The 56486-nt window shown below is 43.6% G+C and carries 60 protein-coding genes (1 of these 60 running past the window's edge); 42 read left to right on the top strand and 18 right to left on the bottom strand.

Annotation, left to right across the window (positions count from 1 at the left end):
* From ACHZC4_RS00300 to ACHZC4_RS00280, 5 genes are all read right to left on the bottom strand, one after another.
* Positions 1 to 50: the start of a copper resistance protein CopC gene (locus tag ACHZC4_RS00300; protein WP_394751731.1), read on the bottom strand. Its footprint begins 349 nt before the window's first position; 50 of the gene's 399 nt are visible here — the first part of the coding sequence; the start codon lies at positions 48 to 50; its stop codon lies beyond the left edge, outside the window.
* Between the two features lie 212 nt (positions 51 to 262).
* Positions 263 to 646 (bottom strand): DUF805 domain-containing protein, encoded by a 384-nt coding sequence (locus ACHZC4_RS00295; RefSeq protein ID WP_394751730.1) that lies wholly within the window; start codon positions 644 to 646, stop codon positions 263 to 265.
* A 375-nt stretch (positions 647 to 1021) separates the two neighbouring features.
* On the bottom strand, positions 1022 to 2194 hold the full coding sequence (locus ACHZC4_RS00290; protein ID WP_394751729.1) for a beta-ketoacyl-[acyl-carrier-protein] synthase family protein: 1173 nt from the start codon (positions 2192 to 2194) through the stop codon (positions 1022 to 1024).
* Positions 2175 to 2741, bottom strand: coding sequence for a DUF3261 domain-containing protein (locus ACHZC4_RS00285; protein ID WP_394751728.1), 567 nt, complete (start codon positions 2739 to 2741; stop codon positions 2175 to 2177). Before ACHZC4_RS00285 ends, ACHZC4_RS00290 begins: the two co-directional genes overlap by 20 nt.
* Positions 2726 to 3958 carry an NAD(P)/FAD-dependent oxidoreductase gene (locus ACHZC4_RS00280; protein WP_394751727.1) on the bottom strand — a complete coding sequence of 411 codons (1233 nt, stop codon included), beginning with the start codon at positions 3956 to 3958 and terminating at the stop codon, positions 2726 to 2728. Before ACHZC4_RS00280 ends, ACHZC4_RS00285 begins: the two co-directional genes overlap by 16 nt.
* 327 nt (positions 3959 to 4285) lie before the next feature.
* On the opposite strand from ACHZC4_RS00280, the gene ACHZC4_RS00275 reads away from it, so the two are divergent.
* From ACHZC4_RS00275 to ACHZC4_RS00220, 12 genes are all read left to right on the top strand, one after another.
* Positions 4286 to 4510 (top strand): hypothetical protein, encoded by a 225-nt coding sequence (locus ACHZC4_RS00275; RefSeq protein ID WP_394751726.1) that lies wholly within the window; start codon positions 4286 to 4288, stop codon positions 4508 to 4510.
* A gap of 83 nt (positions 4511 to 4593) precedes the next feature.
* Entirely contained in the window at positions 4594 to 5295 is a 702-nt protein-coding gene (locus ACHZC4_RS00270) for a beta-ketoacyl synthase chain length factor (protein ID WP_394751725.1), read from the top strand.
* Entirely contained in the window at positions 5280 to 6074 is a 795-nt protein-coding gene (locus ACHZC4_RS00265; RefSeq protein WP_394751724.1) for a lysophospholipid acyltransferase family protein, read from the top strand. Before ACHZC4_RS00270 ends, ACHZC4_RS00265 begins: the two co-directional genes overlap by 16 nt.
* Positions 6064 to 6312: a phosphopantetheine-binding protein gene (locus ACHZC4_RS00260; RefSeq protein WP_394751723.1), complete on the top strand. Its 249-nt coding sequence runs from the start codon at positions 6064 to 6066 to the stop codon at positions 6310 to 6312. Before ACHZC4_RS00265 ends, ACHZC4_RS00260 begins: the two co-directional genes overlap by 11 nt.
* Positions 6313 to 6319: 7 nt before the next feature.
* Positions 6320 to 6568: an acyl carrier protein gene (locus ACHZC4_RS00255; protein ID WP_394751803.1), complete on the top strand. Its 249-nt coding sequence runs from the start codon at positions 6320 to 6322 to the stop codon at positions 6566 to 6568.
* 102 nt (positions 6569 to 6670) lie between these two features.
* The gene (locus ACHZC4_RS00250) at positions 6671 to 7630 is read left to right on the top strand and encodes an Rpn family recombination-promoting nuclease/putative transposase (RefSeq protein ID WP_394751721.1); all 960 of its coding nucleotides are present in this window, start codon (positions 6671 to 6673) and stop codon (positions 7628 to 7630) included.
* A gap of 49 nt (positions 7631 to 7679) precedes the next feature.
* The gene (locus ACHZC4_RS00245) at positions 7680 to 8231 is read left to right on the top strand and encodes a hypothetical protein (RefSeq protein ID WP_394751720.1); all 552 of its coding nucleotides are present in this window, start codon (positions 7680 to 7682) and stop codon (positions 8229 to 8231) included.
* The gene (locus tag ACHZC4_RS00240; protein WP_394751719.1) at positions 8221 to 9954 is read left to right on the top strand and encodes an AMP-binding protein; all 1734 of its coding nucleotides are present in this window, start codon (positions 8221 to 8223) and stop codon (positions 9952 to 9954) included. Before ACHZC4_RS00245 ends, ACHZC4_RS00240 begins: the two co-directional genes overlap by 11 nt.
* A complete protein-coding gene (locus tag ACHZC4_RS00235; RefSeq protein WP_394751718.1) occupies positions 9923 to 10657 on the top strand; it encodes a glycosyltransferase family 2 protein in 735 nt (244 codons plus the stop codon). Before ACHZC4_RS00240 ends, ACHZC4_RS00235 begins: the two co-directional genes overlap by 32 nt.
* Positions 10654 to 11592, top strand: a complete 939-nt coding sequence (locus tag ACHZC4_RS00230; RefSeq protein WP_394751716.1) for a hypothetical protein — start codon at positions 10654 to 10656, stop codon at positions 11590 to 11592. The genes ACHZC4_RS00235 and ACHZC4_RS00230 overlap by 4 nt, the downstream gene beginning before the upstream one ends.
* Positions 11579 to 13114, top strand: a complete 1536-nt coding sequence (gene hutH, locus ACHZC4_RS00225; protein ID WP_394751715.1) for a histidine ammonia-lyase — start codon at positions 11579 to 11581, stop codon at positions 13112 to 13114. The genes ACHZC4_RS00230 and hutH overlap by 14 nt, the downstream gene beginning before the upstream one ends.
* Positions 13107 to 13514 (top strand): acyl-CoA thioesterase, encoded by a 408-nt coding sequence (locus ACHZC4_RS00220; RefSeq protein ID WP_394751714.1) that lies wholly within the window; start codon positions 13107 to 13109, stop codon positions 13512 to 13514. The genes hutH and ACHZC4_RS00220 overlap by 8 nt, the downstream gene beginning before the upstream one ends.
* Before the next feature lie 273 nt (positions 13515 to 13787).
* Here ACHZC4_RS00220 and ACHZC4_RS00215 read toward each other — a convergent pair whose 3' ends face one another.
* A complete protein-coding gene (locus tag ACHZC4_RS00215; protein WP_394751713.1) occupies positions 13788 to 15980 on the bottom strand; it encodes a hypothetical protein in 2193 nt (730 codons plus the stop codon).
* A gap of 407 nt (positions 15981 to 16387) precedes the next feature.
* On the opposite strand from ACHZC4_RS00215, the gene ACHZC4_RS00210 reads away from it, so the two are divergent.
* The 11 genes from ACHZC4_RS00210 (at position 16388) to mazF (ending at position 24392) form a co-directional block, all read left to right on the top strand.
* Positions 16388 to 17149 carry a B12-binding domain-containing radical SAM protein gene (locus ACHZC4_RS00210; RefSeq protein ID WP_394751712.1) on the top strand — a complete coding sequence of 254 codons (762 nt, stop codon included), beginning with the start codon at positions 16388 to 16390 and terminating at the stop codon, positions 17147 to 17149.
* Between the two features lie 660 nt (positions 17150 to 17809).
* Positions 17810 to 19033 (top strand): S1 family peptidase, encoded by a 1224-nt coding sequence (locus ACHZC4_RS00205; protein WP_394751711.1) that lies wholly within the window; start codon positions 17810 to 17812, stop codon positions 19031 to 19033.
* A 148-nt stretch (positions 19034 to 19181) separates the two neighbouring features.
* Positions 19182 to 20465, top strand: coding sequence for a S1 family peptidase (locus ACHZC4_RS00200; RefSeq protein WP_394751710.1), 1284 nt, complete (start codon positions 19182 to 19184; stop codon positions 20463 to 20465).
* A gap of 40 nt (positions 20466 to 20505) precedes the next feature.
* Positions 20506 to 21378: an META domain-containing protein gene (locus tag ACHZC4_RS00195; protein ID WP_394751709.1), complete on the top strand. Its 873-nt coding sequence runs from the start codon at positions 20506 to 20508 to the stop codon at positions 21376 to 21378.
* A 277-nt stretch (positions 21379 to 21655) separates the two neighbouring features.
* Positions 21656 to 21907 carry a type II toxin-antitoxin system Phd/YefM family antitoxin gene (locus ACHZC4_RS00190; protein ID WP_394751708.1) on the top strand — a complete coding sequence of 84 codons (252 nt, stop codon included), beginning with the start codon at positions 21656 to 21658 and terminating at the stop codon, positions 21905 to 21907.
* A complete protein-coding gene (locus ACHZC4_RS00185) occupies positions 21897 to 22187 on the top strand; it encodes a type II toxin-antitoxin system RelE/ParE family toxin (RefSeq protein ID WP_394751707.1) in 291 nt (96 codons plus the stop codon). The genes ACHZC4_RS00190 and ACHZC4_RS00185 overlap by 11 nt, the downstream gene beginning before the upstream one ends.
* A 185-nt stretch (positions 22188 to 22372) precedes the next feature.
* A complete protein-coding gene (locus ACHZC4_RS00180; protein WP_394751706.1) occupies positions 22373 to 22666 on the top strand; it encodes a nucleotidyltransferase family protein in 294 nt (97 codons plus the stop codon).
* Positions 22663 to 23007: a DUF86 domain-containing protein gene (locus ACHZC4_RS00175; RefSeq protein ID WP_394751705.1), complete on the top strand. Its 345-nt coding sequence runs from the start codon at positions 22663 to 22665 to the stop codon at positions 23005 to 23007. Before ACHZC4_RS00180 ends, ACHZC4_RS00175 begins: the two co-directional genes overlap by 4 nt.
* 102 nt (positions 23008 to 23109) lie before the next feature.
* Entirely contained in the window at positions 23110 to 23721 is a 612-nt protein-coding gene (locus ACHZC4_RS00170; RefSeq protein WP_394751704.1) for a DsbA family protein, read from the top strand.
* A gap of 90 nt (positions 23722 to 23811) precedes the next feature.
* Entirely contained in the window at positions 23812 to 24054 is a 243-nt protein-coding gene (locus tag ACHZC4_RS00165) for an AbrB/MazE/SpoVT family DNA-binding domain-containing protein (protein WP_394751703.1), read from the top strand.
* On the top strand, positions 24054 to 24392 hold the full coding sequence (mazF, locus tag ACHZC4_RS00160) for an endoribonuclease MazF (RefSeq protein ID WP_394751701.1): 339 nt from the start codon (positions 24054 to 24056) through the stop codon (positions 24390 to 24392). The genes ACHZC4_RS00165 and mazF overlap by 1 nt, the downstream gene beginning before the upstream one ends.
* 91 nt (positions 24393 to 24483) lie before the next feature.
* On the opposite strand, the gene ACHZC4_RS00155 is transcribed toward mazF, so the two are convergent.
* A complete protein-coding gene (locus ACHZC4_RS00155) occupies positions 24484 to 24744 on the bottom strand; it encodes a Txe/YoeB family addiction module toxin (protein WP_394751700.1) in 261 nt (86 codons plus the stop codon).
* Entirely contained in the window at positions 24741 to 24992 is a 252-nt protein-coding gene (locus tag ACHZC4_RS00150) for a type II toxin-antitoxin system Phd/YefM family antitoxin (RefSeq protein WP_394751699.1), read from the bottom strand. Before ACHZC4_RS00150 ends, ACHZC4_RS00155 begins: the two co-directional genes overlap by 4 nt.
* Positions 24993 to 25177: 185 nt before the next feature.
* Between ACHZC4_RS00150 and ACHZC4_RS00145 the strand changes: the two genes are divergently transcribed.
* From ACHZC4_RS00145 to ACHZC4_RS00130, 4 genes are read left to right on the top strand one after another with little or no spacing between them, the layout of a single operon-like run.
* A complete protein-coding gene (locus ACHZC4_RS00145) occupies positions 25178 to 25624 on the top strand; it encodes a 3-hydroxylacyl-ACP dehydratase (RefSeq protein ID WP_394751698.1) in 447 nt (148 codons plus the stop codon).
* The gene (gene fabG, locus ACHZC4_RS00140; protein ID WP_394751697.1) at positions 25621 to 26346 is read left to right on the top strand and encodes a 3-oxoacyl-ACP reductase FabG; all 726 of its coding nucleotides are present in this window, start codon (positions 25621 to 25623) and stop codon (positions 26344 to 26346) included. Before ACHZC4_RS00145 ends, fabG begins: the two co-directional genes overlap by 4 nt.
* Complete coding sequence (locus ACHZC4_RS00135) at positions 26340 to 27566, top strand: beta-ketoacyl-ACP synthase (protein WP_394751696.1); 1227 nt, start codon at positions 26340 to 26342, stop codon at positions 27564 to 27566. The genes fabG and ACHZC4_RS00135 overlap by 7 nt, the downstream gene beginning before the upstream one ends.
* A gap of 11 nt (positions 27567 to 27577) precedes the next feature.
* Positions 27578 to 27934 (top strand): hypothetical protein, encoded by a 357-nt coding sequence (locus tag ACHZC4_RS00130; RefSeq protein ID WP_394751695.1) that lies wholly within the window; start codon positions 27578 to 27580, stop codon positions 27932 to 27934.
* Positions 27935 to 27996: 62 nt separating this feature from the next.
* Here ACHZC4_RS00130 and ACHZC4_RS00125 read toward each other — a convergent pair whose 3' ends face one another.
* From ACHZC4_RS00125 to ACHZC4_RS00115, 3 genes are read right to left on the bottom strand one after another with little or no spacing between them, the layout of a single operon-like run.
* On the bottom strand, positions 27997 to 31125 hold the full coding sequence (locus ACHZC4_RS00125) for an efflux RND transporter permease subunit (RefSeq protein ID WP_394751693.1): 3129 nt from the start codon (positions 31123 to 31125) through the stop codon (positions 27997 to 27999).
* Positions 31122 to 32315: an efflux RND transporter periplasmic adaptor subunit gene (locus ACHZC4_RS00120; RefSeq protein WP_394751691.1), complete on the bottom strand. Its 1194-nt coding sequence runs from the start codon at positions 32313 to 32315 to the stop codon at positions 31122 to 31124. The genes ACHZC4_RS00125 and ACHZC4_RS00120 overlap by 4 nt, the downstream gene beginning before the upstream one ends.
* A gap of 11 nt (positions 32316 to 32326) precedes the next feature.
* Positions 32327 to 33859, bottom strand: coding sequence for an efflux transporter outer membrane subunit (locus ACHZC4_RS00115; RefSeq protein ID WP_394751690.1), 1533 nt, complete (start codon positions 33857 to 33859; stop codon positions 32327 to 32329).
* A gap of 225 nt (positions 33860 to 34084) precedes the next feature.
* Between ACHZC4_RS00115 and ACHZC4_RS00110 the strand changes: the two genes are divergently transcribed.
* Both ACHZC4_RS00110 and ACHZC4_RS00105 read left to right on the top strand, forming a co-directional pair.
* Entirely contained in the window at positions 34085 to 34390 is a 306-nt protein-coding gene (locus ACHZC4_RS00110) for a hypothetical protein (RefSeq protein ID WP_394751689.1), read from the top strand.
* Entirely contained in the window at positions 34356 to 35498 is a 1143-nt protein-coding gene (locus ACHZC4_RS00105; RefSeq protein ID WP_394751688.1) for a cation:proton antiporter, read from the top strand. The genes ACHZC4_RS00110 and ACHZC4_RS00105 overlap by 35 nt, the downstream gene beginning before the upstream one ends.
* Positions 35499 to 35516: 18 nt before the next feature.
* Here the strand turns inward: ACHZC4_RS00105 and cmoA are convergent, their stop codons facing one another.
* Together cmoA and ACHZC4_RS00095 are read right to left on the bottom strand one after the other, a co-directional pair.
* Positions 35517 to 36257, bottom strand: coding sequence for a carboxy-S-adenosyl-L-methionine synthase CmoA (cmoA, locus tag ACHZC4_RS00100; RefSeq protein WP_394751687.1), 741 nt, complete (start codon positions 36255 to 36257; stop codon positions 35517 to 35519).
* Positions 36258 to 36313: 56 nt separating this feature from the next.
* The gene (locus ACHZC4_RS00095) at positions 36314 to 36913 is read right to left on the bottom strand and encodes a methyltransferase family protein (RefSeq protein WP_394751686.1); all 600 of its coding nucleotides are present in this window, start codon (positions 36911 to 36913) and stop codon (positions 36314 to 36316) included.
* Here ACHZC4_RS00095 and ACHZC4_RS00090 point away from each other — a divergent pair.
* Complete coding sequence (locus tag ACHZC4_RS00090; protein WP_394751685.1) at positions 36897 to 37241, top strand: hypothetical protein; 345 nt, start codon at positions 36897 to 36899, stop codon at positions 37239 to 37241. The genes ACHZC4_RS00095 and ACHZC4_RS00090 overlap by 17 nt on opposite strands.
* Before the next feature lie 16 nt (positions 37242 to 37257).
* Here ACHZC4_RS00090 and tadA read toward each other — a convergent pair whose 3' ends face one another.
* The 5 genes from tadA to pgi form a co-directional block, all read right to left on the bottom strand.
* Complete coding sequence (gene tadA, locus ACHZC4_RS00085; RefSeq protein WP_394751684.1) at positions 37258 to 37719, bottom strand: tRNA adenosine(34) deaminase TadA; 462 nt, start codon at positions 37717 to 37719, stop codon at positions 37258 to 37260.
* Positions 37710 to 39296 carry a glutamine-hydrolyzing GMP synthase gene (guaA, locus tag ACHZC4_RS00080; RefSeq protein ID WP_394751683.1) on the bottom strand — a complete coding sequence of 529 codons (1587 nt, stop codon included), beginning with the start codon at positions 39294 to 39296 and terminating at the stop codon, positions 37710 to 37712. The genes tadA and guaA overlap by 10 nt, the downstream gene beginning before the upstream one ends.
* 239 nt (positions 39297 to 39535) lie before the next feature.
* Entirely contained in the window at positions 39536 to 41002 is a 1467-nt protein-coding gene (gene guaB, locus ACHZC4_RS00075) for an IMP dehydrogenase (RefSeq protein ID WP_394751682.1), read from the bottom strand.
* 234 nt (positions 41003 to 41236) lie between these two features.
* Positions 41237 to 42676, bottom strand: a complete 1440-nt coding sequence (mltF, locus tag ACHZC4_RS00070) for a membrane-bound lytic murein transglycosylase MltF (protein ID WP_394751801.1) — start codon at positions 42674 to 42676, stop codon at positions 41237 to 41239.
* Between the two features lie 14 nt (positions 42677 to 42690).
* Positions 42691 to 44328: a glucose-6-phosphate isomerase gene (gene pgi / locus ACHZC4_RS00065; RefSeq protein ID WP_394751680.1), complete on the bottom strand. Its 1638-nt coding sequence runs from the start codon at positions 44326 to 44328 to the stop codon at positions 42691 to 42693.
* 262 nt (positions 44329 to 44590) lie between these two features.
* Between pgi and ACHZC4_RS00060 the strand changes: the two genes are divergently transcribed.
* From ACHZC4_RS00060 to rfaD, 12 genes are all read left to right on the top strand, one after another.
* On the top strand, positions 44591 to 45181 hold the full coding sequence (locus ACHZC4_RS00060; protein ID WP_394751800.1) for a hypothetical protein: 591 nt from the start codon (positions 44591 to 44593) through the stop codon (positions 45179 to 45181).
* A 100-nt stretch (positions 45182 to 45281) separates the two neighbouring features.
* On the top strand, positions 45282 to 46211 hold the full coding sequence (locus ACHZC4_RS00055; RefSeq protein WP_394751679.1) for a copper oxidase: 930 nt from the start codon (positions 45282 to 45284) through the stop codon (positions 46209 to 46211).
* Between the two features lie 62 nt (positions 46212 to 46273).
* Positions 46274 to 46699 carry a YqaA family protein gene (locus ACHZC4_RS00050; protein WP_394751678.1) on the top strand — a complete coding sequence of 142 codons (426 nt, stop codon included), beginning with the start codon at positions 46274 to 46276 and terminating at the stop codon, positions 46697 to 46699.
* Positions 46700 to 46743: 44 nt separating this feature from the next.
* Positions 46744 to 47526: a hypothetical protein gene (locus ACHZC4_RS00045; RefSeq protein ID WP_394751677.1), complete on the top strand. Its 783-nt coding sequence runs from the start codon at positions 46744 to 46746 to the stop codon at positions 47524 to 47526.
* 165 nt (positions 47527 to 47691) lie between these two features.
* Positions 47692 to 48120 carry a desulfoferrodoxin family protein gene (locus tag ACHZC4_RS00040; RefSeq protein WP_394751676.1) on the top strand — a complete coding sequence of 143 codons (429 nt, stop codon included), beginning with the start codon at positions 47692 to 47694 and terminating at the stop codon, positions 48118 to 48120.
* Between the two features lie 127 nt (positions 48121 to 48247).
* A complete protein-coding gene (locus ACHZC4_RS00035) occupies positions 48248 to 49285 on the top strand; it encodes a glycosyltransferase family 9 protein (protein WP_394751675.1) in 1038 nt (345 codons plus the stop codon).
* A gap of 3 nt (positions 49286 to 49288) precedes the next feature.
* Positions 49289 to 50674 carry an O-antigen ligase family protein gene (locus ACHZC4_RS00030; protein ID WP_394751674.1) on the top strand — a complete coding sequence of 462 codons (1386 nt, stop codon included), beginning with the start codon at positions 49289 to 49291 and terminating at the stop codon, positions 50672 to 50674.
* 14 nt (positions 50675 to 50688) lie between these two features.
* Positions 50689 to 51510, top strand: a complete 822-nt coding sequence (locus ACHZC4_RS00025) for a glycosyltransferase family 2 protein (RefSeq protein WP_394751673.1) — start codon at positions 50689 to 50691, stop codon at positions 51508 to 51510.
* A gap of 45 nt (positions 51511 to 51555) precedes the next feature.
* The gene (gene msbA / locus ACHZC4_RS00020; protein ID WP_394751672.1) at positions 51556 to 53307 is read left to right on the top strand and encodes a lipid A export permease/ATP-binding protein MsbA; all 1752 of its coding nucleotides are present in this window, start codon (positions 51556 to 51558) and stop codon (positions 53305 to 53307) included.
* A gap of 37 nt (positions 53308 to 53344) precedes the next feature.
* On the top strand, positions 53345 to 53920 hold the full coding sequence (locus tag ACHZC4_RS00015; protein ID WP_394751671.1) for an SIS domain-containing protein: 576 nt from the start codon (positions 53345 to 53347) through the stop codon (positions 53918 to 53920).
* Positions 53901 to 55325, top strand: coding sequence for a bifunctional D-glycero-beta-D-manno-heptose-7-phosphate kinase/D-glycero-beta-D-manno-heptose 1-phosphate adenylyltransferase HldE (gene hldE / locus ACHZC4_RS00010; protein ID WP_394751670.1), 1425 nt, complete (start codon positions 53901 to 53903; stop codon positions 55323 to 55325). Before ACHZC4_RS00015 ends, hldE begins: the two co-directional genes overlap by 20 nt.
* Positions 55322 to 56275, top strand: coding sequence for an ADP-glyceromanno-heptose 6-epimerase (gene rfaD, locus ACHZC4_RS00005; RefSeq protein ID WP_394751669.1), 954 nt, complete (start codon positions 55322 to 55324; stop codon positions 56273 to 56275). Before hldE ends, rfaD begins: the two co-directional genes overlap by 4 nt.
* The last annotated feature ends 211 nt before the right edge of the window (positions 56276 to 56486 follow it).

The following is a 56486-nucleotide window of genomic DNA, read 5'->3' as shown; positions in this document are numbered from 1 at the left end:
CATAAGCGGTGGGTATGTTTTTTAGTGTTATTATTAATGATCAATTTCATAACCGAATAATGATTTATCCAAGCCAATTAAGCTAATCATTATATAACTGATAAGGCATAGGCGGCAGCAAAACTTAGCCATAATTAACTAGAATAACCGTTCGATTGTCTTCAGTCCGGCTTACATAAGCTATAAAACCCATGATGATTCGAAAAACTTACCTCGAACGGTTTTTAAACAAGATTTAGTTTTAGCAGATTGAGGGGGTAACTTAGGTTTTATCTATTTTTGGATTTTCCCCGTACTCATTTTTATCCGCATCACTGTCCTTTACGGTAAAAGCCAACATAACAATAAAGCCGATCATTGGCATTAGATTAATTAATTGCCACCAACCACTGCGGTTGATATCGTGTAACCGCCTTGCCGTTACGGCAATCATAGGGCATAAAGTGTACAGCATGAATATGCCGCTAAGAAAACCTATACCTATTTCTAAAACCATAGTACCGGTTAGTATGTCAATAAAACCTAAAGGAATGATAATAAGCGCATAAATAAGCATAAAATTCCAATATTCCTTCCTTCGTGCCCGCCCTTCAAAGTCTGAATATTTTTTTAAGACGGCCATAAACCAACTGATACTTTCATTCATATAATTCCCCTTGTTTTGTGCCCCGGTGATGGACTAATCAACCTTAGGAGCTATTTGGGTTGATTGGTAACGTGCATAAAATAACGTGATAAGTTTTGGTAAAATGCGGACTGCCACATAGACACAATGTGAGTTTGTCGTATTTATAATTGTTTGGGGTTACGCGTCCGGCAGGCTAACGTCAATTATCATTCAGCTTATCGGTATTTGACTTATGGTTCAAGTTTAATGAGTGTATATTCAGTTCATTTTTTCATCTGACGTCAATACACTGTGACATTCAATACTCAGTATATTAAATCTTATGGACTTGGCAAATGTGCGTATGCCTTGATTATGTTTTACAGGCTTTTGATGCTTGCGTGGACAAAAAAACTAAGTTCTTGCAATAATAATAGATAAATTATTACCACCAAACGCAAACGAATTACTCTGGCAAACCTGAAGTTTTCGCCCCAAACGTTCGCCCTGTTTAACCAAATGCAACGGCGCTAAACCAGCATCCACTTCATCATCATTAATATTCGGGATTAAATCCCCGCGCTCATTTTCGGTGAGCAGCATCCAGCAAAAACCTAACTCCAAAGCTGCCGCAGCACCCAAAGTATGCCCCGTCAATCCTTTGCTGGAACTGGCTGCAACCTGGTTTCCGAATAAGGCATTAACGGCCTTGCTTTCCATTGCATCGTTTAAAACCGTGGCCGTGCCGTGCAAATTTAAATAATCAATATCTTCCGGCCGCTTACTGGCATCGCGCAAAGCTTTTTGCATGGCGATAATAACAGCAGTACCGGCAGGGTCAGGTGCAGAAAAATGATAGGCATCGCTGCTAGCGCCTATGCCTAACAATTGCACAGGTCCTGGTTGTTTGCTTAATACAAAAAGACTGGCCGCTTCGCCGATATTAATGCCGTTACGATGCAGTCCAAATGGCTTGCAGTAGCCGGTACTCAAAGATTCCAGCGCCGCAAAACCGTTAATGGTCAGGCTGCATAAACTGTCCGCACCGCCCACAATCACCGCATCGCATAAATCCAGATTAATCAACCGACGTGCTGAGGCAAAGGCCTTGCCGCTGGATGAGCACGCTGTGGAAATAGTGTACGCGGGGCCGGTTAAACCTAGATAACTTGCCAAAAAATCAGCACCTGCGCCCATTTGTTGCTGCTTATAATGGAATTCATTGGGTAGCATTCCAAATTTTGCCTGATACGCTAATGCAAGCTCAGTGTTTCGGACTCCGGATGTACTCGTCCCCAACACAACACCCATACGGTCAGCGCCATATCTTGCAATCATCTCATTGACTGTTGCGCTGATCTGGCTTACCGCTGCCAGCAGCAAGCGATTATTCCGGCAGTTGTACCTACTGTAACGTTGATCTATTTCTGGAAGTTCGCTGGAGACTTGTCCAACAATCGTATGAATACCAAACTCGTCGCTTGCAATTAAACCGGAACGATCCCCCGCCAATAAACGCGCTAAAACTTCTGCTCTGGAATTTCCCACCGCGCACAACAGACCTAGGTCATTCAGGTACAGATTCATAACTAATAGTGTTAATGTGCAACTGGTAATGATAGCGATGATTGATCAGCTCTACCGTTTTAGGCCAGCTTGCATCAGGCTGTAGATAATTAACCTCAACGCACAATACGTTATTAAAATACAAGCGGCGATGATGATTATCGGCTTCTAAGCGCCATTGCTGAGGCAATAGCTTTTGTAATTCAGACGCCGGCCAATAGACCAGCTGCAAATCTTTAATGATCAATTCGGGAGAAAAGCTCTCTGGCAGTAAGGGACTTTTATCCAGCACCAGCTTTTTGCCGTCATAACTTAAACTAAACAGACTAATGCCGTCACTGCTTAAGCCTGCTATGGCAATGCGTTGTCTGTCCAATTCTAATACACACAGCAGGGTTTGTTGTTTTCCTGGCCAGATAGCGGTTAATTGCTGTACCACCCGCCGCGCAGGGCCGATGGGTTGTGCTATCGGCATAAACTCTTCTTGTTCAGAATGATGGGATGTCGGCAATATTGCACAACTGCTTAAGCTGACCAATAGCGCTAAAAACGTTAGTCCGCGCGGCATAGTTCAACCAGCGTATCCAAACGGCTACGGGCATTTTTGACATAAGGATTGGCTTCATCCCAGGCATAACCGGCCAGTATTGAACAAATCATGGCTTTGATTTCCGGTTGCTGTTTGGCATGAAATATTACATCCTGAAAACGCCCGTCATACCAGGCATCAACAAACACCCTAAAGGTATTGACGCCGCGCTGCAAAGGCGTGGCATAGGCAGCTTGCCAATCTACGTTTTCGCCTTTAAATTGACGATCTAAAATGGCAGCGGCCAAACTTGCTGATTTCATGGCAATGGTTACCCCGGAAGAAAATACCGGATCTAAAAATTCACCGGCATTACCCAGCAGCGCATAACCTTTGCCATATAAGCTTTTTACATTAGCGGAATAACCGGTAATGGCATTGATGTTGTCATCAAATACCGCATTTTTCAGAATTTTGTGTAAATTGTCATCTTCGTTAAGAAGATCTTGCAAAATAGTTTCATTGCTGCCTGATGAGGGATAAAAATCAGCTTCTGCTACCACACCAATACTGCTGCGGCCATTGCTGAACGGAATCAACCAGAACCAAACGTCTTTGTGTTCAGGATGTACGGTGATTAATATTTTGTTGCGGTCAAAACCTGCGTCGTCAATATTATCTTCAATATGGCCAAATAAGGCTTTACGCACCGGAAAACCCGACGGTGATTCCAGATTCAGCAAACGCGGCAAAATGCGCCCGAAACCACTGGCATCCAGTACAAAATCGGCTTCAAGATAACTGATGTTGCCATCTACATCACGCACATCAAGCTTGGGTTTGTCACCGGAAAAATCCACAGCGGTAACTTCACTTTGCCAGTGTATACTTACACCCATTCGGGCCGCTTCGTTAGCCAATATTTCATCAAATCGGCCCCGTTGAACCTGAAATGTAGTACCGATGCCGTCAGTAAATTTTTCTTCAAAATTAAATGCTGTATGTTGATCACGATGGACAAAATAAGCGCCGTTTTTAAACTGAAAACCGGCATTAACAACGGCATCCATCATACCGGCCTGTTTGACGAATTCCATACATTGCGGCAACAGGCTTTCGCCGATGCTAAAGCGTGGAAATTTTTGGCGCTCCAAAATGGTAACCTGGTAGCCCAGATTGTTTAATAATGCGCCGGCAATGCTACCTGAAGGCCCTGCACCTATAATAATGACTTTTTGCACTCGACAATTTTCCATGTTAAATAATGTTTCTTTTTGAGACTATGCCTTAAAAACGGGGCTAAATGGTGGGGTTTACTTTCTTCATCAGCTGACAATAAAACGTGTAACACTCGCTTTTGAGATATGGGGACAGATTATACTAAGCTTAAGAATATATCGGATTTGTTTTAAGCAGGCTTTGCGGATTTATTGAAGTAAAATGAAGCTTGGTGAAATTTTAGTTCTCTTAAAACTCATGTCTATACACGCAGTAAATTCCCCCCCATTTGTTTACTATCCGGCCAAAAATGCCTTATTAATTATAATAAACCCTATCATTTAAACAGCGCTTAAGGAGACACAATGAAAATAGTTGTAAAATTTTTATCTTCAGGTGTGATGTTGTCTTTGTTGCTATTAACAGCCTGCGCTGAATTTAAAGAAGCGGGCAGATCAATCGGCAATACCACAAAAAATGTCACAACAGATATTGGCCATGGTTCACGCGATACGGTACACGCTATAGGTAGAGGCACAAAAAGGGTGTTTAAATCAGTTACTGAAGAGCCTGCACAATCCAGCCAATAATTAACATCGTACACAGTTTGATAAATATGAATACTATCCTAATGAGGAATTAATGCAGCAAAGATTTTATGTGATGAGAGAGAATGTCAGATTTTATCTTGTGTAACTGGAGCGCATGGGCTCCAGGTTTAAACTGTACGCATCACAGCTTGGTTAGTGCTGATAACGTTGTCGTGCTGGAATGGATACCTAAGCTGCTACAGCGCCGTTTAACGCCTTTGGCCAGAGCTGTTTTTAATGTTGCCGACCACTGTATGGAAAGCGGCAAAACATTGCCGGTGGTGCTCAGTTCCTCGCACGGTGAAATATGTAAATCATTAGACATGCTTAAAGCAATTCAGGCTGGCGATGAACTCTCACCTACCGCATTTAGTCTATCAGTGCATAACGCGATTGCAGGGTTATTTTCTATTGCTTATGACAATAACCAGGAAATAACCGTCATTGCTCCAGGATTAGAAGGCATTGCCCCGGCTTTTATAGAAGCATTGGGGATGCTGAATGAAGGGGTGAATGAAGTGCTGATGATTTTATACGATGAACCTTTGGCCGACTTTTATCCGACTGCGCCTTTCAATCTTAATGTCTGTTTTCCTTGTGTATTGGCGTTAAGAATGTCGCTAAACGGCGACGGTATGCCGCTTCAATTATGCCGTATTCCACAATCTCGTAATGATGGTGAGCATCCTATACAGTTACTGGCTTTTATAAAATTTCTTGTTACTGAGCAGCGATTATTGTGTTTAGGTAATTACGGGCACAGCTGGACATGGCACAAAAAGTAATCCAAAAGTTAAACTATTGCTGGCGGCTTTTTGCTACCGGTTTTAGTTTTTTTACTTTTGGAATGGGCGGTTTACTATTGTGGCTTGTGGTTTTTCCGGTGTTAGCAATTTTACCTGGAACGCGTTTACAAAAAATCAGCCGTGGTCAGCGCGTTGTTCATTATAGTTTTTATTTTTTTATCGGTTTGATGCGCAAAATGGGTATCATGACTTATGAAATAAACGGCTTTGAAAGATTAAATCGCCCCGGTCAATTGATTATTGCCAATCACCCCACCTTAATAGATGTCGTATTTTTAATCAGCCGGATCAAACACGCCAATTGCATTGTCAAAGAAAGTTTATGGCATAACCCGTTTATGCGCAGCGCTATTTTAAATGCAGGCTATATTAGTAACGACGATCCTGAAAAAATGATAGCCGAGTGTGTCGCTTGGCTACAATCAGGCGGAAGCATGATTATCTTTCCGGAAGGTACGCGCTCTGTGTCGGGTAAACCCTGCCATTTTCAGCGGGGCGCTGCCGCCATCGCATTGCAGGCCAATAAAATAGTAACGCCAGTAACACTCTCATGTTATCCCAGTACCTTAACCAAAGCCGAGCACTGGTATCAAATTCCTGAACGCCGCTTTCATCTGGCAATGCACGTAGAGCACGACATTGCCCTGGATGAGTTTATTCAAATACAACCCCACTCAATTGCTGTACGCCGGTTTAATCAGTACTTGCAGGATTATTTTACCCAACAAAGAGAACGCTATAAGCACTATGGAAAATGAATTAAAACAATTAATCATTGATGCGCTGGATTTAGAGGACATCAGTGTCGCTGATATAGACAGCAACGCCCCCTTATTTAATGACGGTTTGGGGCTGGATTCAATCGATGCATTGGAGCTGGGTTTGGCTATCCGCAAAAAATACCATGTAAAAATTGATGCTGAAAAGGAAGATGTGGTGAAGATTTTTTCTTCGGTTACCACCTTGGCTAACTATATCCAATCAGTACAGGGTTGATGTTGTGATGGAAACCCGTGAAGAAATTTTAGTCGCCATTAAAAGCATTATGGTGGAAATGTTTGAAATGAATGCCGAGGCGATTAAGCCAGAAGCGCGCCTTTATGAAGATTTGGATTTTGACAGCATTGATGCGGTCGATATGATCGTGCGACTTAAGGAAATGACCGGAAAAGCTGTTAAGGCTGAGGATTTTAAATCTGCGCGTACTATTGGTGATGTGGTTGAGGCGGTTTATAGTATGTTGCATGATTGATGAAGTGCGCAAGGTAAAAGATGGACAGAAAATGTAACTCAGTGATAACTTGTTATTCATGCGTAACGGTACGTCATGCCCTTCTAATGGAGCAACACGCTTATGCTGTCTGAAAAATATATAAACCCTTTCACTGATTACGGGTTTAAACGACTTTTTGGTGAAGAAGCCCACAAAGATTTATTACTCGATTTTCTTAACGAATTATTACGCGAAGAGCAAGGCGAAATTAAATCGATAACTTTTCTAAAAACCGAGCAACTAGGCTCAACCGAAGTCGATAGAAAAGCCATTTTTGACTTATATTGCGAAAATGAAAAAGGCGAAAAATTTATTGTTGAATTGCAAAAAACCAAGCAAAACTTCTTTAAGGACAGGGCATTGTATTATTCAACCTTCCCGATTCAGGAGCAGGCTAAACGCGCGAATTGGAATTATGAGCTAAAAGCGATTTATACCATCGCCATTTTAGATTTCGTCTTTGATGAAGATAAGCATGATCCGGATAAATACCAGTATTTTGTCAAGCTCAGTGACATTCAAACCAATAAGGTGTTTTACAACAAATTAACGTTTGTCTATCTGGAAATGCCTAAATTCAACAAACAGCTATCTGAAATAAATACCCATTTTGAAAAATGGCTGTACGTATTAAAGCATTTAAACGAATTAGAAAAAATTCCTGCCAAATTAACTGAAAAAGTATTTAAACGTCTGTTTGAAGTGGCTGAAATAGCCAAGTTTAATCATGAGCAGTTGATGCAATATGAAGACAGCTTAAAGTATTACCGAGATTTGAATAATTCGTTTGCTACGGCACGGGAAGATGGTAGGACGCAAGGACTAGAGGAAGGATTGAAGGAAGGTTTGAAGGAAGGTTTGAAGGAAGGATTAGAGCAAGGACTGGAGCAAGGACTGGAGCAAGGTTTGGAGCAAGGTTTGGAGCAAGGAAAAACAACAGCGAAAATAACGCTGGCTATTAAAATGAAGGCTAAAGGTTATGAGGTAGCTGAAATTATGGAGCTAACGGGCTTGGATCAACAGACGATTGAGAAGTTGTAGAGCCGTAATTGAATAAAAACATCTGTAGTATTCCTGCTAAATCATTAACATGCGCACACTAATAAACAGCCTCATCGGCTTATTAACCATGCTCTACCCGTTTGCCGTTTATTTCGGGATACGTTATTTGGAGCCATGGAAAATAGCCAGTATTCTGGTTGCATTGCTAACTATCAGACTTATAGCCAGTTATGCCATTAAACATTGGAGCAGCCCCCTGTTAATGGTAGGTCTGGTTTATTTCGGTTTTGCCATCTGGAGCAATGAAATACTAACCTTACGGTTTTATCCCGCCATCGCCAATGCGGCCATGTTGCTGCTTTTTTCATGGACATTGTTTTCACCGCCCAGCTTAATTGAACGGCTGGCCAGAATACAGCATCCCGATTTGCCCCCGGAAGGTATTATCTATACCCGTCGGGTAACCCAAATATGGTGCGGTTTTTTCATTATCAACGGCAGTCTTGCGTTGGTGACAGCACTTTGGAGCAGTATAGAAATCTGGAGTTTATATAACGGTTTGATTGCTTATTTATTAATGGGCATCTTGTTCGTTGGCGAATATCTCGTCAGGATAAAAACCCAGAAACATGTCCGATAATGTTATCGCCCTGTCAGATTGCTTGCTGACAGAAAGACACCCTACCCGCAAAATTGCTTACCATGACCGGCAATACTTTCATGCCGATGCTTTTAACGCCACAGTACGTTACTGGGTAGCGCAACTGCAAACACAGCCATTTGAGCGCTATGCGCTATACACGGAAGATGCCTATCCGTTTACCGTGCTGTTATTTGCCATGTTCCATGCGGGCAAACAAGTATGGATAGCGGGTAATAACCGCCCAGGTACCGCGCAGCAACTTCTGCAACACGACTGTCAGTTAATCGGCGATTGGAATACAGCGCAACCGTTTGATTATCAGCTGACAGCAACAGATGATTCTAATGTGACGTTATCACCCTTAAATCTGGCAGAAACCAGTCTGGTAATTTTTACCTCCGGCTCTATCGGAGAGCCTAAACCCATAGAAAAACGCCTGATTCAGTTCCAGCTCGAAATCTCTAACCTGGAAAAGCAGTGGGGATCGCTGTTAAATAAATCGGAAATTTTGTCTACGGTCAGTCATCAGCATATATACGGCTTGCTGTTTCGCGTGTTATGGCCACTAGCGGCAGACCGGTGTTTTCACAGTTCGATTTATATCAACCCTGAAACGCTGATTAACAACAGTCAGGATATTGCCGCCTGCTGGGTTGCAAGTCCCGCGCATTTAAAGCGTTTAGATCAGAATTCACCGTGGCAGGGTATTGCCAGTTTAACCGCTGTTTTCAGTTCCGGCGGTGTGTTGCACGAGGCGGCCAAACAGCAGATTACTGCATATACTGGCCAGCAAGTTATTGAAATTTACGGTAGCACAGAAACTGGCGGCATAGCCTGGCGACAGCACGAACCGCTTTGGCAGCTATTTGATGGCCTGCGCTTAAACTGCGTTGACAACAGATGGTGGCTGCACTCGCCTTATCTCAATACCGAGTCCATTGCATTGGATGACCAAGTCAGCTTACAAGAAGATGGCCGATTTATTTTGCAAGGTCGGCTGGATCGTATTGTTAAAATAGAAGAAAAACGTTTGTCTTTATCTGAACTGGAACGGCATTTAATCGACACCCCTTGGGTAGCTGATGCGTTTACCGTACCTTTAGCCAAAAGCAGGGATGTGGTGGGTGCGGCGGTAGCGTTGACTGAAGCCGGTTTTGAACAACTTAAAAGCGATGGCAGAAACGCCTTCATTAAACAGTTACGCACACAGCTATATCAATGGTTTGAGCCGATAGTCTTGCCAAGAAAATGGCTGTTTCTGGACGATATGCCATTAACATCACAAGGTAAAATTAACCAGCAGCTACTAAACACGTTGCTCAATACGGATAATCAAAAATTCCCGCAAGTACAAAGTGTTTGTGCAAGTCCCAATAAAGTTGAGTTGACACTTAGAGTACCTGAAGATTTAATCTATTTCCCCGATCATTTTGCTGATTACCCGATTCTACCTGGTGTGGTGCAAATAAAATGGGCAGAGTATTTTGGCAACTTGTTTTTTAACCTTGAACAGCCGTTTTTAACAATGGAAGTTATTAAATTTGTAAAACCCATTCAGCCGGGCAATGAGCTAACGTTAATGCTTCACTGGAACACAGCGACTCATAAACTGCTGTTTAACTTCCGTTCAGGTGAGGTGGCGTATAGTTCGGGCAGACTCATTTACACCGCCAAACAACGAGATCACCATGAAACCCTGCATCATCATTCCTGTCTATAACCACGAACACGCGATTGTGCAAGTTATAGAGCGAATAAAAAGCTATCGCGTCCCCTGCATTCTGGTTAATGACGGCAGTTCAGGCGCTTGTTCAAAGGTATTAGATGCCTGCACTAAACAGGAAGCTGATTGGATCACTCTGCTAAACCGGACAGAAAACGGCGGCAAAGGTGCGGCAGTTCTTGATGGCTTCAACGCTGCCATAAAGCTAGGTTACAGCCATGTGTTACAAATTGATGCAGATGGCCAGCACAATACCGATGATATCCCGCGCTTTATTGAAGCCGGACGACTACACCCAAATGCAATGATATTAGGCCAGCCAGTGTTTGATGAATCCGTACCGAAAAATCGTTTGTATGGTCGGCGTGTGACTAATTTTTGGATTGCGATAAATACCTTATCGTTAGCGATAGCCGACGGTATGTGCGGCTTTCGCTTGTATCCATTGACCGCTGTGGAGCAATTAATCAGCACAACATCCATAGGACGCGGTATGAATTATGATATAGATGTTGTCGTGCGCCTGTACTGGCAAGGCGTTGAGGCAATTAATGTTCCGACGGCTGTCCACTACCCTTATGACGGCGTATCCCATTTTAAGTTATGGCAGGATAATGTCCTGATCTCAAAAACCCATGCCCAATTGTTTTTTGGCATGTTGATACGTACCTCGCGCTTAATCCTGCGGCACTGGCGATGAAAAACTCAGTACACTGGGCGCAACTACAAGAACATAGCTTCGTATGGGGCATGCGCTTTTTGTTAGGGGTTTATCTGGTGTGTGGCCGCACGGTTTTACAAGTGTTTTTATATCCTGTAGTAATTTATTACTGGCTGACTAACCCAGCAGCCCGGCAAGCCAGTCAGGATTATCTAAACAGAGTGGCGGCTTTTGCGCCATCACAACAAGTGCGTGGCAGTTTGCTATGGAGCTACCGGCACTTTATCAGTTTTGCCAATGCCATTATCGACAAACTCGCCGCCTGGTCTGGAACACTGTCACGAGCGGATGTGCAGTATTATGGCCGCGATGAACTCGTCGCTATACTTCGGCGCGGACAAGGTGTGGTATTGCTGGGTTCACACTTGGGTAATCTTGAGGTATGCCGTGTGATCGCTGATTTTGATAAAACCATACACATTAATGTTTTGGTGCATACCAAACATGCCGAAAAATTCAACCAGCTGTTAAATAAAACCAGCGACAACAGCCGGTTGAATTTGATACAGGTTACCGATATTAGCGCCGCCACCGCTATGCTTCTGAGTGAAAAAATTGATGCGGGTGAACTGGTGATTATTGCCGCCGACCGAACGCCCGTCAGTAGCCAGCAGCGTGTTAGCAGCGTTGACTTCCTCGGCGCTAGCGCGTTGTTACCACAAGGGCCGTTCATTTTGGCGGCTCTGCTAAAATGTCCGGTTTATACGGTATTCTGTTTAAAACAACACAACAAACACGTCATTTACTTTGATCACTTTAGCGATATGCTGAACTTGCCCAGAAAAACCCGCGAACAAGCCATGCAGTACATCATCCAGCACTATGCAGAACGCCTACAAACGTACTGTCTGAAAGAACCATTACAATGGTTCAATTTTTTTGATTTTTGGCGTGTGGCAGATGACGATAAATAACCTCCCCGTCGTTTTCAATGGCCAGCCGTTAAGTATTGAAGACATCTGCCAAATAGCGTCGCAACATGCACAGGTTGAACTGAGCACTGATGCTGAGTTTATTAAACGAATCGACAAAGGCGCATTATTCATAGACACGTTGTTAAAAGAACAGGGCTTTGTTTATGGGGTAACCACAGGGTATGGCGATTCCTGTACCGTATCGGTGCCGTTGCATCTGGTTGAACAATTACCCAGAAATTTGTATACCTTTCACGGCTGCGGTCTGGGCAGTCATTTTGATGCCCAGCAAACACGCGCTATTTTAGCGGTGCGCTTAACCAGTCTTGCCCGTGGCTTTTCCGGGGTGCGTTATAAACTATTGCAGCAGCTGACGACCTTATTAACACAAGATATTCTACCGCTGATCCCACAAGAAGGCTCGGTAGGTGCCAGCGGTGATTTAACCCCGCTGTCTTATTTGGCGGCGGTGCTGGCTGGCGAACGTGATGTGATGTATCAAGACAAACAACAGGCAACGCACACTGTTTTTGCACACTTAAACATCGAACCGCTAACCTTAAAACCCAAAGAAGGTTTGGCAATTATGAACGGTACTGCGGCCATGACGGGATTGGCTTGTCTTGCTTACCAACGCGCGAAATACCTGTCGCAATTAACCACACGTATCACCAGCCTGGCCTCGGTTGCCTTAAACGGTAACGCTTATCACTTTGATGCCAAGCTGTTTTCGGTTAAACCCCATCCCGGGCAAAATCGTGTTGCCGAGCGCATCCGCTCCGATTTACAAGTTACTGAAACTGCACCGCGTAACGATACCCGTTTGCAAGATCGTTATTCGCTGCGCTGTGCGCCACATATTATTGGTGTGCTGGAAGACTCTCTGCCGTGGCTGCGCCAGTTTATCGAAAATGAACTGAACAGCGCCAACGACAATCCTATTGTTGATGCCGAAGATGAGCATATTTTACATGGAGGCCATTTTTACGGCGGGCATATTGCTTTTGCGATGGATAGTTTAAAAACAGCAGTTGCCAATCTGGCTGATTTGCTGGATAGGCAAATGGCGCAGCTTATGGATCCCAAATTCAATCACGGTTTGCCGGCTAATTTATCCGGTGCCAGTAGCGATCAAGCGATGATTAACCACGGTTTTAAAGCCGTGCAAATTGCGGTTTCTGCCTGGACTGCCGAAGCGCTTAAGTTAACCATGCCCGCCAGTGTGTTTTCCCGCTCCACCGAATGCCACAATCAGGATAAAGTCAGCATGGGTACGATTTCGGCACGGGATTGTTTGCGCATACTGGAATTAACCGAACAAGTAGCGGTAGCGGTGTTGTTCGCTGCGGTGCAAGGGGTGCAACTGCGCGGCAATGTGGAAGCGTTAAGTCCGGCTTTGCAACACACGGTGACTCAATTACGCCAGTTTAGTGCGTTTTTAAGCACAGATCGGGCACTGGAGCAGGAGCTGCGGCAATGTCTGGCCTTGATTCGTACCCAACACTGGCAGCTTTATGAGTAAAAGTACCCATCATGCGGCTGTCGATCTGACTATTCCCTTCCATGATGTTGATATGATGGAAGTGGTCTGGCATGGGCATTATGCAAAATATTTTGAAATTGCCCGCTGCGCAGTGCTGGAAAAAATAAACTACAACTATCTGCACATGCGTGATTCCGGTTACGCATGGCCAGTGATTGATTTAAGAATCCGGTATGTAAAGCCGGCAGTGTTTGGTCAGGTCATTACTATCACTGCCAGTATTGTTGAATGGGAAAATTGTTTAAAAATAAATTACCTTATTACCGATAAAAATACAGGGGCAAGACTTGCCAAAGGCCATAGTGTGCAAGTTGCTGTCAATATGCAGACTGGGAGCATGTGCTTTGAATCCCCCAAGGTTTTAATAGAGAAACTGTAGTACTTCTAACCTCAACGTAACCGTTCAGTCCCCCTCTTTGAAAAAGAGGGGTTAGGGGAGATTTTTTAAATAAATCCCCCTCAATCCCCCTTTTTCAAAGGGGGAGGCGAACGCTACACCTCCACATGTTAGCCGCACTGATATTTTATCGGCGTACTCGTTACTTAGTAGGATGGGTAAAGCCTGATGCGTGCCCATCAATGGACAACGCAAGGTTTGATGGGCACGCTAGCTGCCCCATCCTACAAACTTGCTCAAGTTATTTCATGCACGTCACTTAAGACCTTTACCCTTTAAATAAACCAGCAACTCACGTAACGCTTGCGGTTTATTAACAGGTGATTTTTGACGGGCTTGGTCAGTGGTATTCACACCGTGGCAAGCAGGGCAAGTGCGTATCTCGCCGGGTTGCATGGATAACCAGTTGCGCTCCCTAACCACAAAATTACCCTGCTTGTCCGTTATTTGCCAAGTGAGTGCTCGGCGAGTCGGTAACAACATGGCAACCGAACCATCTTTGGCAATCTTGACACTGCCTTTGGGTGCGCCAGCTGTTAAGGGTGGATTGGCAGTTACACTGTGCAGAGGCTGTGCAAGTACACGTCGGCCTGGTTTAGGGGTTGATGAACAACAGCCTGTCAAACCGCGAATTTGGTCGGCCTGAAAAGCTTGAAAATGCGCGACTTCATAAACTTTACCTTTGCCGGTTACCGTTTTTGTGCCGCCATTTGCAACAGCCAGATTAAAGGGTTGTTGCTTATCTTTATGATCGCGTCGTGTCACATTACGCATGATAGCCAATGCTAAATTTTTGCTTTTTAGATAGTGCCGCAAACTGTCTTCGCTGATGCCTTGTTCCTGTAGCACCTGTTTCTCTGGTGTTTCTAATTTGGGCAAAAGTTTAGCCGGTTTAGGCCGCGCTTTAACTTCAACAGGTTGCAATTCCCATAATTCAGTTGAGTAATGCACTAATTTACTCGGTTCGTAAAAACTGATGCTTTTTTTAATACCTGGGGTCAGTGGCTGATCAGCTGTCCAGATACCATTGGGTAGCTTTTTTAGGGTACGTAACCGAAACGCGTAACGGGATTTTGGGTAAGTATTGTCATTATCTGGCTCAGTGCCTTCATTGTTGTCCTTATGCGCTTCAAAAGTATGCGCAGCCAGGAGGGTACCGTTTGATAATATTAACGGATCACGATAATGGCCGGAATGCTCCGCTGGGGGCGTTGCGCCATCATCGGTAATCAATACGGTGCTTTTATCGGTGAGATAATTGATAGCCATTTTATCGGCATTATGACTAGGCGCTGTGTTAGTCAAACGAACAATTTGTCCTGATGCATGCGTCCTAAATTCGGGCGCGTTAGTGCCGATAAAGCTGTTAGGGTTTGTTGGATCTTGTTTAATTTGAAATAAATTTTTGATGGTTTTGGCGTTGGGAATAGCCGTGTTATTAGAATTAATTAAGTCGAGATCATCATTAAATACCCTATCGACAAACGAGCCTCCCAGTTCATGTCGACCTATATGGTTGACTGACTCCAATTCAGTGCCGTCTTCATGTACCTGCCACGGGAAAAAATGATTGAAATCGTGACCATGTAAATGGCTACCGCCCAGTGAATTAGCATCAAATGTGAGTGGCTCAGGAAATACTTCAGTACGGTCATTTAGCAGTGGAGCATTGGCTGCCTCGCTGGCGTAATTAAACGTGCCGTAGTGGTCTGTACCATTACGATCTCCGCTAGCTTGCTGATCTTGTTGCAAATGATCCCAACGGGTAAAAATCACTCTGCCGTAGCTGTCAACAAAGGGATTAAAATCGCCGGAAGGCGCGTGGGTAAGCATCTGCTGGCTTCCAGTAACAGGATTTATGCTCCATAACCCAGTATTAGTGGGTGCTTCTTCGTACTCATCCAATTGCGGATACAAATGTTTTTGCCCACCACGCGGCTGATCGGAGGCAAAAATAATCCGTCCATCGGTGCCATAAGTGGGGTTAATGTTGTTGTAGGTTATGGGCTGTTTAGCTACTTTGGTGATGATGGGTTTTTCATTTTTAGCTAAACCGGTAATCTCATAAAGCTGCCAATAAAATTTTTTGGCCTGATAACGCAGCGGCGAACCTCTTACCATGCTAAAAATAATTTTTTTACCATCCCAGTGTACAGCGGGATCACGTACTTGTATGGATCGTGCATTTTGTAAACCCGCTTGCCCAAAGCCTGCGGCTAAGGTCAGGTTTTTTAAGGAGCCGTCAGGATAACGTATCCATAAATCGCCGCCGCGCCCTGAGTGATTAACATCGGTCTCTTGCGTGCAAAAAGCGGAATTGGTGGTGCAAAAATCTGTCGGGATAGGTATTTGAGTAACAAAAACAATGGGGTTATTAATGGCTGCCTGGGCAGGTAGAGAAAATTGGGCGAGCAATGCCAAGCTTAATGGCGCTAATTTTTTTATCAAAGTATTACCTATGTAATTGGTGTTTAGACGTTTTTAAAGAATATTTTCCAAAACGCTGTCTAGGCACTACGCCATGAGACTTGTAGGTTAAAAATAGGGGTTTTCTTGGAAAGAAAATAACGTTTTCTTATGAAAATCTTATTGATATGTATAGTAATTTTAAAGTGAGTTGTCTTAAGTGCGACTTAAATTAAACTTTATAATGTCACTTTAGGCTTGTTAAAGCTTTACAAACTGTAGACTCGCTTTTACGACAGAAATAGTTTTTTTGAACCCAAAACATTATTATTGGATTGAGATTGCACGTTATGAGGTTTAATCGCTGAAATTGAACATCTCTGCAAGAACGCGTCATTTTGCTCAATGATGCCGATTTTTTCGGTACGCCAAAACGCGCTATGGAAGTCATGAAAGCTTTTAAAGGAAGAGGGTTGCAATGGCAGGCGGCGGTTAATAGCCGCGATGCGAATGATGATCGTTTGCTGGAATTAGCTGCCGAAAGCGGTTGTTTCATGTTATCGATAGGGTTTGAATCGGTATCGAAATCCACGTTGCGGAATGTGCATAAATGCCAAAATAATCCGGATGATTATGCCGCTTTGGTAGAAAAGCTACACAAATACGGCATTATGGTTTTAGGTTTATTTATCTATGGCTTCGAAGGTGATGAGCCTTCTGTGTTTGAAGAAACATTAAAGTTTAATATTGATGTTAAATTTGATATGTGCGGCTATTCGTTGCTTACACCTTATCCCGGCACCATAAATTGGTTTGAAATGATGCGCCGCAAACAAATCGTGTCTTTTGATTGGGACAAATACGACCAATCGCACATTGTTTTTAAACCCAATGGCTTATCTTCCGATCAGCTGTATGACGGTTATCTGAAAACGTATGACGGGTTTTATACGGCTTCTTCCATGATGAAACGTTTTCCGTGGGATGGTTCACGGAACCGGTTGAATTGGACGATTTACAATGCCTTTTTCCGTAAAGGCGGTGTGGTGACTCGTGATAAATCTTTACTGGTAGCTCCTCCCACGCCAGAACCCGAGTTTGTTGCAGTTCCGCCCATTATTCCGCAAAAAGCCGCATGGCGAGAACTGGTTATGAATGCAACAGGTGGGCAAATGGAAGGGATGATTGAGCCGGAAGTTTTAGAGTCTTAAGCAGATAATTTCTCATGTTACAGCATGGCTAGTTTTAATAGCTGTGCTGAAACGCATCATTCGTTACAAATTGTTCCCGTTATATTTAGAAGCTATGCAGCACTTCAGGAAGTGGACGCGCAGTTGGTAATTGCTAATCCTTTTGTGAATTAATCAAGTATCAAGTAGGCATCCAAGTTTTCAGAATTCCGAAGCTCAAGTTAACTGCGAGCTTGGAGTAGTTGCCGTTCGATTTAAAAAATGGGGATCTAGTGTACTTGATTTAAATTTTTATAGATGTGAAATAGTTCACAGATAAATTATTTAAATAGTTTTACACTCGTCCACACCTTAACAAATTATATAAATAAATTTACACTTATTTATATTTTAATGTTCCAGAATTTAGCTTTCTTTGCAATAAACTTGGTTTTGTGAGATGAATCTCATTTAGTTAGCTTATGGCTTTTGCTTATCGTCTGCTCTTGTCCGATGAACTTTTATGAAGGGTCAGCTTTATTTATTTAGGATGAGCTAAATTTTTTAACTCAATAAAATTTAAAATATTTTGTTTTTTAAAATTATTTAGTCAACTGTTTGGCGCAATATCTTACGTCAAATAGGACGCCTATTTGACGTTATGCTTTTTCTTTAACTGTTACAAAAATTAAGGAATATAAAATGTACAAAAGTAGTCTTTTACCATTAACCCTTCTGCTATCTATAACTGCTACAGCGCAATCCTCACAAAATTTATCTAATTCATTTTTGAAAAATATACCTTCTTCTGACTGGGACGCAAAGATGTATTCTGTAAGCGCGGGTATTAGTATCGAAGAGGCTAAGCAGCGATTTAAACTAACTGATAAAATAGGAAACTTAGAGGAAAAACTAAGCCGGGAAGAGTCTGATACTTTTGCTGGACTTTGGTTAGAACATAAACCGAAACTTCGGCTTGTAGCACAATTTGCAGGTGGAACAAAAAAGGATATTTCAACCTATATGCCTGAAGAATTGATGGCGATTAGTGAAGTACGCGCTGCCAAAGTATCTTTAGCCGGGCTTAAAAAAATGCGGACTAAAGCAATAACTTCATTTACTAATGCTGGAAATATACCTATTGAATCGGATATTAACGTGAAAGAGAATCGTGTTGATTTGTTTGTAACCAATCAATTTCGCATGAGGGGGGCCGATATCCTTAAAAAAAGGAATTTGCAATTTCCGAAAAATGTAAAATTAATCACGGTATCAGCGCCCAGCATACGCCAAGCTTCTTTTTATGGCGGTCTTCCGCTATATCAAGCGCTACCCCCAATATGCGCCAACACTCCTTCAGATCCATCTTGCAAAGCCAATTGTACCACCGGATTTTCAGTTATAAATACCTTGGGCATAAGAGGTATTACTACGGCTGGACATTGTACTGATGCAAGGAAATACAGTGGGATTGTATTTCCATATAAAGCAGGGTCAATTACAGGGCCTTACGATATTCAGTGGCATACTACGCCAGGTTATACGCCGACTAATATAATTAAAGTCTCAAATGCTGGGGAGATACGCATCATTATAGCGGCTAAACCCAGCAGTGCCCAATTGATTGGGGAGCTTGTCTGCAAGTATGGTGTAAGCACTGGCTATACTTGTGGCTATATCACGACAAAGACGTTTATACCAGCAAATCACACTGCAACTTTTATTAGAGTTGACTCCTCACCACCTCTTAGCGGCTATCCTGTGAAAAATCTCTCCAACAGCGGCGATAGTGGCGGACCTTGGTTTCGGGAAGGAATCGCTTATGGTTCTCATGTTGGACAACCGCCTGATGATGGTAATGACGCTTACTATATGCCAATCAATTATGTATCTGGAATTGGTGTCAGCGTACTAACAATTCCGTAAAATTGCGGCAAGGTAGTGCAGTGCAGTTTGAATATTGTTAGCCAACTAAGGTGGTCGAACGCAAGGGTATTTGTTGCACGGCATTATTAATACACCTTATTAAGTTACGTTGAAATACCTATCAATACATACACTTGAGAGCGTAAATATGTTTTTAATACAAAATAGTCTTAAATTCCGTAGTCACTTACTTATGGTGATGGCGGTCATGCTATCTACAGGAGTAGAGGCGAAAAATCCGAAAGATATGTTGGATGATCCTCTGATAAATGAGTCCACACCTGGCTATGACACAATAACTTATGCGCTTGACCGTGGCATTAGTTATGAAGAAGGTAGTCGGCGTTTTGCATTAAGAAATAAAATAGAAAATTTAGAAGAAAAACTAACACGGGATAACCCTGATACGTTTGCTGGCCTATGGTTAGAACACACACCAGAATTTAAAATTGTGGTGCAATTTGTGGGTGAGCCAAAAAAAGATATTTCTACCTATTTGAGCAAAGAATTAACCGCAATTACTGAAGTACGCCAAGCCGAAGTCTCTTTAGCAGACCTTGAAAGAGTGCGGACTGAAGCGTTAGATGCCGTTGCCAACGAAGGAGACATACCTATTGAATCGGATATTGATGTGAGGAAAAATCGTGTTGAATTATATGTTACCGATGAAAATCACCTCAGAAGTAATAGAGCTATTCAAGATATGGGCTTGCAATTTTCGGGAAATGTAGCGGTACTTAAAGTTCAGTCACTGAGTGTGAAACAAGCTTTATCTATATATGGGGGGCTACAGACACAGATAATTAACAATATAACCGGATTGTTGAAACTTGACTGTACGACCGGTTTTTCCGTCAGAAATACTGTGGCTTTTACAGCTGTACCAGTGGGCACAAGAGGTATTACTACAGCTGGTCATTGTCTTGATTTTCAATATTACAAAGGAACTTTTTTACCCTATAAAAAAGGCGCATATACAGGTCCTTACGATATTCAGTGGCATACTACGCCAGGTTATACGCCGACTAATAAAGTCAAAGTTGGTACGTATCTAAATGGTACCGATGTGACGCGTACTATTACAGGGACTAGAGCTTCCTCATTACAACTTGTTGGGGAATATGTTTGTAAATATGGTAGGGTTTCCGGCTACACTTGTGGTTATATCTCAAGCAAGATTTTCAAACCAAATAGCCCGTCTAATGCTTCGTTTTCTTTTATTAAAGTATCTAATTTTGGTATCGGTGCTTCACCTGATTTATCTAGTGGTGGTGATAGTGGCGGACCTTGGTTTGTGGAAGGATTCGCATATGGTTCTCACGCTGGTGAGCCATATGACGGTTTTGATCCAATAGCTTCAGCAAATAATGCATTTTATATGGCAATTAATTATATATCTGGTATTAGTGTCGCTGTACTGACCACTCCGTAAAATGTCTCCCATAGTCATAATCCATCAAAAGCTTGCGACTATGGGTAACCTACCCGAAGTTAAAGTATCGGAGGAAAGAATGGTGGCAACTTGTATTAAAAGTCGGGTAATATCTCAATGGTTGTTCAACCTTATGTTTTTTATAACCCTAATATCCTGCCAACAGAACACACCTACGCCTACACAGTTGGGGTATATAGGTGAAATGAAGTTGCCTGGATCACGCTGGATACTGCAATCTTCCAAAGGCCGTACAACAATGGAAAATACCGGCATCACGCTAGAATTTTTGGATAGTAATCAATTGAGCGGTGAGGATGGGTGTAATTTCTATGGTACCAATTTTACTCTTCATCCTAAGAATAGAATTCAATGGGAGGCAGGAGGCAGTAGGACTCAGATGGGATGTGATTGGCAAAGAACGACGCAATCAATGATATATTTTGGCGAATTAGCACAAGCGGCTCATTATAATATTGAAAACACCACATTATCCTTGTCCAATGAAAAGGGCGAAATTCTCTTGCAATTTGAGCTACTGCCTAAAACCGGAACTAACCATGGGAATTTAATTTATAGAACATGGCACACTGCTAATGTACCAGGATTTGAATCAAAAGTTTTTACATTACGATTTGATTCCTATCAAGCCGGTGTTATTTCATTTCACGGGACAACCCCTTGCAGAAGCTATAAAGGCACCTATCAAATCATTGATGATGGTTTAGGAGTTTTGCGGTATACAGGCGTTACGATAGATTATTTTGACTTTTTTTGCAGCAAAGAAGATTTACTGGCAGAAAAAAATTACATTGATTTTTTAAAAAACGTAAGGAAGTTCGAAGCGCGGATGGGTTCTATGGCTCTTTACGCGGATCATGGCAAAAAATTGGGTTTTGGTTTAAGACCATAAGATGCGTTAAGCATAAGGATGTGCTGAGGTACGAAGCACATCGTTCGAGAATATACAAACTCGCCCATCGTTTACACATTTCAATCGACGGGAATTGCTACCGCGTGGCCTCTTCAATCAGTACGTTGTCTTCCTCCAGTCCCGTTATTTCTGCGTTGCTTTTGTACGGTGTATATTTGGCTTGCCGTACGTTATGCCGTATCCAAATAATCAAAGTTGTGCTTTTCTAATAAAGGGCTAATATAAGCACTTAATTTGGTACTTATTGGAGTTGCACATGCAACAAATATTCGCTTCTTTTAGCGCAAGCATCTCTGAATTAAAGAAAAACCCAACAGCCTTATTAAACAAAGCTGATGGTGAAGCGATTGCTATTCTTAACCACAATTTGCCTACAGCCTACCTTGTTCCTGCGGATACCTATGAATCGCTAATGAGCAAATTGGAAGATTATGAACTAGGCGAAATAGTCAAAGCAAGACAGGCAGAAAAGCACTTAGCGATTGAAGTTACGCTTGATGACTTATAAATTAAAATTCCTACCGAGCGCAAAAAAGGAATGGGATAAACTAGATAACAGCATCAAAAAACAATTTAAAAACAAGCTGAAAAAGTGCTTAGAAAATCCTCATATTGCAGCCAATCGATTGAATAACTTTGATTGTGCTTACAAAATAAAGCTACGTTCGGCAGGTTATCGGCTTGTTTATGAAGTTGATAATCAAGACATCATTGTTTTTGTCATTGCTGTTGGCAAAAGGGAAAATAACGAGGTTTACAATACAGCAGCAAACAGGGCTAAAGTTTAGCTTTTCACGATGCGCTGAATTTACCCGCAGTATAGAGCGAGTAAAAATTATAGATCACCTCCTAATCTAGCTTAGATGAAGCCGATAGCCAGCTGGATGCCTTTGAGCGGGGTGAAATTAGAAGTATTCCACTTGAAGATATTTTGGCGCGTTTTCAGAAAACTACATAGTTGAGGCATTTTAACTTGGCTTTATTATACGAAAAATTACAGCAGCAAAAAATCAGCATTATGGAAATTGCAAATCGTTACCACGCGGCCAACGTCCGTGTATTTGGTTCTGTGGTGCGTGGTGAAGAGCGTGAAGACAGCGATATTGATTTACTGGTTGATTTTATGCCAGGCTCAACTTTATTAGATCACGTTGATCTGATTGATGCGCTATCGACAACGCTAGGACGCAGAGTTGATATAGTCAGCGAACGGGCATTGAACAAATATTTACGTCAACGGATTTTGCAAGAAGCTGTCGCGTTATGAAGGATCGGTTTGTTTTCATTGCCGCCGCACTGGAAAGCATTGGATTAATTCAGTCTTATACCGAAGGATACGATTTAACAGAATTTTTGGGCGATAGAAGAACTCAAGATGCAGTGATTCGTAATCTGGAAATTATTGGCCAAGCACTTAAAGACTTTGGTGTTGAAATATTGCTAGAAAAACAACCTAATATGCCTTGGCGACAAATTGCTGGTATGCGTAACGTATTGGCACATGAATATTTGGGTGTTGATATTGTAATGGTGTGGGAAACCATACAAACCCATATCGATGGACTACAACAATCACTTGAAGAAATCATGGAACTGCCAAATCCGTGAGTTGTAAATATTACAGTTGATTTTCAGTGGCCATGCATAATACAAGCTGCAAGCTCTGTGCTTTATTAAGCACGATAATCTCTTACAAAACCTCAGATGTCTATGCCAACTAATCTAATACTGTATTACGTGTATGATCCCATGTGCAGTTGGTGTTACGCTTTCCGGCCAACCTGGAAAGCTGTTGAAAGCCAGCTTGGCTCTGATGTCCATGTTAAATATGTACTGGGTGGGTTAGCACCGGATTCAGATGAGCCAATGCCATTGAATACCCAACTTTACATTCAAGGCCAATGGCATAAAATTATAGAATCAGTTCCAGGCACTGTTTTTAATTTCGACTTCTGGGAAAAATGCCAGCCAAGACGATCCACTTATATTGCCTGCCGTGCCGTTATCTTGGCCCGCCATAACCATCTTGAACACGAAATGCTTGAGGCAATTCAGGATGCTTACTATCAAAAAGCACAAAACCCATCAGACTCCGAAACATTGTGTGAACTCGCATCTCAGCTTGGGATTGATAGTAAAGCGTTTTTAGAGAACCTGAACACGGAATCTACACAAGCTGAGTTAATGGCTGACATCAATTATTCGCGTAGTCTAGGCGCGAGTAGCTTTCCTTGTCTTTTTCTTCAACGTGGCTCCTCATTAAAAAGCATTCCGCATCATTACACCAACGCTGATAAAATTTTAGCGGCAATTTATGCGTAATCAAATTACTTTGTTGATGCTTGCACCCTAAAATAAAAACCGCTAAACTCTATAATGTATCAACAATTGTATCTACATTGAGGCAAGCTTATGACCGTGCAAATTTTAAAAAAATGGGGCAATAGCCCAGCAGTGCGCATTCCATCTGCGGTTATGCAGTCCGCACAATTAACGCTGGATCAAGCTGTTGAAGTGCGTGCTGAAGAGGGCCGCATCATTATAGAGCGCGTTGCACCTGCTTATACGCTGGATGAATTACTCAATGGCATTACTGCAACAAACCTGCATGACGAAGTTGATTTTGGTAAAGCACAGGGGCAGGAACAGTTCTGATGCCTGCACCGTATATTCCAGAAGCAGGTGACATTGTATGGTTGGACTTTACCCCGCAAGCTGGACATGAACAAGCAGGTTATCGCCCCGCTGTTGTGTTAAGTCCCAAGGCCTATAACGCAAAAACAGGACTTTTGGTGTGTGTTCCTATAACCAACCAAATTAAAGGCTACCCGTTTGAAGTTCAGCTTTCAACGTCGGATGCAATCGGGGTAGCATTAGCAGATCAGATTAAAAACCTCGATTGGCGAAGTCGGCAAACGCAATACAAAGGTAAAGTCAGTTCAGGTGAAATGCAGGAAATTAAAACCAAACTGGCGGCGCTACTTAGCCTTTAGCTTTGTTCAGTCAAGCGTTGGCTACAATTATTGCCAAACGTTAAGGTGAAATCGATGGTCAGGCAATTCGTTATAAATAGGGCAGTACTGCTTAATCGAAATAATGATAGCGAAGTTGTGCAATAAGAATAGCGTCATCTTGAACCTTATAAACAATCCGGTGTTCATCATTAATTCGGCGCGACCAGTACCCCGCCAAACCGTGCTTTAAAGCTTCAGGTTTGCCAATTCCTTCATAAGGTGTTCGTTGAATATCTCTGATAAGTAAATTAATGCGTTTAAGTATTTTTTTGTCGGTATCTTGCCAGTAACAATAATTATCCCAAGCTTTTGTTGAGAATATCAGCTTCATTCGATCAGTTCTTTTTCAATTCCATTACCCGCTTCCAGCTCCGCTATAGATGCCAATAAGTGTCGGGCATTAGCAGGTGAGCGTAAAAGGTAAGTGGTTTCTTCCATTGATTTATAATCTTCTAAGGACATCATCACTACAGGGGGTTCATTTTTGCGCGTAATAATGACGGGCGCATGATCCATGCATACTTTTTCCATTGTTTTAGATAGGTTAGAGCGTGCAGCAGTATAGCTTATAGCATCCATATTAACTCCAAGTAGTACAGGTACGGTTTTAAGTACTCTTAGTTTAATCTTTAATTTTATATCGGTCAATGCCACTAAAACTCTATTGACTATACCAATAGGTGGAACTTTTATTTATGCACTCCATCTGTCTGCCTGGCATCAAACCGGCGCTATAATAGCCCCTTGAAAGCCATTAAGTGAATATGATGAACGATTACAGTGATATTGCCGCATTAATCCCGCACAGTGGCCGTATGGTATTGCTGGATAGGATTATTGATTTCGATGGCCACACGTTATCAGCTGAGCTGGTTGTCCGTGATGACGGCTTATTTAGCGATAACCATAGTGTGCCTGCCTGGGTAGGGATTGAATATATGGCGCAGGCCGTTGCCGCCTATGCAGGTATCCAATCTAAGTTAGTCGGCGAACCTATCAAGCTGGGTTTTTTACTGGGCACGCGCCGTTATGCCAGTAATATTGCCTATTTTGCTGTCGGTACGCTACTGACGATACAAGTCAGTAATATTATTCAAGATGAAAAGCTAGGTGTTTTTGATTGCAAAATTTACGGCGCAGATATTGAAATCAGCGCTAACCTCAATGTTTATCAGCCTCCTATAGAAACCAAGCTAGCAACCAAGCCATGAATAAAACCATTTTAGTCACCGGTTCCAGTCGCGGCATAGGTAAAGCGATTGCATTATATCTGGCCAAACAGGGCTATGATTTAGTAGTGCATTGCCGTAGCCAAAAAGCCCAGGCAGAAGCCGTGCTAGCGGAAATTGAACAGCTAGGTTCAACCGCCAGACTGCTACAGTTCGACATTAGTGATCGTGACCAATGTGCCGCACAACTCAATCAGGATATGGAACTGCACGGCGCTTATTACGGCGTAGTCTGCAATGCCGGAATTACCGCCGATAACGCCTTTCCCGCATTAACAGGCGAAGAATGGGACAGTGTTATACACACCAATCTCGACAGTTTTTATAACGTCTTGCAGCCCGTGATTATGCCGATGATTAGACGGCGAGAGCCTGGGCGTATTGTCACGTTGTCATCGGTTTCCGGCATAATGGGCAATCGCGGCCAGGTTAATTACAGTGCCGCCAAGGCGGGTATTATCGGTGCTACTAAAGCGCTGGCATTGGAATTGGCGAAACGTAATATTACTGTTAACTGCGTGGCGCCGGGTTTAATTGCCACCGATATGCTGGATGAATTGCCTTTGGAGGAGATTAAAAAAATGATACCGGCAAGGCGTGTGGGGGAGCCTAAAGAAGTCGCTGCCGCAGTGGCTTTTTTAATGTCGGAAGATGCCAGTTATATTACCCGGCAGGTATTATCGGTTAATGGTGGCTTATGTTGAAACGTGTTGTTGTGACTGGCATGGCCGGTATTTCGCCCATAGGTAATTCTTGGCAGCAGGTTTCTGCACGGCTTAAAGCGCAATCTACCGGCATTCGCTTTATGCGAGATTGGGATAAATATGTTGGCCTTAATACCCGTTTGGGCGCTCCGGCAGATTTTGTTAAACCTGAACATTATTCCAGAAAACAAACCCGTAGCATGGGACGTATCGCTTTAATGGCCACGTATGCGACCGAATTGGCGCTTATTGATGCCGGTTTATTAAATGATCCCATTCTGAGTAGCGGACAGATGGGCATCGCTTACGGCAGTTGTGCGGGCAGTTTTGAAGCGCTGATCGAATTCGGTAATATGCTGCTTAACCATAACGTCAATGGCTTAAACGCCACCTCTTACATCCGCATGATGGCGCATACGGCTCCGGTAAATATTGGCTTGTTTTTTGGTATCAATGGCCGGGTTTATACCACCTCCAGTGCGTGTACATCCAGTAGCCAAGGTATAGGTTATGCTTATGAGGCCATTAAATACGGCCACCAAAAGTTAATGGTGGCAGGTGGCGCAGAAGAACTTAGCGCATCGGAAGCGGCAGTGTTTGATACTTTATTTGCCACCAGTCTTCAGGAGTCACCTGAAAAAAGCCCAAGACCGTTTGATAGTGATCGAGATGGCCTAGTGATAGGCGAGGGCGCAGGTACCTTAATTCTTGAAGAACGCGAACATGCACGGGCTCGCGGTGCTACTATTTATGCTGAAATTGTCGGCTTTGGTACTAATTCAGATGGACTGCATGTTACCCAGCCGGACAGCAAAAGTATGCAAACAGCCATGCGCCTAGCGTTGCAAGATGCTCATCTGGATGCTTCAGCGATTGGTTATATCAGTGCCCATGGCACGGCGACGACGCATGGCGATGTCGCAGAAAGCCACGCTACGGCGGCGGTATTTGGCCATCATATAACCATCAGTGCATTAAAAAGTTTTACCGGCCATACCTTAGGGGCGTGCGGTGCGCTGGAAGCGTGGGTGGCGATTAATATGATGAATGAAGGTTGGTTTCATGCCACGGCCAATCTTGAAAATATTGATCCGGCTTGCGCCCAGCTGGACTATATTAAAGGGGGGATTCGTACCTTACATTGCGATTATGTGATGAGTAATAATTTTGCTTTTGGGGGGATAAATACGGGGCTAATTTTTAAACGGGTAACACAATGAGGACAATAATAATGAAAAAAATTTATATCATGTTGGCATTATTGATGATGGTGGGTTGTACCACGACTGGCCATTTTAAAGTGCCTGAGGGTTCTAATTTGTATATTTATAAAAGACCACAACCGGTTGATGTCAGCGCTAATGGCGTGGTAACTACCAAGCCATTTTTCTGGACAGCGGCAGGCGTACCGCCTAACGGTGGTATCCCTTATCGTTTGGAACAAAATGGACAAGTGCTTAAAGAGGGTAGATTGCGTACGAAATTCCGTTTTGTATCCCTGTTTTGGCCACCTTTTGCTCAAATTTATTGGCCTATGGGATTTAATCCTGATATCACTTATGATTTGATTAACGATACTCAAGAGTAGTGCGGGGGGAGAGCGGTTAAGATCCGCTCTCTAATAAATGCCCATGCAGTGAGGCGGTTTTTCTAACCTTTGCCAGTTTTATCATCTTTATTCCGCCATTTAGACAAGCGATCTGTCATGACGTAAAGTACCGGTACAAACGGTATCGCCAAAAGTGTGGAAGATAGCATGCCGCCAAATACTACGGTACCAATCGCCTGTTGGCTGGCAGCGCCCGCACCTGATGCCCCCAGCAACGGTACAACCCCCAAAATAAATGCAAACGATGTCATTATAATGGGACGAAACCGCCGTTGAGTAGCTTCCACCGCAGCTTCTACCGCAGATTTACCTTCAGACTGTAATTGGCGGGCAAATTCAACAATCAGGATGGCATTTTTGCACGCCAGCCCAATCATCAAAATTAAACCTACCTGGGTATAAAGATTGTTATCAAAATTGCGTAATATAAGCGCCAAAAGTACACCTACCAACGCCATAGGAACTACCAGAACCACCGCTAAAGGACTGCTCCAGCTTTCATATAACGCCGCTAATACCATAAATACCAAAGTAATAGACAGGGCATAAATATAATAAGCTTGGTTACCCACCTGTTTTTCCTGAAATGAGGTTGCCGTCCAGTCAAAACTTACGCCCTTGGGCAGAATATTTTTGCAGACCTGTTCCATTAGGCTTAATGCTTGGCCGGAACTAAATCCTGGCGCGGCCGCACCGTATATTTGTGCGGAAGGATAAAGATTGTAACGCAGCACCAGTTCGGAACTTAAGATTCTTTTTACCTCCATTAGCGTACCCAGCGGTACCATTTCGCCTTGGGTATTTTTTACATACAGGTTCTTGATATCTTCAGGTTGCGCACGGAAAGACGCATCGGCTTGCACATACACCTGAAAAACCTGGTTGAACTTGTTAAACAAATTAACAAAAGAAGAGCCAAGATAGGTTTGCAGCGTGGTAAATACAGAGCTAAGAGGAATATTAAGTGATTCCACTTTGGTACGGTTAATATCCAAAAAAAGTTGGGGGCTATTAGCGCTGAATGTAGAGGTCAAGTTTCGTAAACCGGATTGCGAACTACCGGCTTTAATGACTTCATTGACCGCTTTTTGCAACTCGACTAGACCCAAACTTTGGCGATCCTCTATCATCATCTGAAAACCACCGCCTTGACCCAGTCCACGGATGGGCGGCGGTACCAGCACAATAGATCCGGATTCTTCTAAAGTCCCTAACTGACGGCGTAAATTGGCGATAATGGCATCTTGTTTTAGGTCTGTTCCGCGCTTGTCCCAATCTTGGTAGACAATAAAAGTGGTAACAAAATTGGAAACATTGGCATTGTCCAAAAGCGATAAACCACCAATATTAATCCAGGCTTTAACCCCTATTGCTTTTCTAAGCACGTCGTTTATTGCTTTAGTTGCAGCAACAACTCTGGGTTGAGAAGATGCATCGGGAAGTTTGGTGACGACTATGGCATAGCCTTGGTCTTCGGTAGGTAAAAATCCGGTAGGATGCACAGCAAAGCGCCAGCCCGTGACGGCGATGATTAGCATTAACAAAAATAGCATGGCGACTGCGCGATCCACCATCCAGGTTACCAAGCGCATATAGGTACTTTCAATCCAGCCATAGCCTTTGTTAAAGCCTTTAAAAAACCAATTGGTTTTCTCTTTGTCAACGGGACGCAGCCACAAGGCGCATTGGGCAGGTTTTAGGGTTAGCGCATTAAGGGCACTGATAATAGCGGTAGAGGCAATGACCAAAGCAAATTGACGGAACAATTGTCCAGTGATACCCGGCAAAAACGCAGCCGGTAAAAACACAGAAACCAACACCAGGGTAATGCCAATAATAGGGCCGGTAATTTCCTGCATGGCTTTAATGGTGGCTTCTCTAGGGGTCAGACCTTGTTCGATATGATGAGAAGCGCTTTCCACGATGACAATGGCATCGTCCACAACAATGCCAATGGCGAGCACAATCGCAAATAATGTCAATAAATTAATACTAAAGCCGAGCATGGCCATGGCGGCAAAAGCACCAATTAAGGTGACCGGAACTGTGGTTGCGGGCACTAGGGTAGCCCGCCAATTTTGTAAAAATATCACCACCACCACAAGCACCAATATGCCCGCTTCAAATAAGGTAATGTAGACATCATGGATTGCACTACTGACAAATTTGGTGGTGTCATAATTAATTTCGTAGCTTAAACCGGGAGGAAAGTCCTTGCTCATGGTGACCATTGCCGCCCGAACTTCTTCCGCTACCTTAATAGCGTTAGCACCTGGCAAGGTAAATACCGGTATTACCGTGGCTTTATGACCGCTGGATTGGGAAAAATTACTGTAACTTTGGCGGCTAAGCTCGACGCGGGCCACATCGCGAATACGCACTATTTGCGCCGCTTGCCCACGGGTACTTTTAAGCACAATATTTTCGAATTCTGCTACATCGGCTAAACGCCCCAAGGCATTAACAGTAAACTGGAAGGCTTGGTTGTTAGCAACCGGTGGCGCGCCTACTTGCCCTGCGGCGACTTGCAAGTTTTGGCTCTGAATAGCGATGATCACTTCTTGAGGGTTTAAATTGAAGTAACGCAGTTTTTCCGGATTCATCCACACCCGCATACTGTAAGGCCCTGCACCCCGGACTGCAATTTGACCTACCCCAGGCAAACGCGCCAATGGATTTTGTAAGTTGATGACCGCATAGTTAGACAGATAAGTTTCATCAAAGCGGTCATCTTTTGCAAACAACCCGACCACCAGCAAAATATCAGTAGATACTTTTTTGACCGTAATGCCTTGAACTTGTACTGAGGTGGGCAGCTGTGGCAAGGCACTGTTAGCTAAATTTTGTACCAGTGCCACTGAGGTATTAAGGTCGGTGCCTACGTTAAAAGTAATCGTGAGCGTATAGCTGCCATCGCTGGCGCTGGTCGATGACATATACAACGAGTTTTCTACGCCATTAACCGCTTGTTCAATAGGAATACCGATGGTATTGGCGACAATCTCGGCATTGCCACCGGGGTAACGGGCGGTTACTTGCACGGTGGGTGGCACAATGGATGGGTACTGCGCCACGGGCAAGTTTATGAAGCACACAACCCCTATAATAATCGTGACCAGGGCGATAACATTGGCAAATATCGGCCGGTCGATAAAATATTCAGAGATCATGGCGTTGGTTTTCCTTGTTCGGCAGAATCTGCTGAAATGCGGTCGTCGCTTTTTACGTCGCGAGAAGCCTTGCCTATCGGATTTACCGTACTGCCTGGAATGGCGCGTAACAGGCCATTGACAATCACCCAGTCCTGATCTTTGATGCCTTCCAGAACTACCCGATTATCCTCAACTTGTGTACCCAGTTTTACCGGGCGGCGCTCAACGATATTTTTATCATTTACCACCAGCAGGTAAGCACCCAATTGATCGTAACCAATTGCTATTTCGGGTACAAGTAACGACATTTTTTCAGAATTGACCACCAGAACCCGCACTCTTGCGAACAGGCCGGGTAATATTTTACCGCCTGGATTAGGGTAAATAGCCCGTAATAGCAATGTGCCCGTTGTTGGAGTCACTGAGATGGCGGTAAAATCAAGAGTTCCCATATACGGGTAACCCTTGTCATCCGATAATGCCAGCGCGGCCGGTATCTTCAGTTTTAATGCCTCGCCGGGGCCAATGTTAGTTTGCTTAATAACCCTCAGTAAGTCCGTTTCGTTAATGGTGAAATACACATACATCGGGTTTATCTGGTTAATTTCCGCCAGTAAGGTAAATTCGCCAGCGCCAACCAGATTGCCTGGATCTTTTAACCGGCGGTCAATACGGCCATCAAAAGGGGCAACTACCTGGGTATAATCAAGATCTAATTTGGCTAGGTCGCGATTAGCTTTAGCGGCGGCTTGCGCTGCTTTAGCGTTGTCACGCTGGTATCGCCAATTATCCACATCGGTTTGGGCGGCAGCATGTTGTCTTACCAAATCGGTAAAACGATTAAATTCAGTTTGTGCGTGGTCTAGGCTGGCTTTTTGTTGTTGCACTTGCGCCTCAGCTTGGTTTAACCGCGCTTGATAAGTATCTTGCTGAATCAAAAATAAAAGTTGGCCTTTTTTGACTAAATCGCCATCATGAAAATAAACTTTTTTTAAGTAGCCTTGTACGCGTGCGACTAATTGCACGGTATTAAAAGCCTGGGTATTGCCGGTAAATTCTAGATATTCACTGACTTCCTGTTTAATAGGTTGCTTAACATTTACCTGGGCTGGCGGTGGCGGAACAAACTTGTTTTCCTCTTTGCACCCTGACCCTAGCAGTATTAATAAACTAAAAATCCCCGCCATATAAGGTTTTATTATGCGCATGTCCCTTGTCCTTACCATTTTGGCAAACCTATGTCAGACGGCCTGTGAGTTTCAGGTGCCGACTGGGTGGTCACTTTTAATAAGTCTCCCCAGTCCGTGCGTTTTGCCATCTGTTGCTTAATCTCATCAGGGATAAGCTCTTTACCTTCCCGAATCTGCCAGCCACCACCCAAAGCCCGGTATACGCCAACCAGGTTAGTGGAGATATTGCCAAGCGTGCTGGCCAGATTATCCTGCTCACTGAGCAACGACTGCTGGGCAGTCAGTACGGTAGTAAAATCGGTGATACCTTCGCGGTATTGGATGGTGGCTAAATTTAGCGAGCGCTGCGCCGCAGCAGTGCTCTTACCCAATAACTGGGCGCGTTCCTGGGAGCGCAAGAAAGCAATGAGATTGTCTTCCACTTCCCGTTGCGCGGTAAGCACGGTATTTTGGTAAGTAATCAACAATTCTTGTAGCCGTGCATCCTGTACCCGCACCTGATTCGTGATTTGGCCATAATTGAATATATTCCATTGGAAGGATGGCCCGAAGTTGGCGGTTCGGCTTCGCCACAAAAACACATCCCCTAGAGAAAACGTCCCTACATCGGTAGATAACAAGCCAAAAGTACCGGTAAGTGAAATAGCAGGGTAAAGATCAGCCTTGGTGACGCCAATGCTGGCAGACTGTGCGGCGGCTTGTAATTCGGCATGGCGAATATCGGGGCGGCGGCGCAACAGTTCAGCAGGAATGCCTACGGCCACTTGTGCGGGAGGCGGAGGGATTTGCCCCGATCTGGTTAACAATTCACTGATCTGATGCGGAGGCTTGCCCAGTAATACACTTAACGCATTGACTTGCTGCCGCAAACTGATTTCCAGGGTAGGGATGGAAGCCTGTGTATTGGCCAGTACTGTTCTGGCCTGTTCCACGTCGCGTTCAGAAGTGGTGCCGCCGTTGTAGCGAATTTGAGCAATGCGCAGGCTTTCTTTTTGTGTCTCTGCATTTTGCCGTGCAATGGCTAAGCGTTTTTCCAAGGTTCTAATAGTAATATAAGCCTGCGCCACATCGGCAGTCAGGCTGACCAATGCAGTATCGTAATCCGCCACGGCAGCCTGTAAACTGGCATCGGCTGATTCAATGGCGCGGCGAAATTTGCCCCAGAAATCGATTTCCCAACTGGCGGTGAAGCCTAATTGCGATTGGGCATAATCAAAAATATTGGAGAATGCAGCCTGCGCGGCACGTCGGCTAAGATGAATTTGGTTTAGTGATCCCGTTAATTGTTGATTTTGGGGGTAGAGATTACCGGCAGCAGTTCCAAGTTGTGCCCGGGCTTCAATAACACGTAGCCCTGAAACGCGTAGATTAAGATTTTCAAGGTAAGCGCGGTTAATGAGCTGGTTTAAAACGGGATCGTTGAATGTTTTCCACCACAGTTTATCGTTGCTGGATGTGGTTTTGAGCCGCTTATCTTCGGCTTCCATCCATTGAATAGCTGTTTCGGTAGGCGGCCTAATATAGTCAGGTCCAATCTTGCAGCTTGAAAGAACAGCAAGCATAAAGCCTCCTAACGGCAAGACTACGGCGAGGTTAAGGCGCTTTTTTATTTTGCACGTTGCATTCACATTTCACTCGTTTTTTAGGATAAATCGATAGCATTGAATGTTAAATGCGGCCGCTAACTTTTCAGCAGCTTCATTGTATTTTGTAGAGGAAAATTAAGTCTGTGCGGTAAAGCACATAAGACACACCGTTCGGCCTGAGCTTGTCGAAGGGTGTGCGGTGTGCCGCTCATGGTTCGACAAGCTCACCACGAACGGCACACCTTCACCTGTCCCGCCTTAAGTTGGAAGCCAATTATTGTAAGGCTAGATTCGTGTGGCTCTCAGTCAGCGTACGGCATTCGCGTAGGTATTGGGTATCGCGTAAACTCCAGTATTTATTTTTCAAGTTATTTAAAGTCACCGTTAATTATTAATGAACCCTACACAACTCCACGCATTCTTGATGCAGATAGGTTTGATGTTAACAGTAGCTTGGCTATTTGGTTATCTGATGAAAAAACTGCGTCAGCCAATCGTTTTGGGTGAATTGATCGGCGGCGTTTTGTTAGGGCCGACACTACTGGGAACGATCTGGCCGGAAACATATGCCACGTTGTTCCCGGTCGATAAAACTATCACTACCAGCGTTGATGCGTTGCTTAAAGTAGGGATGCTGTTCTTTATGTTTGCAGCGGGACTGGAGATTAACTTCGATCGCTTCCGGCACGGTAAATTGATTATTGCTGCCACCAGTTTAGTGGGTGGCGCGTTGCCGTTTGCTTTGGGTTTTGGCATGGTTTTGCTGTTTCCAGAGCTATGGGGGCACAGTGATCGTCCTTTATTGATGGCTTTGTTTATGGGTACGGCATTGTCGATCTCAGCTCTACCGGTAATTGCCCGCATACTGATGGATCTGAATTTGATAGGCACACGGATTGGCATGACAATTATGACTTCCGCAATGATTAACGATTTGGTCGGCTGGACATTGTTCGCCTTCATTTTGCGTAATTTGGGTGTAGAGCATCCGGCCGGAAATGTTTTTTCTACTTTGGCTTTGGTGCTTGCCTACGCTGCGTTGGTTTTAGGTCTCGGACGTTGGATAGTATTACCTTTTCTGCACCGTATTGGCTTTTTTAAAGATTGGCAAGGTGGTTTGCTGACTTTTTTGTCCGTGCTGGTTATGTTCGCGGCAGTCGGTGCTGAGAAAATCGGTATTCACGCTATATTTGGTGCTTTTTTGGTGGGTATGGCATTTGGGCAATACGACGATCCCAAGCAGGAAAAACGTATCAACTCAATGATCCAGCCCTTTGCCCTGCATTTTTTCGCCCCGCTTTATTTTGTGTCCATTGGCCTTAAAACGAATTTTTTCAGCCACTTCGATGGCACGTTGGCGATACTGGTCTTTCTTATTGCCAGTGTTGGAAAAATTCTGGGTGCAGGATTGGGTGCACGTATCGGTGGAATGCGGGGGCGAGAAGCATTGGCTGTGGGTGTGGGTTTGAATGCGAGGGGCGCTATTGAAATAATTTTGGCGTCAGTGGCCTTAGAGCATCAACTTATCGATCAGCGGATTTTCGTGGCTTTGGTGATGATGGCTTTTGCAACGTCTATTATTAGTGCTGGCTGGTTAAAATATTTGGTTAGGTAACGCGTTTCAGCAATGAGTTTAAATTTTAACGGCGATCATGCTGGCAAAATTAAACCATTTAAAATAAGTATCGATGCGTGCAAAGCCAGCACGTTCTAATAAGGCATAATTTTCATCTAGGCGATAAGGAATAAGTACATTTTCTAAGGCTTCACGCTTTTTTTGGTTTTCAGCATCGCTGTAGCCGCCCTGTTCTATTTTAAACTGTAGATAATGCTCTATATAAAGACGATTTAATACTGAATCGTTACTTAATATTTTTTCTGATAACAATACTATGCCGCCAGGATGTAGGGCGTTAAAAATGGTTTTTAACACCTGTTCACGTTCTATAGGCCTTACAAATTGCAATGTCCAGTTAAGAATAGCGACATTAAATTTGGGTAAATCTTGAAGGTGACCCAGATCAGCCAGCCGTAACGATACTTTTTTGGCGGCGATAAGATCGGCAAGCTTAATACGTGCTTTATCTAACATCGCATCAGAGTTGTCGTAGCCAATCAACTCAATATCGGTTGGACACTTAGGATGTTGGGCGATATGTTCCAGGGTTGTGCCAGTCGAGCAGCCAAAATCACAAACTATTGCTGCATTTTGGGGTAAAAAACCGATAATTAAATCGGACTGAATGCGCTGTAGTTCGTTGTAAAACGGTACACTTCTTGACACCATGTCGTCAAAAACATTGGCAACGCGCTCATCAAAAGCAAAGTCTTCGGTGCGGCTCGTTTGTTGAAATAGTTTATCGTGATCAGTCATATCAGATTAGCGTGATGAATAAAATTTTATTTTAGTGCGTGAATAACGGAGCCGTATCAGCGCATGGATTTGAGTCGTTCTGTTTTTTTTAAAAAACGCACAATGCCATACGCTATTAAAATAAACACTGCAATGCTGCTTAATAAAAACTGGTAATCATTCACTTTATTGGCTAAGTGTAATTTCCAACTGATTAACCCCAGCGGAATAATCAACGATGTAAAAAGCGTGCCATATTCTTTGACCGCAACCGCTGGCCAGTCAAATTCATAATTAGCAATCGTTTTGCCAATACCTTCAAGATTAGGTATCCAGCGCGGGACGTTGGCGCAAAAATCACGGTAATCTTGCCCGAATTTGCTTTCTAAAAACGCTTCTTCACTGTAAACAATCAGGCGATAAATTGCAAAAAAACTAACTGAGCCAATAATAATGCCAGACACGTTGCCAGAGATAAATAAAAATCCACTCACAATCAGGATATTGCCGATATACAGGGGATTTCTACAGTGGGCGAAAAAGCCATCGGTGATCAGTTTATCGGCATAAACGCGTCTATTACGGCCACCGCGAACAATATAAGCAAGGCCGATAGTGAGTATTCGAATGCCTTGGCCGATGATAATAAGGCACAAGCCAATGAATAATAAACACATACTGAGTGCGCTGTCTATTGCCACAGGAGGGAATAACAATAGAATTCCGCTCACAAGAATAGGAAAAAGAACATTACGGGTGTGGAAAAGCGAATTACCCCATTTAATAAATAAATTTTTCATATTTTTTATTATCTCCATCCCTGAATGTAGCGGTATTAAATTTCCAGAGTTTGTAGGGTGGTTTCGCGCCAGCAAACCGCCAATCAATCCAATGCCGATGTCCAGTAAATGTATTGTGGCGGATTGCCTAGCGGCGAATCCACCCTACATTGCCTGTGTACTAGGTTATGCAATTAAAAGTTTAGGCTTAGATTTCGGTAAGTGACATTTTAGCCTACTGATTAACGCTTAGCACGAAAAAAATCTTTCAGTAGGGTTGCACATTCATCGGCTAAAATTCCACCTTGCCACGTAATTTGATGATTCAAAAAGCTGGCATCAGCAAGCGCTAGGGCGCTACAAACAGCACCGCGTTTAGGATCGCTTGCGCCAAACACCAGGCGGTTAACCCGTGCTTGGCTAAGGGCTCCCATGCACATCACGCACGGCTCTAACGTTACATACAGCGTGGTGTTGATTAAACGATAATTGCCCAGCGCTTTACCGGCCATCCGTAACGCAACAATTTCCGCATGGGCACTGGGGTCATGCAGGCTAATCGATGCATTCCAGCCTTCGGCAATACACTGGTCATCTTTGACCAATACCGCACCTACCGGCACTTCACCCTGCTGTTCAGCCCGTTGCGCCAAGCGTATCGCATAACGCATCCAGGCTTCATCGTTGCTGGGGCTTATTCCCATTCAATGGTGGCAGGTGGTTTGCCGGAAATATCATAAGTAACGCGTGAGATGCCCGCGACTTCGTTGATAATGCGTCTGGAAATTAAATCCAGAAATTCATACGGCAAATGTGCCCAGCGTGCGGTCATAAAATCAATGGTTTCCACGGCGCGGATGGCGATGACATAATCATAACGCCGACCATCGCCCATCACGCCGACCGACTTAACCGGCAAAAATACCGCAAACGCCTGGCTGACTTTGTCGTATAAATCATGGCGATACAATTCTTCAATGAAGATTGCATCAGCTTTACGTAATAAATCGGCAAATTCTTTTTTTACTTCGCCCAGGATGCGTACACCCAAGCCAGGGCCTGGAAACGGATGGCGGAACACCATATCAGCGGGCAAGCCCAGCTCTAAGCCTAGCTTTCTGACTTCATCCTTGAATAAATCCCGCAACGGTTCAACCAGCTTTAAGGTCATATTTTCCGGCAAGCCGCCGACATTATGGTGCGATTTTATCAAATGTGCCTTGCCGCTTTTAGAGCCTGCCGATTCAATCACATCAGGGTAAATGGTGCCTTGTGCCAGCCATTTGGCATTATTAAGTTTTCCGGCTTCCTCATCAAAAATATCAATGAACAGGCCGCCGATGATTTTGCGCTTTTGTTCAGGATCGGTAACACCTTGCAAGGCCTGTAAATAGCGTTGTTCGGCATCCACGCGGATGACTTTAACGCCCATGTGTTGGGCAAAAGTGGCCATAACTTGGTCGCCTTCGTGCAAACGCAGCAAACCGGTATCGACAAACACACAAGTGAGCTGCTCGCCGATGGCTTTATGTAGCAGGGCGGCAACTACCGATGAATCTACGCCGCCGGATAAGCCTAAAATAACCTGATCCGTACCGACTTTCTCCCGTACCGCTTTGATGCTGTCTTCAGCGATATGGCTGGTTGTCCACAAGGCATCGCAGCTGCAAATATCCAGCACAAAGCGTGACAATATGCGTGCGCCTTGGTGAGTGTGGGTAACTTCGGGATGAAATTGCAGCCCATAAAAATTCAGTTCTTCGTGAGCAATGCCGGCAATCGGTGCGCCATCGGAGCTTGCTATCAGTTTAAAGCCTTCGGGTAATTGGGTTACGCGATCACCGTGGCTCATCCATACGTCCAATAATCCGAAGCCTTCGGGCGATAAATGGTCTTCTATCCCGGTAAGTAATTTGGAATGTCCACGCGCCCTGATTTGCGCGTAACCAAATTCTCGATGATTAGATGTTTCAACCTTGCCGCCCAGTTGTTCAGTCATGGTTTGCATGCCGTAACAAATGCCTAACACCGGAATGCCCAGCTCAAAGACGCTTTGTGGTGCGCGTGGTGTGTCGTCACCTGTTACCGAGTCTGGGCCACCGGATAAAATAATACCTCTGGCGGCGAAGTTATTAATTTCTTCAGCGCTGCAATCGTAAGAATATATTTCGCAGTAAACGCCGATTTCTCGGATGCGGCGGGCGATTAATTGGGTGTATTGCGAGCCAAAATCCAGGATCAGGATTTTATGCTCATGGATATTTAGGTTGTGTTGATTCACGATAAATTTATTGGCAAGGAAGATAAAAGGTCATTATTGGGTAACAAATATACGTCTGTACGCGGATATTTTGTAGGGTGGTTTCGCGCCAGAAAACCGCCATGCCTAGCGTAACAAAGGTTAAACACGTTATGGCAACCGTTTGAAAAGTTGGGGCAAAGATCGATTTTGCCTGTTCCGGCCAGGTGGTTTGCTGGCGCGAAACCACCCTACGGTCTTGGCAATATTAATGTGTATGACTACTCGGTACGATAATTCGGCGCTTCTTTAGTAATGGTCACATCATGCACATGGCTTTCGCGCATGCCTGCTGAAGTCACACGCACGAACTGGGCTTTGTCATGAAATTCTGTGATCGAGCGGTTGCCGGTGTAGCCCATGCTGGCACGCACACCACCCAGCAATTGATGGATTACCGCCAGTAAGCTGCCCCGGTAAGGCACACGGCCTTCAATGCCTTCCGGCACCAGTTTTTCCACGCTGTCGGTGGTTTCCTGAAAATAACGGTCACTGGAACCTTGGCGTTGTGACATCGCGCCCAATGAACCCATACCACGGTACGATTTATACGAACGCCCCTGAAATAATTCGACTTCGCCGGGGGCTTCTTCGGTGCCAGCAAACAAGCCGCCCAACATCACTGCATGAGCGCCTGCTGCCAAGGCTTTGGCGACATCGCCGGAGTAACGAATACCGCCATCGGCAATTAACGGTACACCGGTGCCTTTTAACGCATCAGCCACGTTACTGATGGCACTTATTTGCGGCACACCGACACCGGCAACAATGCGTGTGGTACAAATAGAGCCTGGGCCTATGCCGACTTTAACGCCGTCCGCACCGGCTTCAACCAATGCGAGTGCGGCATCGGCGGTAGCAATATTGCCGCCAATCACTTGGACATCAGGATAGTTTTGCTTTATCCAGCGCACACGGTCTAAAACACCTTGGGAATGGCCGTGGGCGGTATCGACGATGATGACATCAACACCGGCTGCAACCAGTGCCGCCACGCGATCTTCTGTGCCTTGGCCTGTACCGACAGCGGCGCCAACGCGCAAGCGTTCTTGTTCATCTTTGCAGGCTTGTGGGTAATCTTTGGCTTTTTGGATATCTTTAACGGTAATCATGCCGCGCAAATGAAAGTCGTCATTAACAACTAAGATTTTTTCGATGCGGTGTTTATGCAGTAACGCGATGGCTTCTTTGCGATCAGCGTGTTCGTTGACGGTAATTAACCGTGCTTTCGGAGTCATGAGCTTGGAGACGGGTTCATCAAGACGGGTTTCAAAACGCAAATCTCGGCTGGTAATAATACCGACTAATTCCTCGCCATTCACAACCGGCACGCCCGAGATGTTTTTAGCCTGGGTTAGGGCGATGACCTCACGGATACTGATGTCAGGAGAAACGCTAATCGGATCTTTGATGACCCCGCTTTCGTATTTTTTGACACTGGAGACTTCATGCGCCTGTTGTTCAATTGTCATGTTTTTGTGAATGATACCGATGCCGCCTTCTTGCGCGATGGCAATGGCGAGTCTAGCTTCGGTAACAGTATCCATGGCTGCTGCAACTAGCGGAATGTTAAGTGTAATGGTACGAGTCAGCTGCGTTACCATTTCCACGTCACGCGGCAACACATTCGAGTATGCGGGCACTAATAAAACGTCGTCAAACGTCAGTGCTTCTTGAATAATTTGCATAATCTACACCTGGATTGTTAATTTAACCGGATATTGTACTACTTTTGTATGGCTTAGACATTGCACAAAATAGATAGCTCACCAAATGGGTATTTTTATTGTGTCTAAATAATTTATGGGGTAGCACTGTGTGCGGCAGTATATAACCGGATTATGACAATAGCATTACGCCAATATCCTGTGTGCACGGCTTGGATCGCTTGGTGTACAACGTCACATCTGTGGTTAAAGTTACTATAACGTGGCGGGACTGCTGTTGGTAGCGGTATTTGTGGGCGCGTAGCTTTTTACTTGCATGACTTGCTTTTTTATTTGGTTTTCTTCAGTTAACCAAACCAGCAAATCATAATAGCCTCGTATATTTTCAACATATTGAACCGGCTCGTTGCCACGGGCAAAGCCGTATTTAGTTTTGCTATGCCATTTTTCTTCTGCAAGCAAGGGTAGGCGCTGCTTAACATCCAGCCATTTGTTAGGATCGCCGCCTTGTTGTTTAGTTAACAGTCGCGCATCGTAAATATGCCCCATACCGACATTATAGGAAGCCAATGCCAACCAGGTTCGATCTGGTTCACGGATGGTATCGTCTAGCAGCTTAATCCGTTGTTGAAAATAACGCGCACCGCCTTCAATGCTTTGTATGGGATCTTTGCGATTTTTTATTTTTAATAAATCGGCAGTGTCGTTAGTGAGCATCATAATGCCTTCAACACCGGTAGGCGAAATGGCGTTGTCTTGCCAGTGGGATTCCTGATAGCCAATGGCAGCTAGCAAACGCCAGTCAATTTTGTATTGCTTTGCTGCAGCGGCGAAGTGTTTTTGGTACAGCGGTAGCCTGCTTTTTCGGTGTTGACGAAAGGTACAGTTATCAACATAGTTTAAGGTGTCGGCATGACCATAATGTTTTTCGATCAGTTGTGCCAGTGTTTTATCTTTTTTAATGCGCTCAAAGAAGTGCGTGACTTCATCGAACAAGCTGTTGTCTTTTGATGGGCTAAGTGCCCAAGCGAGTTGGCGCGGTTTGGTGAGATCAAAAGCGATGTTAAGTTCAGGGTAAAAACGTTTTATTAACAGAGCCTGGTTAGAGTCGGCGATGGTGTAATCAATAAGCCCTTCGTTAACCAAATACATTAAGCCATTGGTGTCGAGTTCGCTATTGACACTCCAGCTTAAGGTGGGAACTGTCTTTTTTAAAGCCGCTAAGGTGTCTACATGGCTGGTGCCATCAGTGACTTCAATAATACCACCCGCCAATTGGTCGGCATTTTTGGGGCGTGGATTGCCAGACCGATAGATGACTTGCTCAGAGGCTTGGTAATAACTGGGAGAGAAGCGCATTTTTTGCAAGCGCTGGGGCGTCACAGTAATACCGGCAGCGGCAATGTCAGCGGTATTTGTAGCAATGTTATTCAGAATGTCACTGAAAGTATCAGGAATAATAAACTTAACTTTTACGCCGAGGTGTTTGGCAAATAACTGCACTAAATCATGTTCCAGCCCCGTATAAACGTCTGCATTTTTATAATAGGTGGTCGGATCTATGCGTGTTAGCACTGTTAAAACGCCGTCGTGCTTAATTTTTTCTAATTGATTACTGGGTTGCGCTGCTGTTCCCATAGGAGCTTCCTTGCTGCATGTTGTCAATAAAAACGCAACAAGTAAGCTGATAGCCAATCTGAGTAATTTAATCAAGGGTGTCGTAGTTTTTTATAAGCGTTAATGAGTGCATTGGTTGAACAATCATGGCTGTGTATATCCTCATCGTTTTTAAGTTCGGGCAAGATGGCATTGGCTAGTATTTTACCTAATTCGACACCCATTTGGTCAAAGGAGTTAATGTTCCAAACGATGCCCTGTACAAAAATTTTGTGCTCGTAAAACGCCAATAAGGTGCCCAGCGTTTTAGGTGTCATTTTTTCAAATAAAAACGAGTTGGAAGGCTTATTGCCTTCAAATACCTTAGACGCTAATAGCACCGCATCTTGTTGTTGCCCAGCTGTCAGCGATTGCTTGACTTCTTCTGCGGTTTTGCCGCGCATGAGCGCTTCGGGTTGCGCTAAAAAGTTAGAGATTAACACATCATGGTGCTCGGGCAGATGGTAATGGCTGTTTGCTGCGGCTAAAAAGTCACACGGTACCAGTTGCGTGCCTTGGTGCATGAGCTGAAAAAAGGCATGCTGACCGTTAGTTCCAGGCTGCCCCCAGACGATCTGGCCGGTACTATAATCCACTCTGTTGCCCTTCAGGTCAACACTTTTGCCATTGCTTTCCATGTCACCTTGTTGAAAATAATCCGCAAAATAACGCATGGATTGATCGTACGGCAATAGCACATAAGAGCGAGCTTCAAAAAAGTTGTTATACCATATCCCCAACAATCCCATAATAACAGGAATGTTTTTTTCAAGTGGCGAGGTACGAAAATGCAGATCAGCTTCGTAAGCACCTTGTAGCAAGTCTTCAAAATTATCCATGCCAATGTACAGGGCAATCGATAGGCCTACCGCTGACCACAGCGAATAACGACCGCCCACCCAGTCCCAAAACTCAAACATGTTTTCGGTATCGATACCAAATTTTGCTACGTTTTCGGCATGGGTAGAAATGGCGACGAAATGTTTGGCGATAGCATTAGTATCTTTAGCGCTGTCCAAAAACCAGTTTCGTGCCGAGTTGGCGTTAATCATGGTTTCTTGGGTAGAAAACAGTTTGGAAGCCACAATAAACAGTGTGGTTTCCGGTGATAAATCTTTTAACTCTTCAACAATATTGGTTTGATCAACATTGGAAACGTAGTGAACTTTGAGGTCATCTGAACCGTAAGGTGTGAGTGTCATGGAGACCATTTTAGGGCCAAGGCCAGAGCCACCAATACCTATATTAACCACATTGGTAATTTTTTTCCCGGTATAGCCTTTCCATTCGCCTGAGCGTACCGCATGGCAGAAGTGACGCATTTTTTCCAAAACCGCATTGATTTCAGGCATAACATCTTGACCATCGACATAAATGGGATGGTTATTGCGGTTACGTAAAGCTGTATGTAAAGCCGCTCTTTTTTCGGTAGTATTAATAGGTAAGCCGGTAAACATGGCTTCAATTTTGGCAGGCAGCTCAGCGTAATTAGCGAGATCCATCAGTAAGGGCATGGTTTGGTTGTTTATTCTGTTCTTGGAATAATCGAAAAGAATATCGTTCAGTTGCAATGAGTATTTGCTATGGCGGTCAGAGTCGTGTGTAAACGCTGCAAGCATGGAATCGTTTTGGGTTTGCTGATAATGTATTTGTAATGCTGTCCACGCTTTTGATGCTGTCAAAGATGACATAAGTTACGACTCCATTTTATGTGTAGTGATCTAAGTCTACGAAAACTAGACGAGGATATCAATAGAATATGCCAGGACATAACTGTGGATAGATATTGAACGATAAGTGTAGTTTGCTGTCCTTTATTTGTCTGGACTGATGTGCTAGAGTGCCTCTCTGCCGTTATATAATGGCTAAGAGCGGTTATTTTAGGTTGATAGTTTAAAGGCATGTAAATAAACGTCGAATATATTCTAAAAATAAAAATTAGAGGGTCTGATGATGATCAAAAAAAACAAAATAACAAAAATTTCCTCGGGATTGCTGGCGCTGTTGTTTTCCGCTACTTTGTGGGCTCACGGTGGTGCTGCTGGAACGGATACTGATCAGTGTAAGTTTGAGCTAGAAAAAGACCACTGGCTACATTATACCGCCTACCAACCAAACTCGTTTCCAGCGGAAGAATTTTGTGCCAGCCTTCCTAAAACAAATGAGAAAATTCTGCTGGTATTTGATTATCAAGACCAACGATATAGAGGCAATACCGTTGAATTTGAAGTAACTAAAGAGCCTGAAGGTACACGCGTATTCTTTTTGCCTGGTGCTAAGCACAAAAGTGGAACTGTGGAATTAGTGTTACCAAATGGGGTTCCTGAGCCCGGCAAGTACTTAATTCATATTACTTTAGTTCCTGACAAAGGGGAAAGATTAGACGCGCACATGAGCTTTAGTGCTGGCGGTGGCGCTGCTACTGCTAAAACTACTTACGCACTTTACGTCCTGGGTCTATTTGGAGCCCTCTATATGGCCTACTTGTCGAGTGCCGGATTCAAGCGTAAGGTTGATGAAATTTTTGCCAAAATTGTAAGCTAAGTAAAAAATCTGTAAATTTTGTTATAAGTGCCATTAAATGCCACTTAAAAGATTTTTTGTGACGTAAATGGCGCTTTATTAAACAAAGAGGAAATAAATCATGTTGAAGTTGTTGTCTTTAGGGATGCTGGGTTTGGTGTTTTCTGGCTCGCTGTTGGCTGCTGAGGAATTTGAAGATCATACTCCGATGCTCATGAACCACGGTGATGGCCATTTAATGGATATGGCTGGTGGTATGGTGATGGGCCAAAATACCGATGTTTTACCCGGTGGCTGTGATAGCATTTCTGAAGAAAAGGAAATAACGGTTCATGCTGGCCATAAATATGCGGAAAAATTTCCGGGTAGAATGTACGCATTCGATACACAGGAACTTCAGTTTGAGCCGTGTACCAAATTGACTATCCATTTTATAAACGAGGACAGTATCAGGCATCAATGGATGATGCATGGTTTGCCCAAGTATTTGTATGCTAAGGGCATGTTTCATCTTGAAGTTTCTGGGCCTGCAAAAATTTCCGGTACCTTGATTTTGCCCCCAGGCGATAAAACCTATTTAGTGCATTGTGATATTGCTCAGCACATGGAAAAAGGCATGAAAGCCCAACTTAAAGTGGGTAAAGGTGATGGGGATTTGCCGAGTATTCCAGGCGTAACCGCTAATGCGTGGCTAGATGATTATACGGGTGGTTTAACAGAAGTGGCTGCCGAATTAACGGCTGCTGCGGCGGAAGTTAAAAAAATTGAAGAAGATGCGGTTGTGGCTGCAGCTGCTAAAAAAGCAGGTGCTGCTGCGGCGGCAGCCCAAGAAGAATCTGTGTTTTCGGGTATTACCGTCATTGGTATCGCGTTAGGGCTTATGGCTGCGCCTTTTCTAGCGAAAAAATTTAAAGGCATGAGCGTTTCAGAAGCGGTTGCTTATAGTTTTGATAGGCTAAGAGCTGGATTTTTGTTGGTAGCCAGTATGATTTCTGGCTGGGTAAGCCGGATTGTATCGAAAAAGAATAAACTGCTATCAGAAAAAAAGTAAGTGGTTTAACATAAAAACCCTGCGCTCTGTTAAGGAGCGTAGGGTTTTTTTTGAGAGAAATAATGCAAGACACATTAACAGGGCTTTGGGCGCTTTTTGGAAGTGCGTTTATATCAGCAACCATTGCACCCGGTGGTTCTGAAGCTGTTTTGGCTTATATGGTTTCACAGGGAAGCTATCCGGATTGGCAATTACTGAGTATTGCAACACTGGCCAATACGTTAGGTGCCATGACAACATGGTGGTTAGGCTGGATGGTGGCTAAAAAAGTACCTGTTGCTAGTCAGCTGTCTCAAAAACAACAGCGAGGGCTCCAGGCTGTAAAAGAAAAAGGCGCATGGGTGCTGCTGTTTTCTTGGTTGCCTGTTATCGGTGACGGTTTTTGTTTTGCCGGGGGGTGGTTAAGACTGCCGCTATTGCCGGCCTTTTTGGCTATTTTGATCGGTAAATTTGGGCGTTATGCCGTCATAACGTGGCTGTTTAATTAGGCTCGTTAATAATGATCGATAATAAATTATATGGGATTTAAATAGTGCTACGTCATTTTCCAAGTTCCGATATTGCTTATGTTCATAAGCAGAGAGATTACATTATCGCGGCCATAACGTTTTTTTGCGTCGCTTTTGCCTTGGTGAATGATGCTGATGCAACGCTGGCAGAACAGAAAGTATTAGGTGGATGTGCGTGGATATTCTTACTGTGTTTTTTACACGGCGAATCTAAAGAAATTAGAGTGCAAGTCGGTATTGCCATATGCTTTGCGACGGTAGGTGAGCATTTTGCCTCCCCCTTTATGGGCGGTTATACCTATCGATTTCACAACGTGCCCGCGTACGTGCCACCAGGACATGGCATGGTTTATTTAACGGCCGTGGCCTTGGCGCGTTCAGGGTTATTTTTGAAATATGCCAGAAAAATTGCCACGCTTGTTGTTTTAACCTGTGGCTTATGGTCACTATGGGGAATCAGTGGTTTAGGGCAGGGTGATGCTGTTGGCGCGATGCTGTTTTGTGTGTTTTTGATCTACCTGTTTAAAGGCAAATCCCCTTTAGTTTATCTAGCGGCCTTCTTCATTACCACTTGGCTGGAAATTATTGGTACAGCTGTGGGCACTTGGCAATGGGCTGCTATTGATCCGGTATTGGGTTGGACACAAGGTAATCCGCCCAGTGGTGTTTCTGCGTGGTATTGTTGGGTGGACTCTGTGGCAATGGGGGGTTCTGCACCGGTTATGCAAGGATTAAAAAACATCAAGCAATGGTTAAAATCGGTAAAAATCAGAAAAAATGCCTATCAAGGGGCGAGCGATGAATAGTTAAAACGGGCAATAATTCGACGCTGACAGTTAACTTTCTTTGATTGACTTTTGTTGTTGAAGCTCTAATAATCGCGGCATAGCAGAGTTACAATTTTAAGACCTGATGCGATGGATTTCTTTTTCAATCAGGTTGTATTTTCCATTAATAGAAGGGAGAGAAGTGTGGAGCGTCGAGATTTTATTAGGTTAGGTGTTGTAGCGGGTGTGGGCGCAGGTATTGTCGCGCCGTCAACAGTGTTGGCAGAAAAATCCAAACAGATTGTTATTAGCGATATCTATTATACCAAGGAGTCTCCAGGACGCTGGAGCGAGAAGGTTGCAGGACATTTGCCCAGCATAGGCATAGAAAAAAAAGAAGGTAAGGTTATTGTTAGGGTGGTGACTGCCCATGAAATGAAAAACTATGAACACTATATTGTTAAGCACGTGCTATTAGATAAAAATTATAAGTTTATAGACGAATACTTGTTTAATCCAACTAAAGATAAAGCCGCTATGTCGACTTTTACGCTGGATAATTACAGCGGTGATCTTCATGTTTTAAGTATGTGTAATAAGCATGATCTTTGGTTAAATTCGACCCAAGTATAAGGCGGTGCTTAACATTGTTTTGCCTTGTTTCAAGTATGGCTCTGTTATTAATGGCATATTAGCCTAAATTATTATGGTCAATTGCCAGAGGTTGGAACCTAAACCAAAACGGATTTTGGTAGTTGTCATGCGCTATCTGGGCGATGTTTTATTGGTCACGCCGTTGTTGCGTTCTTTGCGCATTGCATACCCAAGTGCGCAACTAGACGTTTTGGTCTATGACAATACCGCTGCAATCTTAGAAGGTAACACTGATGTTGATAACATCATTATTACCCCCTTGCGTATCGGGTATCGTCAATATATGGCTTTATTGAAACGCATTTTTAGGCGTTATGATTTGGCGGTAGTGACACAAACAGGAGATCGCCCCTTCTTATATGGCCTAATGGCTGCCTCCTTTAGAATTGCAGTGGTGCCGCCTAAAGGTGCAACAGGTTGGTGGAAGCGGTTATTGTTGCAACGCTGGACAGAGTTTGATAACGAGCAAAGCCATACGGTTTTGCAAAATCTAAAGCTACTGGATTTGATTGGTGTTCCCAAAGATTTTACGCTCGTTGCACCACAAACTGATAATGCTGAAAGTTTAACTCGATTTGAATTTTTATCAGACGATTATGTGGTTTTGCACCCTTTCCCTCAGTGGAAATATAAGCGTTGGACGGTAGAAGGCTGGGTCGAAATAGGCTGCTACCTTAGAGATCAGGGCTTTAAAGTCGTTCTTTCAGGAGGAGGTTTGCAAGAAGAGCTGGATTATGTCGCCGCGATTGCCCAACAATTACCTGTTGATACCGTGAATTTGGCGGGACAAACATCACTGGCCCAACTTGCCCATATTTTGGCGCGGGCGAAATTATATATTGGCCCAGATACCGGAATTACCCATTTAGCCACTGCCACTGCTGTTCCGGTGATTGCGCTGTATGGTCCGACTAACCCCATAAAGTGGTCGCCTTGGCCATACTTTTTTGCCCAAGATAAAAATCCTTTTAGCAGCATAGGCAGTCAAAAAGTGAATAATGTCAGCTTGATTCAAGGTAAGGCGGATTGTGTGCCTTGTCAGATGGAAGGCTGCGAACGGCATAGGCAGAGTTATAGTCGGTGTCTTGATACCTTGACTGTTGAGCAGGTTAAGTCTTTTATTAAACCACTATTGAGAATATAAGTTTTGCCTGTTAGTGATTATATTGCGTTTACCTCCCCACCCTTTGAAAAAGGGGGACTGAACGGTTACATTATATTCACTGAGATGCTATTTAAATGGATTATGATAAAAAACAAGTATTGTTTTAGCTTTCTTGCGCAATCACCAAGTGCAAACCAGTTTTATTTTAATATGGTTTTATTGGGTTTGCCTGTATTTGTTATTTTTTGGTTGCCGGGAGTATGGGTGTGTTTAGGCGCTATGATATTTCTATATTATAGTCATAGTTACGAGTCTAGCTATTCGGATGTAGTAAAAGAATTTTATAAAGTAAATTATTACCGATATATAGCCTACAGTTATCTTGCTTATCTTGCTTTTACTGTGATATCAATATCATTTTTTAGCAGTCCTTTAAAATCAATAGATAATGCCTGTATTTTTTTGATATGGCTGGCAATATCACCGCTCATGGCAGTATTAAAACCCAATAGTGACATATTAGGTTACGGTTGCTTACTTGCTGTTTTCATGGCATTTTTGATGGCTACTACACAGTTCCATTTTTTTAAGATTGCCAGGCCGTATGGTATGTACGGGGCTGTATTTCCAGGAACCGGTGCCATAAAATTTGGCGATATTTCTCTTTTAACCGGCGTTCTTTCTTATATTTTATTAGCTGAAAACAAGCTGCGATGGTTAGGGGCTTTGGGTGCATTGCTCGGATTTTTAGTGTGTTTATATGCCAGTGCGCGGGGCGGAGTACTTGCGTTAATGCTTTGTGTATTAGTATGGTACTTTTTTATTAACACTAAAACAATATCAATAAAAAATGTTTTGATTGCTATTTTTTTTGTAGGGTTAGTGATTTTTATACTTAATATGGTAACCGATAATCACGTATTTGGTCGAGTTAGAGCAACAATAAAAGAGCTTTTAAATATTGGCAATCATTTTAATGCTTCAATAGGGGTTCGATTTCAAATGTGGCAAGCTGCCATTATTATTTTTGAAAATAACCCCATTTTTGGTATTGGTTTAAATAATTTTGACGATGCTTTGTTAGCATTTTACAAGCAAGGCAGCGTATCAAAGTCGATTATTAAATATTCTCATGCTCATAATGAGTATTTGTGCGCACTTGCCACGGGAGGAGTTATCGGTTTTATAATAACGTTAGCTTTGTTCTTTTTGCCAATGAGTTTTTTTAAAACAAAATATCACGAAAATGTCTGGGCTAGAGCGGGATTTTGGGGAGTTTGCCTCATGGTGTTTTTTGCTTTAACGGATTGTGTTTTTGACCGGCGTATGACAGTGATGGCTTTTATTGTATTAATTTCAATTTGTATTTCCGGCAATATGTCGCTCAATAACGTGCCCACATTAAAAAATAAACCCGCTACGCCTTAACAAATTTGCCAATAATGAACTCAATATCGGTTATCGTAACCACTTATAACTGGCCGGCGGCCTTAAAATTATGCCTGGAAGCGCTGTATATGCAAACTGACAGTAATTTTGAAATTATTGTTGCCGATGATGGCTCAACTACAGCGAATGTGGCAATGAATAAGTCTGTTTGTGCCCAAAGCCCTATGCCGGTTAAATATGTCCATCAGGAAGATCAGGGCTTTCGAGCCAGTACAATCAGAAATAAGGCGGTTGTACAAAGTGCGGGTGAATATCTGATTTTTCTTGATGGCGACTGTGTTGTTCGTCAAAATTTTATTAGTCGTCATCGGAAACTTGCTGTTCGCGGCTGTTTTGTACCTGGTAACAGGGTGCTGATAAGTCAAAGCTTTACAGAAAATGTAATTAACCACAGCATTGCACTGTATAAAAAGAATGCTTTGGATTTTTTTATATTAAGCTTGCAAAGCAAAATCAATCGAAGCCTGCCTTTTTTGACCCTCCCGTTAGGCAAGCTTAGGCTGTTAGCGCCTAAAAAATGGCAAAAAGCGATGACTTGCAATTTGGCCATGTGGCGAGATGATTTTTTACGCGTCAATGGTTTTGATGAGTTGTTTGAAGGCTGGGGATTTGAAGATTCTGATTTGGTTATTCGCTTGATACATGCGGGCATCAAACGTAAAGAAGGACGTTTTTCTGTGCCTGTATTGCATCTTTGGCATTCGCAAAATAATAGAAACAATCAGGATTTAAATTATCAGCGTCTATTGAAGCGACTTCATCAACAAGATTTTATTTTCGCAGAAAAAGGCTTATCCCAATACCTTGCGCATTAGCTCAAAGCAAGACCATCGCACGTGCTTAATTAACTTTATTCCACTATGTCAAAATCCCCTAACGTAAGTATTGAAATATATAAGCGATTATTAGTTTATGTAAAACCTCATATTGGTCTTTTTTCGATTTCTATTATGGGGTTTTTGCTGTACTCAGGCACGCAAACTTTATTTGCGGCCATGCTTAAACATATTGTGGATACCTTGCAAACGCAATCTCGTGAAGGTATGTATTATTTGCCATTATTATTTAGTGGTTTGATTATGGTGCATGGTATTGGGGCTTATTTAGGTAATTATTTTTTGGCGAAGGTATCTTCAAATGTAGTACATGCTTTACGCTGTGAGATATTTGATCAATATACCCGTTTGCCAGTTGCCTATTTTGATTCGGTTAATAGCGGCTATCTGATTTCGCGCATTACCAATAATGTAGGGGAGGTGACGAAAGCGACCACGGATGCGGTAAGAACTTTTATTCGGGAAGGTTTTACATCAATTGGCTTGTTGATTTATTTATTTTATTCTAATTGGACGCTGTCTTTGGTTTTTATTGGGGTGGCGCCGATTATTATTATTTTGGTCACTTATGTCAGTAAGCGCCTGCGCATGTTAAGTAAGCGCATACAGGAATCTATGGGCGACATGACCCATATCACTTCGGAACTGGTGACTGGCTACCGAGTCGTGCGCAGTTACGGTGGGGAAGATTACGAACGGCAACGTTTCTTGGAAAGTAGTTTATATAACCGTCGGCAATCTTTAAAACTGGCAACAACCATGGCGATACATAATCCAGTGATGCAGTTTATTATTGGTATTGCATTGTCTGTTTTGATGTATTTGGCGCTATTTTTTATGAAGCAGGCCAGTGTTGGAGAGTTTGTCGGTTACTTAACGGCGGCTTTTTTATTGCCTAAGCCGATTAGGCAATTAAGTGATGCCAATGGCGATATTCAAAAAGGCATTGCGGCGGCAGAATCTTTATTTGAGATTCTTGATGAGCCTGAGGAATCCGATGACGGTACTTATGAGGTCGAACGTTGTAAAGGTGCGTTGGAATTTAGAAATCTTTCTTTTCGCTATGCAGGCGCCAATGATTTTGCCCTGAGAGACATTAGTTTTAAAATTGAACCCGGACAAACGGTTGCTTTGGTCGGTGCATCGGGTGGTGGCAAAAGTACACTGGCCGGTTTGGTATCTCGATTTTATACCCATAACATCGGTGAAATATTGCTCGATGGCGTCGAAATAAACGCTTACACGCTGGCAAATTTAAGAAAACAGCTGGCTTTGGTAAGTCAGCAGGTCACTTTATTTAATGATACTATTGCTAACAATATTGCCTACGGTGCGCTAAGTCCTGCCAGTCGAAGTTCGATTACCCTTGCGGCTACCGATGCCTATGCCATGGAGTTTATCAGCAAATTGGACCAAGGCCTTGATACTGAGATTGGTGAAAATGGCGTTAAATTATCTGGAGGGCAGCGACAGCGTTTGGCATTGGCTAGGGCCTTATTAAAAGATGCGCCCATACTTATATTGGATGAGGCGACTTCAGCACTGGATACCGAATCTGAGCGTTTTATACAGGCAGCATTGCAAAATGTAATGACTAATCGCACAACGTTGGTGATCGCACATCGATTGTCTACGATTGAAAATGCTGATGTTATTTTAGTGATGGATCATGGGCGTATTGTCGAACAAGGTTCTCATGCAGTCTTGCTGGAGAAAAATGGCGCGTATGCTAGATTACACAAGATGCAGTTTAAAGACAAAACGGAAAAAACATAATGGGTTTAAGCCAGTCTGTGGTTAAGGAATAGGTATTTTGAATACTTTTAATAGTGTATTGCAAGAACATCAGGCCGTTATTGAGCAACTCATGGCATGTTCTGCTGATATTGAGGTCGCCGCAGATAGGTTGACGGCTACTTTAAAACAAGGTGGCAAAATATTGTTATGTGGTAATGGGGGCAGTGCGGCTGATTGTCAGCATATTGCAGCCGAGTTTGTGGTGCGCTATGAAAAAAAGCGTCGAGCATTAGCTGCGATCGCTTTGACTACAGACAGTTCTATTTTAACGGCACATGCCAATGACTTTGATTTCGAAACAGTTTTTTCCCGCCAAATTGAAGCCTTGGGCACTGAAAAAGATTGTTTAATTGCTATCTCCACTTCTGGAAACAGTAAAAATATATTGAAAGCGGCGGAAGTTGCCATGCTAAAAGGCATGACTGTTATTGCCCTAACCGGAGGGGATGGCGGTGAGTTGGTTAAGCAATCATCACTTTCAATAGTTGTGCCCTCGCAGATAACAGCAAGAATTCAGGAGGCACATATACTGATCGGTCATTGGTGGTGCGGTGTTGTCGAGGAGGCATTCAATGATAGCAACCACGCCTGAGTTTGGATTGGCGCATATTGTCGTTATGGGCGATGTCATGCTCGATCGCTATTGGTCTGGTAAAGCCGCGCGTATTTCCCCTGAGGCACCGGTGCCGGTCGTTCAGGTTGATAATATAGAAGACCGTGTTGGCGGCGCTGGCAATGTTGCGCTCAATATCGCTAAATTAGGCGGTAAGGTTACCTTGCTAGCGGTCATTGGTGACGATACTGAAGGCGACGTCATCAAGAAGCTGTTAGAAGCGGAAGGTGTAATATGTGATTTTGTTACGGTTGCAAATGCCCGCAGCATTTGTAAGTTACGCATTATGGCTCAACATCAACAGCTTATACGTATTGATTTTGAAAAAACACCGCTGGTATTTAATAAAGAAGCGTTGTTTGCAAAATTGCAACAGACGGTATGCAGTCATTCCGTCATCGTATTTTCGGACTACGGCAAGGGCACGTTAACTGATATTGAACGCTATATTACCGAAGCCAATCGGGCTGGGCTAAGTGTTTTGGTTGACCCTAAAGGGGGCGATTATACGCGGTATTCGCACTCGCATTTAGTAACGCCTAATATTGTCGAATTGGAAGCGGTGGTGGGTGCTTGCAAAGATGAGGAAGATCTGATTGATAAAGGCAGGCAACTATTACAGCGTTACGGCATTGAGGCGCTGTTGTTGACGCGTGGCGAAGCGGGTATGACGTTGATTCAAAGTCATGATATTCACTCGCTGCCCGCGCAAGCCAAAGATGTTTTTGACGTTACAGGCGCAGGCGATACGGTTATTGCAGTTATGGCATTAAGCGTTGCATTGGGCATGTCTTTGTATGATGCCATGTATTTAGCCAATCTAGCGGGTGGAATTGTTGTTGGCAAACTGGGTACATCTACCGTGTCTATTCCTGAATTAACGCGCGCCATGCATGGCGATCGCGATTTTCTGTACGGGGTGGTTTCAGAAGATGAATTGGTGGGTTTACTAGCCAGTGCTAGAGCGAATGGTGAACGTATCGTAATGACTAACGGCTGCTTTGATTTATTACACGCAGGTCACGTCACTTATTTGGAGCAAGCTAAGGCATTGGGTGATCGCTTGATTGTGGCGGTCAATGCGGATGCGTCTGTTAAACAGTTGAAAGGTAATACTCGGCCCATCAATAAATTATCTGAGCGTATGGCAGTTTTGGCGGCATTGGCCTGTGTGGATTGGGTGGTCGCCTTTGAAGAAGAAACTCCAGAGCGTCTGTATTGTCGAGTGTTACCCGATATTTTAGTTAAAGGCGGGGACTATACCCCAGAGCAGGTTGCTGGTGGAGATTGTGTGATAAAAGCCGGTGGTGAAGTGCGTATTTTAGCGTTTGTGGATGGACAATCGACAACGGCAATGATTAACCGAGCGAAGGAAAAAGCATGATTGTTGTGACTGGCGGTGCCGGCTTTATTGGTAGTAATCTGGTGCATGCTTTAAATTTAAGAGGCGAAACTGATATCTTGGTTGTTGATAATTTGACCAATGGCCAAAAAATGCACAATCTGGCTGATCTTAATATTGCTGATTATATGGATAAGGCGGAATTTATCGCCAAAATTGAAGCACCAGATTTTTTTAAGCATGTTCGTGCCGTGTTTCATCAGGGAGCCTGTTCGGCAACCACGGAGTGGGATGGTCACTATGTCATGCTGAACAACTATGATTATTCTAAGCGCTTGTTGAATTGGTGTGCATCAAAAAAGATTGCTTTTTTGTATGCCTCATCGGCATCGGTTTATGGAAATGGTCAAAACGGTTTCCAAGTCGATCGTAGTTGTGAGCACCCCATTAATATGTATGCGTATTCAAAGTTTCAGTTTGATCAGTATATTCGTAAAGTGAGTAGTGGGATTAAAAGCCAGGTGGCAGGTTTTCGCTATTTTAATGTCTATGGTCCTAGAGAGCAGCATAAAGGTGCCATGAGTAGTACTATTTTTCATTTCAATCAACAAATTATCGATAATGGTCGAGTTAGATTGTTTGAAGGTTGCAATGGTTTTGCGGATGGTGAGCAGCAGCGTGATTTTGTTTATGTGGATGATGTGGTTGATGTCAATTTGTGGTTTTTAGATCATCCCGAGCAAGCTGGTATTTACAATGTAGGAACGGGTGCGGCGCAACCTTTTAACGCAGTTGCGCAAGCGGTGATTGATTGGCACGGACAAGGGGATATTGAATATATTCCTTTTCCAGAGCATCTAAAAGGCAGTTACCAAAGCTACACGCAAGCGGATATTTCGGAGCTAAGACAGGTTGGCTATGATAAGAATTTTTCGGATGTTAAGGAAGGTGTAAGCCGATACTTGGATTGTTTAAATGGAAATGTAAAATAAGTTCAAACTAATGTTGACTTAATTCGTGTATTGATTATAATAGACCTTCTTTGCAGAGACGGCATAACATCTTCACTGCAAAATAATAAGGTGGCATCAGATGCCTTATTTAGCTCTTTAAAAACCTAGATCAAAATAATGTGTGTGGGTACTTGTGGTGGATGTTTGTGATGTTATATTACATTCGGCATAAGATCAACTCATGTTAATT

This window comes from Crenothrix sp. (genome assembly GCF_043729335.1).
In the GTDB taxonomy this organism is placed as follows: domain Bacteria; phylum Pseudomonadota; class Gammaproteobacteria; order Methylococcales; family Methylomonadaceae; genus Crenothrix.
Note: the sequence above shows the minus strand (reverse complement) of the source record. Positions and strands in the feature narration are given on the sequence as shown.

What these genes read in the sequence shown, in the direction of transcription:
- ACHZC4_RS00295 (WP_394751730.1), bottom strand. Translation starts at nt 646, where the DNA reads ATGAATGAAAGTATCAGTTGGTTTATGGCCGTCTTAAAAAAATATTCA.
- ACHZC4_RS00290 (WP_394751729.1), bottom strand. Translation starts at nt 2,194, where the DNA reads ATGAATCTGTACCTGAATGACCTAGGTCTGTTGTGCGCGGTGGGAAAT.
- ACHZC4_RS00285 (WP_394751728.1), bottom strand. Translation starts at nt 2,741, where the DNA reads ATGCCGCGCGGACTAACGTTTTTAGCGCTATTGGTCAGCTTAAGCAGT.
- ACHZC4_RS00280 (WP_394751727.1), bottom strand. Translation starts at nt 3,958, where the DNA reads ATGGAAAATTGTCGAGTGCAAAAAGTCATTATTATAGGTGCAGGGCCT.
- ACHZC4_RS00275 (WP_394751726.1), top strand. Translation starts at nt 4,286, where the DNA reads ATGAAAATAGTTGTAAAATTTTTATCTTCAGGTGTGATGTTGTCTTTG.
- ACHZC4_RS00270 (WP_394751725.1), top strand. Translation starts at nt 4,594, where the DNA reads ATGTCAGATTTTATCTTGTGTAACTGGAGCGCATGGGCTCCAGGTTTA.
- ACHZC4_RS00265 (WP_394751724.1), top strand. Translation starts at nt 5,280, where the DNA reads ATGGCACAAAAAGTAATCCAAAAGTTAAACTATTGCTGGCGGCTTTTT.
- ACHZC4_RS00260 (WP_394751723.1), top strand. Translation starts at nt 6,064, where the DNA reads ATGGAAAATGAATTAAAACAATTAATCATTGATGCGCTGGATTTAGAG.
- ACHZC4_RS00255 (WP_394751803.1), top strand. Translation starts at nt 6,320, where the DNA reads ATGGAAACCCGTGAAGAAATTTTAGTCGCCATTAAAAGCATTATGGTG.
- ACHZC4_RS00250 (WP_394751721.1), top strand. Translation starts at nt 6,671, where the DNA reads ATGCTGTCTGAAAAATATATAAACCCTTTCACTGATTACGGGTTTAAA.
- ACHZC4_RS00245 (WP_394751720.1), top strand. Translation starts at nt 7,680, where the DNA reads ATGCGCACACTAATAAACAGCCTCATCGGCTTATTAACCATGCTCTAC.
- ACHZC4_RS00240 (WP_394751719.1), top strand. Translation starts at nt 8,221, where the DNA reads ATGTCCGATAATGTTATCGCCCTGTCAGATTGCTTGCTGACAGAAAGA.
- ACHZC4_RS00235 (WP_394751718.1), top strand. Translation starts at nt 9,923, where the DNA reads ATGAAACCCTGCATCATCATTCCTGTCTATAACCACGAACACGCGATT.
- ACHZC4_RS00230 (WP_394751716.1), top strand. Translation starts at nt 10,654, where the DNA reads ATGAAAAACTCAGTACACTGGGCGCAACTACAAGAACATAGCTTCGTA.
- hutH (WP_394751715.1), top strand. Translation starts at nt 11,579, where the DNA reads ATGACGATAAATAACCTCCCCGTCGTTTTCAATGGCCAGCCGTTAAGT.
- ACHZC4_RS00220 (WP_394751714.1), top strand. Translation starts at nt 13,107, where the DNA reads ATGAGTAAAAGTACCCATCATGCGGCTGTCGATCTGACTATTCCCTTC.
- ACHZC4_RS00210 (WP_394751712.1), top strand. Translation starts at nt 16,388, where the DNA reads ATGAAAGCTTTTAAAGGAAGAGGGTTGCAATGGCAGGCGGCGGTTAAT.
- ACHZC4_RS00205 (WP_394751711.1), top strand. Translation starts at nt 17,810, where the DNA reads ATGTACAAAAGTAGTCTTTTACCATTAACCCTTCTGCTATCTATAACT.
- ACHZC4_RS00200 (WP_394751710.1), top strand. Translation starts at nt 19,182, where the DNA reads ATGTTTTTAATACAAAATAGTCTTAAATTCCGTAGTCACTTACTTATG.
- ACHZC4_RS00195 (WP_394751709.1), top strand. Translation starts at nt 20,506, where the DNA reads ATGGGTAACCTACCCGAAGTTAAAGTATCGGAGGAAAGAATGGTGGCA.
- ACHZC4_RS00190 (WP_394751708.1), top strand. Translation starts at nt 21,656, where the DNA reads ATGCAACAAATATTCGCTTCTTTTAGCGCAAGCATCTCTGAATTAAAG.
- ACHZC4_RS00185 (WP_394751707.1), top strand. Translation starts at nt 21,897, where the DNA reads ATGACTTATAAATTAAAATTCCTACCGAGCGCAAAAAAGGAATGGGAT.
- ACHZC4_RS00175 (WP_394751705.1), top strand. Translation starts at nt 22,663, where the DNA reads ATGAAGGATCGGTTTGTTTTCATTGCCGCCGCACTGGAAAGCATTGGA.
- ACHZC4_RS00170 (WP_394751704.1), top strand. Translation starts at nt 23,110, where the DNA reads ATGCCAACTAATCTAATACTGTATTACGTGTATGATCCCATGTGCAGT.
- ACHZC4_RS00165 (WP_394751703.1), top strand. Translation starts at nt 23,812, where the DNA reads ATGACCGTGCAAATTTTAAAAAAATGGGGCAATAGCCCAGCAGTGCGC.
- mazF (WP_394751701.1), top strand. Translation starts at nt 24,054, where the DNA reads ATGCCTGCACCGTATATTCCAGAAGCAGGTGACATTGTATGGTTGGAC.
- ACHZC4_RS00155 (WP_394751700.1), bottom strand. Translation starts at nt 24,744, where the DNA reads ATGAAGCTGATATTCTCAACAAAAGCTTGGGATAATTATTGTTACTGG.
- ACHZC4_RS00150 (WP_394751699.1), bottom strand. Translation starts at nt 24,992, where the DNA reads ATGGATGCTATAAGCTATACTGCTGCACGCTCTAACCTATCTAAAACA.
- ACHZC4_RS00145 (WP_394751698.1), top strand. Translation starts at nt 25,178, where the DNA reads ATGATGAACGATTACAGTGATATTGCCGCATTAATCCCGCACAGTGGC.
- fabG (WP_394751697.1), top strand. Translation starts at nt 25,621, where the DNA reads ATGAATAAAACCATTTTAGTCACCGGTTCCAGTCGCGGCATAGGTAAA.
- ACHZC4_RS00135 (WP_394751696.1), top strand. Translation starts at nt 26,340, where the DNA reads ATGTTGAAACGTGTTGTTGTGACTGGCATGGCCGGTATTTCGCCCATA.
- ACHZC4_RS00130 (WP_394751695.1), top strand. Translation starts at nt 27,578, where the DNA reads ATGAAAAAAATTTATATCATGTTGGCATTATTGATGATGGTGGGTTGT.
- ACHZC4_RS00125 (WP_394751693.1), bottom strand. Translation starts at nt 31,125, where the DNA reads ATGATCTCTGAATATTTTATCGACCGGCCGATATTTGCCAATGTTATC.
- ACHZC4_RS00120 (WP_394751691.1), bottom strand. Translation starts at nt 32,315, where the DNA reads ATGCGCATAATAAAACCTTATATGGCGGGGATTTTTAGTTTATTAATA.
- ACHZC4_RS00115 (WP_394751690.1), bottom strand. Translation starts at nt 33,859, where the DNA reads ATGCTTGCTGTTCTTTCAAGCTGCAAGATTGGACCTGACTATATTAGG.
- ACHZC4_RS00105 (WP_394751688.1), top strand. Translation starts at nt 34,356, where the DNA reads ATGAAAAAACTGCGTCAGCCAATCGTTTTGGGTGAATTGATCGGCGGC.
- cmoA (WP_394751687.1), bottom strand. Translation starts at nt 36,257, where the DNA reads ATGACTGATCACGATAAACTATTTCAACAAACGAGCCGCACCGAAGAC.
- ACHZC4_RS00090 (WP_394751685.1), top strand. Translation starts at nt 36,897, where the DNA reads ATGAATAATAAACACATACTGAGTGCGCTGTCTATTGCCACAGGAGGG.
- ACHZC4_RS00095 (WP_394751686.1), bottom strand. Translation starts at nt 36,913, where the DNA reads ATGTGTTTATTATTCATTGGCTTGTGCCTTATTATCATCGGCCAAGGC.
- tadA (WP_394751684.1), bottom strand. Translation starts at nt 37,719, where the DNA reads ATGGGAATAAGCCCCAGCAACGATGAAGCCTGGATGCGTTATGCGATA.
- guaB (WP_394751682.1), bottom strand. Translation starts at nt 41,002, where the DNA reads ATGCAAATTATTCAAGAAGCACTGACGTTTGACGACGTTTTATTAGTG.
- pgi (WP_394751680.1), bottom strand. Translation starts at nt 44,328, where the DNA reads ATGTCATCTTTGACAGCATCAAAAGCGTGGACAGCATTACAAATACAT.
- ACHZC4_RS00060 (WP_394751800.1), top strand. Translation starts at nt 44,591, where the DNA reads ATGATCAAAAAAAACAAAATAACAAAAATTTCCTCGGGATTGCTGGCG.
- ACHZC4_RS00055 (WP_394751679.1), top strand. Translation starts at nt 45,282, where the DNA reads ATGTTGAAGTTGTTGTCTTTAGGGATGCTGGGTTTGGTGTTTTCTGGC.
- ACHZC4_RS00050 (WP_394751678.1), top strand. Translation starts at nt 46,274, where the DNA reads ATGCAAGACACATTAACAGGGCTTTGGGCGCTTTTTGGAAGTGCGTTT.
- ACHZC4_RS00035 (WP_394751675.1), top strand. Translation starts at nt 48,248, where the DNA reads ATGCGCTATCTGGGCGATGTTTTATTGGTCACGCCGTTGTTGCGTTCT.
- ACHZC4_RS00025 (WP_394751673.1), top strand. Translation starts at nt 50,689, where the DNA reads ATGAACTCAATATCGGTTATCGTAACCACTTATAACTGGCCGGCGGCC.
- msbA (WP_394751672.1), top strand. Translation starts at nt 51,556, where the DNA reads ATGTCAAAATCCCCTAACGTAAGTATTGAAATATATAAGCGATTATTA.
- hldE (WP_394751670.1), top strand. Translation starts at nt 53,901, where the DNA reads ATGATAGCAACCACGCCTGAGTTTGGATTGGCGCATATTGTCGTTATG.
- rfaD (WP_394751669.1), top strand. Translation starts at nt 55,322, where the DNA reads ATGATTGTTGTGACTGGCGGTGCCGGCTTTATTGGTAGTAATCTGGTG.